53 protein-coding genes (2 of these 53 only partly in view) are annotated in these 55,387 nt (G+C 73.8%); 31 read left to right on the plus strand and 22 right to left on the minus strand.

The window, feature by feature from the left end; translation table 11 throughout:
- The 3 genes in view from ACIBBF_RS01340 to ACIBBF_RS01350 are tightly spaced (at most 1 nt apart) and all read left to right on the plus strand, a layout consistent with a single transcriptional unit that may run on beyond the window.
- Nucleotides 1-632 carry the final stretch of an ABC transporter substrate-binding protein gene (locus ACIBBF_RS01340; protein WP_397409693.1) on the plus strand. Its footprint begins 673 nt before the window's first position, so the window shows 632 of its 1,305 coding nt (coding positions 674-1,305); its start codon lies off the left edge, out of view; its stop codon occupies nt 630-632.
- 1 nt (nt 633) lies between these two features.
- Nucleotides 634-1,575, plus strand: a complete 942-nt coding sequence (locus ACIBBF_RS01345; RefSeq protein WP_397409695.1) for a carbohydrate ABC transporter permease — start codon at nt 634-636, stop codon at nt 1,573-1,575.
- Entirely contained in the window at nt 1,572-2,390 is an 819-nt protein-coding gene (locus ACIBBF_RS01350; RefSeq protein WP_397409697.1) for a carbohydrate ABC transporter permease, read from the plus strand. Before ACIBBF_RS01345 ends, ACIBBF_RS01350 begins: the two co-directional genes overlap by 4 nt.
- A gap of 113 nt (nt 2,391-2,503) precedes the next feature.
- Here the strand turns inward: ACIBBF_RS01350 and ACIBBF_RS01355 are convergent, their stop codons facing one another.
- Nucleotides 2,504-4,177 (minus strand): ABC transporter ATP-binding protein, encoded by a 1,674-nt coding sequence (locus ACIBBF_RS01355; RefSeq protein ID WP_397409699.1) that lies wholly within the window; start codon nt 4,175-4,177, stop codon nt 2,504-2,506.
- A 143-nt stretch (nt 4,178-4,320) separates the two neighbouring features.
- Here ACIBBF_RS01355 and ACIBBF_RS01360 point away from each other — a divergent pair, with 143 nt between their 5' ends.
- The 8 genes from ACIBBF_RS01360 (at nt 4,321) to ACIBBF_RS01395 (ending at nt 13,267) form a co-directional block, all read left to right on the plus strand.
- Complete coding sequence (locus tag ACIBBF_RS01360) at nt 4,321-5,529, plus strand: dipeptidase (protein ID WP_397409701.1); 1,209 nt, start codon at nt 4,321-4,323, stop codon at nt 5,527-5,529.
- Complete coding sequence (locus ACIBBF_RS01365; RefSeq protein ID WP_397409703.1) at nt 5,529-7,160, plus strand: ABC transporter substrate-binding protein; 1,632 nt, start codon at nt 5,529-5,531, stop codon at nt 7,158-7,160. Before ACIBBF_RS01360 ends, ACIBBF_RS01365 begins: the two co-directional genes overlap by 1 nt.
- A 34-nt stretch (nt 7,161-7,194) precedes the next feature.
- A complete protein-coding gene (locus ACIBBF_RS01370; RefSeq protein ID WP_397409705.1) occupies nt 7,195-8,157 on the plus strand; it encodes an ABC transporter permease in 963 nt (320 codons plus the stop codon).
- Complete coding sequence (locus tag ACIBBF_RS01375; protein WP_397409707.1) at nt 8,154-9,113, plus strand: ABC transporter permease; 960 nt, start codon at nt 8,154-8,156, stop codon at nt 9,111-9,113. Before ACIBBF_RS01370 ends, ACIBBF_RS01375 begins: the two co-directional genes overlap by 4 nt.
- On the plus strand, nt 9,110-10,312 hold the full coding sequence (locus ACIBBF_RS01380; RefSeq protein ID WP_397409709.1) for a M24 family metallopeptidase: 1,203 nt from the start codon (nt 9,110-9,112) through the stop codon (nt 10,310-10,312). Before ACIBBF_RS01375 ends, ACIBBF_RS01380 begins: the two co-directional genes overlap by 4 nt.
- Nucleotides 10,313-10,350: 38 nt before the next feature.
- Nucleotides 10,351-11,241, plus strand: a complete 891-nt coding sequence (locus tag ACIBBF_RS01385) for an alpha/beta fold hydrolase (RefSeq protein WP_397409711.1) — start codon at nt 10,351-10,353, stop codon at nt 11,239-11,241.
- The gene (locus ACIBBF_RS01390; RefSeq protein ID WP_397409713.1) at nt 11,238-12,260 is read left to right on the plus strand and encodes an Lrp/AsnC family transcriptional regulator; all 1,023 of its coding nucleotides are present in this window, start codon (nt 11,238-11,240) and stop codon (nt 12,258-12,260) included. Before ACIBBF_RS01385 ends, ACIBBF_RS01390 begins: the two co-directional genes overlap by 4 nt.
- Before the next feature lie 182 nt (nt 12,261-12,442).
- A complete protein-coding gene (locus ACIBBF_RS01395) occupies nt 12,443-13,267 on the plus strand; it encodes an alpha/beta fold hydrolase (protein WP_397409715.1) in 825 nt (274 codons plus the stop codon).
- 6 nt (nt 13,268-13,273) lie between these two features.
- Here the strand turns inward: ACIBBF_RS01395 and ACIBBF_RS01400 are convergent, their stop codons facing one another.
- Nucleotides 13,274-14,074 (minus strand): S-methyl-5'-thioadenosine phosphorylase, encoded by an 801-nt coding sequence (locus ACIBBF_RS01400; RefSeq protein ID WP_397409716.1) that lies wholly within the window; start codon nt 14,072-14,074, stop codon nt 13,274-13,276.
- Between the two features lie 174 nt (nt 14,075-14,248).
- Between ACIBBF_RS01400 and ACIBBF_RS01405 the strand changes: the two genes are divergently transcribed.
- The gene (locus tag ACIBBF_RS01405; protein WP_397409718.1) at nt 14,249-15,259 is read left to right on the plus strand and encodes an NAD-dependent epimerase/dehydratase family protein; all 1,011 of its coding nucleotides are present in this window, start codon (nt 14,249-14,251) and stop codon (nt 15,257-15,259) included.
- A 33-nt stretch (nt 15,260-15,292) separates the two neighbouring features.
- Here the strand turns inward: ACIBBF_RS01405 and ACIBBF_RS01410 are convergent, their stop codons facing one another.
- A complete protein-coding gene (locus ACIBBF_RS01410; RefSeq protein ID WP_397409720.1) occupies nt 15,293-16,420 on the minus strand; it encodes a sensor histidine kinase in 1,128 nt (375 codons plus the stop codon).
- The gene (locus tag ACIBBF_RS01415; RefSeq protein WP_397409722.1) at nt 16,417-17,142 is read right to left on the minus strand and encodes a response regulator transcription factor; all 726 of its coding nucleotides are present in this window, start codon (nt 17,140-17,142) and stop codon (nt 16,417-16,419) included. The genes ACIBBF_RS01410 and ACIBBF_RS01415 overlap by 4 nt, the downstream gene beginning before the upstream one ends.
- A gap of 137 nt (nt 17,143-17,279) precedes the next feature.
- Between ACIBBF_RS01415 and ACIBBF_RS01420 the strand changes: the two genes are divergently transcribed.
- The 3 genes from ACIBBF_RS01420 to ACIBBF_RS01430 are packed head-to-tail and all read left to right on the plus strand — an operon-like array spanning nt 17,280 to nt 19,281.
- Nucleotides 17,280-17,945, plus strand: coding sequence for a glycosyltransferase family 2 protein (locus ACIBBF_RS01420; RefSeq protein ID WP_397409724.1), 666 nt, complete (start codon nt 17,280-17,282; stop codon nt 17,943-17,945).
- Complete coding sequence (locus ACIBBF_RS01425; protein WP_397409726.1) at nt 17,942-18,619, plus strand: DUF2064 domain-containing protein; 678 nt, start codon at nt 17,942-17,944, stop codon at nt 18,617-18,619. Before ACIBBF_RS01420 ends, ACIBBF_RS01425 begins: the two co-directional genes overlap by 4 nt.
- Entirely contained in the window at nt 18,616-19,281 is a 666-nt protein-coding gene (locus ACIBBF_RS01430; protein WP_397409728.1) for a class I SAM-dependent methyltransferase, read from the plus strand. Before ACIBBF_RS01425 ends, ACIBBF_RS01430 begins: the two co-directional genes overlap by 4 nt.
- Nucleotides 19,282-19,336: 55 nt before the next feature.
- Here ACIBBF_RS01430 and ACIBBF_RS01435 read toward each other — a convergent pair whose 3' ends face one another.
- Genes ACIBBF_RS01435 through ACIBBF_RS01445 form a run of 3 tightly spaced genes read right to left on the minus strand, consistent with a single transcriptional unit; the run spans nt 19,337 to nt 22,379 of the window.
- On the minus strand, nt 19,337-19,693 hold the full coding sequence (locus ACIBBF_RS01435) for a hypothetical protein (RefSeq protein WP_397409730.1): 357 nt from the start codon (nt 19,691-19,693) through the stop codon (nt 19,337-19,339).
- Entirely contained in the window at nt 19,690-20,940 is a 1,251-nt protein-coding gene (locus tag ACIBBF_RS01440; protein WP_397409731.1) for a molybdopterin-dependent oxidoreductase, read from the minus strand. Before ACIBBF_RS01440 ends, ACIBBF_RS01435 begins: the two co-directional genes overlap by 4 nt.
- Entirely contained in the window at nt 20,934-22,379 is a 1,446-nt protein-coding gene (locus tag ACIBBF_RS01445; RefSeq protein WP_397409733.1) for a hypothetical protein, read from the minus strand. Before ACIBBF_RS01445 ends, ACIBBF_RS01440 begins: the two co-directional genes overlap by 7 nt.
- Nucleotides 22,380-22,511: 132 nt before the next feature.
- On the opposite strand from ACIBBF_RS01445, the gene ACIBBF_RS01450 reads away from it, so the two are divergent.
- Nucleotides 22,512-23,504, plus strand: coding sequence for a DUF389 domain-containing protein (locus tag ACIBBF_RS01450; RefSeq protein WP_397410661.1), 993 nt, complete (start codon nt 22,512-22,514; stop codon nt 23,502-23,504).
- Here the strand turns inward: ACIBBF_RS01450 and ACIBBF_RS01455 are convergent.
- Nucleotides 23,458-24,369 (minus strand): alpha/beta fold hydrolase, encoded by a 912-nt coding sequence (locus tag ACIBBF_RS01455; protein ID WP_397409734.1) that lies wholly within the window; start codon nt 24,367-24,369, stop codon nt 23,458-23,460. The genes ACIBBF_RS01450 and ACIBBF_RS01455 overlap by 47 nt on opposite strands.
- A gap of 33 nt (nt 24,370-24,402) precedes the next feature.
- Here ACIBBF_RS01455 and ACIBBF_RS01460 point away from each other — a divergent pair, with 33 nt between their 5' ends.
- Nucleotides 24,403-26,400: a BTAD domain-containing putative transcriptional regulator gene (locus tag ACIBBF_RS01460; protein ID WP_397409736.1), complete on the plus strand. Its 1,998-nt coding sequence runs from the start codon at nt 24,403-24,405 to the stop codon at nt 26,398-26,400.
- A gap of 64 nt (nt 26,401-26,464) precedes the next feature.
- Here ACIBBF_RS01460 and ACIBBF_RS01465 read toward each other — a convergent pair whose 3' ends face one another.
- The gene (locus tag ACIBBF_RS01465) at nt 26,465-27,193 is read right to left on the minus strand and encodes an SDR family NAD(P)-dependent oxidoreductase (RefSeq protein WP_397410663.1); all 729 of its coding nucleotides are present in this window, start codon (nt 27,191-27,193) and stop codon (nt 26,465-26,467) included.
- Nucleotides 27,194-27,269: 76 nt separating this feature from the next.
- The gene (locus ACIBBF_RS01470; protein ID WP_397409738.1) at nt 27,270-28,268 is read right to left on the minus strand and encodes a DUF5937 family protein; all 999 of its coding nucleotides are present in this window, start codon (nt 28,266-28,268) and stop codon (nt 27,270-27,272) included.
- Nucleotides 28,269-28,351: 83 nt separating this feature from the next.
- On the opposite strand from ACIBBF_RS01470, the gene ACIBBF_RS01475 reads away from it, so the two are divergent.
- From ACIBBF_RS01475 to ACIBBF_RS01485, 3 genes are all read left to right on the plus strand, one after another.
- Nucleotides 28,352-28,714, plus strand: a complete 363-nt coding sequence (locus ACIBBF_RS01475) for a cupin domain-containing protein (protein WP_397409740.1) — start codon at nt 28,352-28,354, stop codon at nt 28,712-28,714.
- Nucleotides 28,715-28,781: 67 nt separating this feature from the next.
- Entirely contained in the window at nt 28,782-29,144 is a 363-nt protein-coding gene (locus ACIBBF_RS01480; protein ID WP_397409742.1) for a YciI family protein, read from the plus strand.
- A gap of 92 nt (nt 29,145-29,236) precedes the next feature.
- Nucleotides 29,237-29,830, plus strand: coding sequence for a TetR/AcrR family transcriptional regulator (locus tag ACIBBF_RS01485; protein ID WP_397409744.1), 594 nt, complete (start codon nt 29,237-29,239; stop codon nt 29,828-29,830).
- An 8-nt stretch (nt 29,831-29,838) separates the two neighbouring features.
- On the opposite strand, the gene ACIBBF_RS01490 is transcribed toward ACIBBF_RS01485, so the two are convergent.
- Together ACIBBF_RS01490 and ACIBBF_RS01495 are read right to left on the minus strand one after the other, a co-directional pair.
- The gene (locus ACIBBF_RS01490) at nt 29,839-30,645 is read right to left on the minus strand and encodes an ABC transporter permease (protein ID WP_397409746.1); all 807 of its coding nucleotides are present in this window, start codon (nt 30,643-30,645) and stop codon (nt 29,839-29,841) included.
- On the minus strand, nt 30,642-31,667 hold the full coding sequence (locus tag ACIBBF_RS01495) for an ATP-binding cassette domain-containing protein (RefSeq protein ID WP_397409748.1): 1,026 nt from the start codon (nt 31,665-31,667) through the stop codon (nt 30,642-30,644). The genes ACIBBF_RS01490 and ACIBBF_RS01495 overlap by 4 nt, the downstream gene beginning before the upstream one ends.
- A 118-nt stretch (nt 31,668-31,785) precedes the next feature.
- Here ACIBBF_RS01495 and ACIBBF_RS01500 point away from each other — a divergent pair, with 118 nt between their 5' ends.
- The gene (locus ACIBBF_RS01500; protein WP_397409750.1) at nt 31,786-32,661 is read left to right on the plus strand and encodes an SDR family NAD(P)-dependent oxidoreductase; all 876 of its coding nucleotides are present in this window, start codon (nt 31,786-31,788) and stop codon (nt 32,659-32,661) included.
- Between the two features lie 9 nt (nt 32,662-32,670).
- Nucleotides 32,671-33,282, plus strand: coding sequence for a MerR family transcriptional regulator (locus ACIBBF_RS01505; RefSeq protein ID WP_397409752.1), 612 nt, complete (start codon nt 32,671-32,673; stop codon nt 33,280-33,282).
- Nucleotides 33,283-33,470: 188 nt separating this feature from the next.
- On the opposite strand, the gene ACIBBF_RS01510 is transcribed toward ACIBBF_RS01505, so the two are convergent.
- The 3 genes from ACIBBF_RS01510 to ACIBBF_RS01520 all read right to left on the minus strand — a co-directional run bounded on the left by ACIBBF_RS01510 (nt 33,471) and on the right by ACIBBF_RS01520 (nt 38,849).
- Nucleotides 33,471-35,735, minus strand: a complete 2,265-nt coding sequence (locus ACIBBF_RS01510; protein ID WP_397409754.1) for a trypsin-like serine protease — start codon at nt 35,733-35,735, stop codon at nt 33,471-33,473.
- 91 nt (nt 35,736-35,826) lie between these two features.
- Nucleotides 35,827-37,086: a mannose-6-phosphate isomerase, class I gene (gene manA, locus ACIBBF_RS01515; protein WP_397409756.1), complete on the minus strand. Its 1,260-nt coding sequence runs from the start codon at nt 37,084-37,086 to the stop codon at nt 35,827-35,829.
- 2 nt (nt 37,087-37,088) lie between these two features.
- Nucleotides 37,089-38,849 carry a class I mannose-6-phosphate isomerase gene (locus tag ACIBBF_RS01520; protein ID WP_397409759.1) on the minus strand — a complete coding sequence of 587 codons (1,761 nt, stop codon included), beginning with the start codon at nt 38,847-38,849 and terminating at the stop codon, nt 37,089-37,091.
- Nucleotides 38,850-38,998: 149 nt separating this feature from the next.
- On the opposite strand from ACIBBF_RS01520, the gene ACIBBF_RS01525 reads away from it, so the two are divergent.
- From ACIBBF_RS01525 to ACIBBF_RS01550, 6 genes are all read left to right on the plus strand, one after another.
- The gene (locus ACIBBF_RS01525; RefSeq protein WP_397409761.1) at nt 38,999-39,994 is read left to right on the plus strand and encodes an ROK family protein; all 996 of its coding nucleotides are present in this window, start codon (nt 38,999-39,001) and stop codon (nt 39,992-39,994) included.
- Nucleotides 39,995-40,168: 174 nt separating this feature from the next.
- Nucleotides 40,169-41,470, plus strand: a complete 1,302-nt coding sequence (locus tag ACIBBF_RS01530; protein ID WP_397409763.1) for an ABC transporter substrate-binding protein — start codon at nt 40,169-40,171, stop codon at nt 41,468-41,470.
- Entirely contained in the window at nt 41,467-42,342 is an 876-nt protein-coding gene (locus ACIBBF_RS01535; protein WP_397409765.1) for a carbohydrate ABC transporter permease, read from the plus strand. Before ACIBBF_RS01530 ends, ACIBBF_RS01535 begins: the two co-directional genes overlap by 4 nt.
- 13 nt (nt 42,343-42,355) lie before the next feature.
- Complete coding sequence (locus ACIBBF_RS01540; RefSeq protein WP_397409767.1) at nt 42,356-43,162, plus strand: carbohydrate ABC transporter permease; 807 nt, start codon at nt 42,356-42,358, stop codon at nt 43,160-43,162.
- 49 nt (nt 43,163-43,211) lie between these two features.
- Nucleotides 43,212-46,301: a glycoside hydrolase family 38 C-terminal domain-containing protein gene (locus tag ACIBBF_RS01545; protein ID WP_397409769.1), complete on the plus strand. Its 3,090-nt coding sequence runs from the start codon at nt 43,212-43,214 to the stop codon at nt 46,299-46,301.
- 55 nt (nt 46,302-46,356) lie between these two features.
- A complete protein-coding gene (locus tag ACIBBF_RS01550; RefSeq protein WP_397409771.1) occupies nt 46,357-47,742 on the plus strand; it encodes a glycoside hydrolase family 76 protein in 1,386 nt (461 codons plus the stop codon).
- Between the two features lie 45 nt (nt 47,743-47,787).
- Here the strand turns inward: ACIBBF_RS01550 and ACIBBF_RS01555 are convergent, their stop codons facing one another.
- Entirely contained in the window at nt 47,788-48,882 is a 1,095-nt protein-coding gene (locus tag ACIBBF_RS01555; protein ID WP_397409773.1) for a LacI family DNA-binding transcriptional regulator, read from the minus strand.
- A 71-nt stretch (nt 48,883-48,953) separates the two neighbouring features.
- Nucleotides 48,954-49,607: a TetR/AcrR family transcriptional regulator gene (locus ACIBBF_RS01560; protein WP_397409775.1), complete on the minus strand. Its 654-nt coding sequence runs from the start codon at nt 49,605-49,607 to the stop codon at nt 48,954-48,956.
- 93 nt (nt 49,608-49,700) lie between these two features.
- Here ACIBBF_RS01560 and ACIBBF_RS01565 point away from each other — a divergent pair, with 93 nt between their 5' ends.
- The gene (locus ACIBBF_RS01565; protein ID WP_397409777.1) at nt 49,701-50,432 is read left to right on the plus strand and encodes an SDR family NAD(P)-dependent oxidoreductase; all 732 of its coding nucleotides are present in this window, start codon (nt 49,701-49,703) and stop codon (nt 50,430-50,432) included.
- 36 nt (nt 50,433-50,468) lie between these two features.
- On the opposite strand, the gene ACIBBF_RS01570 is transcribed toward ACIBBF_RS01565, so the two are convergent.
- The 3 genes from ACIBBF_RS01570 to ACIBBF_RS01580 form a co-directional block, all read right to left on the minus strand.
- Entirely contained in the window at nt 50,469-50,699 is a 231-nt protein-coding gene (locus tag ACIBBF_RS01570; RefSeq protein ID WP_397409779.1) for a hypothetical protein, read from the minus strand.
- 83 nt (nt 50,700-50,782) lie between these two features.
- Entirely contained in the window at nt 50,783-51,127 is a 345-nt protein-coding gene (gene cutA / locus ACIBBF_RS01575) for a divalent-cation tolerance protein CutA (protein WP_397409781.1), read from the minus strand.
- A 68-nt stretch (nt 51,128-51,195) separates the two neighbouring features.
- Nucleotides 51,196-52,128 (minus strand): alpha/beta hydrolase family protein, encoded by a 933-nt coding sequence (locus tag ACIBBF_RS01580; RefSeq protein WP_397409783.1) that lies wholly within the window; start codon nt 52,126-52,128, stop codon nt 51,196-51,198.
- A gap of 109 nt (nt 52,129-52,237) precedes the next feature.
- Here ACIBBF_RS01580 and ACIBBF_RS01585 point away from each other — a divergent pair, with 109 nt between their 5' ends.
- Both ACIBBF_RS01585 and ACIBBF_RS01590 read left to right on the plus strand, forming a co-directional pair.
- A complete protein-coding gene (locus ACIBBF_RS01585; RefSeq protein ID WP_397409785.1) occupies nt 52,238-52,828 on the plus strand; it encodes a TetR/AcrR family transcriptional regulator in 591 nt (196 codons plus the stop codon).
- A 182-nt stretch (nt 52,829-53,010) separates the two neighbouring features.
- Complete coding sequence (locus ACIBBF_RS01590) at nt 53,011-54,282, plus strand: hemolysin family protein (protein ID WP_397409787.1); 1,272 nt, start codon at nt 53,011-53,013, stop codon at nt 54,280-54,282.
- Nucleotides 54,283-54,332: 50 nt separating this feature from the next.
- Here the strand turns inward: ACIBBF_RS01590 and ACIBBF_RS01595 are convergent, their stop codons facing one another.
- Both ACIBBF_RS01595 and ACIBBF_RS01600 read right to left on the minus strand, forming a co-directional pair.
- Nucleotides 54,333-54,581 (minus strand): zf-HC2 domain-containing protein, encoded by a 249-nt coding sequence (locus ACIBBF_RS01595; RefSeq protein WP_397409789.1) that lies wholly within the window; start codon nt 54,579-54,581, stop codon nt 54,333-54,335.
- Nucleotides 54,582-54,654: 73 nt separating this feature from the next.
- Nucleotides 54,655-55,387, minus strand: the 3' portion of a protein-coding gene (locus tag ACIBBF_RS01600) for an alpha/beta hydrolase family esterase (RefSeq protein WP_397409791.1). It continues 221 nt past the right edge of the window; the window shows 733 of its 954 coding nt (coding positions 222-954); the start codon falls outside the window, past its right edge — the gene reads right to left on this strand; it ends in the stop codon at nt 54,655-54,657.

Raw genomic sequence — 55,387 nt, forward strand, 5'->3', positions numbered from 1 at the left:
ACGGGTCCACCATCTTCTCGGCGCCCGAGGCGCAGGACGCCGTCGACACCTACTTCGCCCTGTTCGACCAGGCGTCGCCGCCGTCCGCCGTGTCGTGGGGCTACCCCGAGATGGTCGAGGGCTTCACCAACGGCTCCACGGCGTTCCTGCTCCAGGACCCGGAGGTCATCGCCACGGTGTCGCAGTCGACGACCGTCACCGAGGACCAGTGGTCCACCGCGCCGCTGCTGACCGGCCCCACCGGCAAGGCGGCGCAGCCGCTGGCCACCGCGGGCTGGGGCGTCGCGGAGGCGAGCGAGCACCAGGCCGAGGCGGCCGACCTGGTCGAGTTCCTGTCGGGCGCGGAGCCGGCCACCCGGTTCGCGCAGGAGAACAGCCTGGTGCCGATCATCGACGGCGCGGGGGAGGACCCGTTCTACTCCGAGGGCCCGTGGTCGAGCTACGTGACCATGACCGAGGACCCGGAGACGTACGTCAACGTGGTGCAGCCGCGCGGCGTGAGCTGGTGGACCGAGTGGGAGCAGAAGGCCGACCAGGACCTGCAGGCCGTGCTGCTGGGCGACATGACCACGAGCGAGCTGCTCGGGGAGTGGGACACGTTCTGGACCGAGAAGTACGCGTCGGAGAGCTGACGTGACCGCCACCGCCGTCCGTCCGCCGCGTGCCGGTTCGCCACGCGTGCCCCGGCGTCGTACGCCCTTCGGGCTCCGGCACGCGCTGACGATCCTCGGGTTCCTCGCCCCTGCCATCGTCTTCGTCTGCTGGTTCACGTACTTCCCCATGCTCCAGGGTGCGCAGATGGCGTTCCGGGACTGGAACCTGTGGGATCTCACCTCGACCCCCTGGGTGGGGCTGGGCAACTTCCTCACCATCCTGGGCGACCCGGTGTTCCCCGTGGTCGCGGGGAACACCGTGGTGTGGGTCGTGGGCTCGATCGCGCCGCAGCTCGTGATCGGGTTCCTGGTGGCCCTGGCGCTGTGGCGCCGGTTCCGCTTCCGCGGGCTCTACCAGGCGCTGGTGTTCTACCCGTGGGCGGTCTCCGGCTTCCTGGTGGGCATGCTCTTCCGCTGGATGTTCAACGCGGAGTTCGGCGTCGTCAACGACCTGCTGATGAAGGCGGGCCTCGTGGACGCGCCCCTGCCGTGGCTCGCCGACCCGACGCTGGCCATGGTCGCCGTCATCGTCGCCAACGTCTGGTACGGCGTGACGTTCTTCGCGATCATGATCCTCGCCGCGCTCCAGTCGGTGCCCGACGAGGTGCTGGAGGCTGCCGCCATCGACGGCGCCGGGACCGTGCGCCGGCTCTTCTCGATCGTGATCCCGTACATCTGGACCACGCTCGCGCTCACCGTGCTGCTCCGGGCGATCTGGACGTTCAACTCGCCCGAGATCATCTATGCGATGACGGCCGGCGGCCCCGCGGGACGCACGCACATCGTGACCACCTGGATGATCGAGTACACGCAGCAGGGCTCCTACGGCCTGGCGAGCGCGATCGGCCTGGCCGTCATGGTGGTGCTGTTCGTGTTCTGCGCGTTCTACCTCGTGGCCATGAAGCGGGTGAACCAGCGGTGACGGGGCGCGTCGTCCGGGTCACGGGACTAGCGCTGTGGCTGGTCGTCACGCTCTTCCCGCTCTACTGGGTGGTGGTCACGTCCTTCAAGGCGCCCGGGTCCATCAACCGGTGGCCGCTGGAGTACTGGCCGTCCGAGCCGTCCACGGCCAACTACACCGACCTGTTCGCCACGTCGAGCTTCGGCACCTTCATCGGCAACTCGCTGACGGTCGCGCTGCTGGCCGGGGGCACGGCGACGCTGATCGCCCTGCTCAGCGCCTACGTGCTGGCGCGGTTCGAGTTCCGCGGCAAGGGTGCGGTGCTCGGGGCGTTCCTGCTCACCCAGATGATCCCGGCGTTCATCGCGCTCGGTCCCCTGTACGCGATGCTGTCCGACCTGGGCCTGGTCGACACCCGGCCGGGTCTGGCCCTGGTCTACGTGGCCATGTGCATCCCGTTCTCCACCGTGATGCTGCGGGGGTTCTTCGAGAACATGCCCGACGCGCTGGAGGAGGCGGCGATGATCGACGGGTGCTCGCGCCTGGGCGCGCTGTTCCGCGTGCTCGTGCCGGTGATGGCCCCGGGGATCGCCGCGGCGTTCATCTTCAACTTCGTGAACTGCTGGAACGAGCTGTTCCTGTCCGTCGTCCTGCTGAACTCCGACGCCACCAAGACCATCCCGGCGGCGCTCAACGGGTTCATCTCGACGTTCAACATCGCCTGGGGCCCGATGTCGGCCGCGGCGGTGCTCACGATCCTGCCGACCATGGTGCTGTTCGCGGTGGCGAGCCGCTGGATCGTGGAGGGCCTGACGGCCGGGTCGGTGAAGGAGTAGCGCGGCCCGGGAGGTCGCCGGCACCGACAGGGAACGCACCGGGTCGCCGTACGACCTGGTTGACGACCCGCAGGAGGTGAGCAGCTCGTGGGACCTAGGGCCTGCTCGTCGTCTCAGGCGGCCGTCAGCCGCCCGCGCTCGGCGCGGGTGAGCGGCGGCATCGAGGCGAGCAGCTCACGCGTGTACGGGTGCCCGGGCCGGTCGAAGATCTGCTCCACGTCTCCCGTCTCGACCGCGGTGCCGCGATACATCACCAGCACGCGGTGGGCGAGGTTGCGCACCACCGACAGGTCGTGCGAGATGAACAGGATCGACAGACCGAGCCGGTCCTGGAGGTCGACGAGCAGGTTGGTGACCTGCGCCTGGATGGTCACGTCCAGGGCGGAGACGGGTTCGTCGCAGACCAGCACGTCGGGGTCGCGCATCAGTGCCCGCGCGATCCCGATGCGCTGCCGCTGCCCGCCGGAGAACTGGTGCGGGAACCGGTCCATGACGTCGGGGCGCAGCCCGACGAGCTCCAGCAGCTCCGCGACGCGGTCGCGCCGGGAGGCGGCGGTACCGGTACGGGTCACCACGAGCGGTTCGGCGACGATGTCCCGCACCCGCATGCGCGGGTCGAGCGAGGTGTACGGGTCCTGGAACACCATCTGGGTACCGGTCCGGGGCGCGGGCCGCCGGCCCCGGGCGCGCCGTGTGACGTCCTGCCCGTGGTAGCGGACCGTGCCCTGGTCGGCGCTCTCCAGCCCGACGACCATCCGGGCCAGCGTCGACTTGCCGCTGCCGGACTCCCCGACGACGCCGAGCGTCTCGCCCCGGCGCAGCACGAGGTCCACACCGTCCACGGCGCGGACGGTGCGCCGGGCCAGCGGCGACCCGCCGTGGAAGGTGCGGCCCAGGCCGCTCACCTCCAGCACCACGTCGTCGGCACCTGCGGGTGCGTCGTCGGGCTGCGCGGACGGCGGTTCCAGCACGCGCGCCGTGCCGGCGCGCGGGACCGAGCCCAGCAGCGTCCTGGTGTACGGCGCGCTCGGTGCGGCGAAGACCGCGTCGGCGTCCCCCTGCTCCACCACCACGCCGTCGCGCATCACGGCGAGGCGGTCGGCGACCTCGGTGACGACGCCGATGTCGTGCGTGATGAGCAGCACCCCCATGCCGAGCCGGCCGCGCAGGTCGTGCAGCAGGCGCAGGATCTGCGCCTGCACGGTGACGTCGAGGGCGGTGGTCGGCTCGTCGGCGACCAGCAGGTCCGGCTCCAGCGCGATCGCCATCGCGATGAGGATGCGCTGCCGCATGCCGCCGGAGAACTGGTGCGGGTAGTCGTCCACCCGGGCGCCGGGCGCGGCGATGCCGACCAGGTCGAGCAGCTCGACGGCCCGTTCGCGCGCCTGCCGGCGGCCCAGTCCGCGGTGCACGCGGAAGATCTCACCGATCTGGTCGCCCACGGTCAGGACGGGGTTGAGGCTGGAGAGCGCGTCCTGCAGCACCATGCTCATGCGTTCGCCCCGCAGCGCGCGCCGCTCCTCCTCGGTGCAGGTGAGCAGGTCCGTGCCGCCCACGGCGAGCTCGCGGGCCGAGACGGTCGCGGCCGGGTCCTGGATGCCGAGCACGGCGCGTGCGGTCACGGTCTTGCCCGAGCCGGACTCGCCCAGGAGGGCCACGAGCTCACCCGGGCGGACGTCGAGGTCGAGGTCGCTCACCACCGGGGTGACGTGCGCGCCGGACCGGAACCCGATGTCGAGGCCACGGACGCGGAGCACGGGGTCGGGGCCGTCGGAGCTGCGTGTCATGTCCCCATGGTGCCCTGCCCGGCGTCGCGGGATGTTTCGCTCACGTGAATTCTTGAGCCGGATTAACCCATCAGGATTGACAGCCGCGCCGGATAGTCGCGACGGTGAGGTCACTCACGCCGGTTTGTTACGAGGAGGCAGCAGTGCTGGAGCCAGCGAAGCAGTACGCGGGATACCGGGCCTACGACTACCTGGAGCCCGACGTCGACTACCGCGCCTTCGAGCTCGCGCAGCAGGTCGGCCGCGTGCCCGCCTATGCCGGGCTCGACCTGACCACGAGCGAGACGGAGCGCACCGCGCGCCTCCTGGAGCAGGAGACCGTCATCTCCCTGCACGACCACCTCCAGGTCTTCCCCCAGGACATGGGCGACCTGCGCGGATACATCCGGCAGGGCCGGGAGAGCACCGGCTACGAGGGGCTGAGCCGCTCCGGCCTGACCGCCGTGTTCGACAACGGGATGGACGGCACCTGCTGCATCTCGAGCGATGCCGGGTGGAAGTACCAGGACGTGCTCTTCGACCTCGGCGTCCGCATGGCCGACCTGGCCCACCAGGACTTCGTGGTCAAGGGCGAGACCCTGCGGGACATCCGCCACGCGCAGGAGACCGGGCGGATCGCCCACGTCTTCTCGCTGGAGGCGGCGACCATGATCGAGAACGAGGTGGACCGGCTGGACGTCCTCTACGGGTTCGGGGTGCGCATGATGGGCATCGCCTACTCCGAGGCGAACACGCTCGGCTCGGGCCTCAAGGAGCGAGGCGACGGCGGCCTGACCTACTTCGGCGAGCGGGCCGTGGCGCGCATGAACAAGCTCGGCATCGCCATCGACATCTCGCACTCCGGGGACCGCACCTGCCTGGACACCATCAAGGCGTCCACCAAGCCCGTGTTCATCACGCACGCCGGCGCCCGCGGCCTGTGGCCCACCAACCGGATGAAGACCGACGAGACCATCGTCGAGTGCGCCCGCCGCGGCGGCGTCATCGGCATCGAGGCCGCGCCCCACACCACGCTCTCGCCGAAGCACCCCCGGCACTCGCTGGAGTCGGTGATGGACCACTTCCAGTACTGCGTGGACCTCGTGGGCATCGAGCACGTCACGTTCGGCCCCGACACCCTCTTCGGCGACCACGTGGGCCTGCACGACGCCTTCTCGTCCAACCTCTCCATCTCCCAGGCCCACGGCCACGTGGACTACGACAAGGTCGAGTACGTCGACGGCGTCGAGAACCCGGCCGAGGAGTTCTTCAACATCATCGGCTGGCTGGTCAAGCACGGCTGGTCCGACGACGAGATCCGCGCCGTCGTCGGCGGCAACACCCTGCGTGTCCTCGAGGAGGTCTGGATCTGATGAAGCTGCGAAGACTGAGCCTGGCCGGCACCGCCGTCGCCGGTGCGCTCGCGCTGGCCGCGTGCGCGCCGCAGGCACCGTCGTCCGAGGGGGAGGGGAGCGGGGCGCCCGCCGAGGCGGGCGACGACACGCTGACCATCGCCACGACCACCGACGTGGTCAACTACAACCCGCTGATCGGCAACAGCCGCAGCGACTACTGGGTCACCAACCTCATGTACCCCCACCTGCTCTCCATCGCGGACGACGGCAGCAAGGAGGCCGCCCTCGCCACCGACTGGGGCTACGTGGACGAGACCACCGGGTTCTACGAGATCCGGGACGACTTCACCTGGAGCGACGGCGAGCCCCTCACGGCCGACGACGTCGCCTGGACCCTGAACGCGGTCAAGCAGGACGCACCCGCCGGGACGTTCTACGGCCAGATGGGGCACGTCGAGTCCGCCGAGGCGGTCTCGCCCACACGTGTCGAGGTCACGCTCACCGAACCTGACACGTCCGTGATCGAGGAGATCGGGTTCTGGGGCAACATCGTGCCGCAGCACGTCTTCGAGCCGGCCGGGTCGGTCGCCGAGTTCGCGAACGACGGCGAGGACGGCTGGGTCAGCGCCGGTCCGTACGTGCTGACCGACGTGCAGGCCGGGCAGAGCTACACCCTGGAGCGTACCGAGCAGGACTACCCGCTGGTCGAGGGCGGCACTCCCGTCCCGGCACGCGTGGTCTACCGCGTCTACCCGGACGTCAACACCGAGATCCTGGCGCTGCAGAGCGGCGAGGTCGACGTCATCGCGAACGCCCTGCCGCCCGCCCAGGTGGAGCAGCTGCGGGGCACCGACGGCATCGAGATCGCCGAGGTGCCCGGGCTCGGCTACGCCCACATGGTCTACAACATGGACCACCCGGACCTGGCGAAGACCGAGGTGCGCCAGGCGCTGGCGCACGCGGCCGACTACGAGACCATCCGCGAGGTGGTGCTCCAGGGGCAGGCCGACTCGACCGGGTCCAGCCCGCTGATGCCCGTGCTGTCCCAGTACCACGACGACTCCCTGACCGAGTACGAGTTCGACCCCGAGCTGTCGCGTTCCCTCATGGAGGACGCCGGGTACGAGGCCGACGCCGACGGCATGTTCCCCGTCTCCTTCCGCCTGCTGTACTCGCTGCAGGACAGCGTGACCAGCCAGTGGGCGCAGCTCGTCAAGGACAGCGCGGCCGAGGCCGGCATCACGATCGAGCTGGAGGGCCTGGAGCGCAACACCTACCTGGCCCGGACGGACGAGGGCGACTACGACATCTACGCCGGGAACTTCGCCATCATGGACGACCCCGTCACCAACTTCACCCTGTCCTACCTGCCCGGCGGTGCCATCAACTACACCCACGTGGACGACCCCGAGCTGAACGAGCTCGTCGCCCGGGCGGCCGTCACTCCGGACACCGACGAGAAGGTGGCGATCATGCGGGAGGCCGCGGCCCTGGTCCACGAGCAGGTCTACGACAACATCATGTACACGCAGAACCTGTACATGGCCTACAGCTCCGACTGGGACGGCTTCGTGGTCAAGCCCAGCGAGCTGCTGTCCGTCGTCCACGCGCAGTCCGTGGCGTCCGCCTACCGGGTCTCCGGCCAGTAGCCGCCGACCGGATCCGACCAGAAAGGCCGCCCGCGTGTCTCTCACCCTGTTCGTCCTGCGTCGTCTCGGCCGGGGAGTGCTGACGATCTGGTTCGCCGTGACCGTGACCTTCCTGCTCCTGCGCCTTCTGCCGGGCGACCCCGCGCTCGCCGTGGCGAGCACGAACATGACCGAGGAGGCGCGGGCGGCCCTGCTCGTCCAGTACGGCCTCGACCAGCCGCTGCCCGTCCAGTACGTGCTGTACCTGGGCCAGCTCCTGCAGGGCGACCTCGGTACGTCGTTCACCCAGTCGGTGCCGGTGCTGGACGTGCTCCTGCACCGGCTGCCGTGGACGCTGCTGCTCACGGTCACGGCCCTGGCGCTCACCGTCGTGATCGGCGTGCCGCTGGGTGCGCTCGCCGCGTCGGCCAAGGGCCGCACGTGGGACCGCGTGGTCCAGGTGATCGGTGTCACCGGGCAGTCCCTGTTCGTGCCCAGCGTCGGCATCGTGCTGCTGTTCCTGTTCGGCCTCGGGCTGGGCTGGTTCCCCATCGGGGGTGCCTACGACCAGGACGTGTACGGCTTCCCGTGGTACGGGTCGGTGCTGTCCCACCTCGTGCTGCCCGCCGTCTCGCTCACGCTGGTCCAGCTCGGGCCGTACGTGCTGACCATGCGCGCCGCGCTGGTCGACGCGCTGGGCGACGACTACGTCACCCTCGCGCGTGCCAACGGGCTCTCGCCGCGCCGCATCCTCTGGAAGCACGCGCTGCGCAACGCGCTGCTGCCCACCACCACGCTCATCGGGCTCCAGCTCGGGTTCCTGGTGGGCGGGGCGGTCCTCACCGAGACGGTCTTCGCCTACCCCGGCATCGGCCGGGGCATCTACGAGGCCGTGACCCAGCTCGACTTCCCCGTGCTCCAGGGCGCGTTCCTGCTGCTGGCCGTGACGGTCGTGGCGGCGAACATGCTCACCGACATCGCCTACGGCTTCCTCGACCCGAGAGTGAAGGCATCGTGACCGCACCGATCCCCGGCCCGGCCCTGTCCGGGCCGCCGCTGCCCGAACCCTCCCTCGCCGGCGAACCCCTGGGCGAGCCGACGGCGCCCGCCGCCGCGGGGGAGGACCCGGCCCGTGCCCGCCGCGCCGGCAGCGCCACCTGGCGCGCCTTCCGCCGCCAGCCGCTCGGCATGTTCTCCCTGGTCGTCCTGGCGCTGATCGTGCTGGTCAGCGTGCTGGCGCCGGTGCTGTCCGCGCCGCCGGCCAGCTACGGTCCGGACGTGCTGCGGCCACCGGGCGGCGGGCACCCCTTCGGTACCGACGCGCTGGGCCGGGACGTGCTCGCGGAGGTGGTTTGGGGCACCCGCCAGTCCGTGCTGGTGGCCGTGGCTGCCTCCGCCATCGCCATCGCGTTCGGCACGCTGGTGGCCGTCGTCGGGGCCTACTTCCGCCGGGTCGACGCGGTGGTCGGGGTACTGGTGGACCTGACCCTGTCGCTGCCGGTGCTCCCGCTCATGATCCTCGTGGCCGCGCTCGCCGGGCCCAGCACCACCACGATCATCCTGGTCGTCGCGGCGTTCTCCTGGCCCGAGGTGACCCGGCTGGTGCGCTCCCAGGCCCTGGCCGTGGTGGGCCTGCCCTACGTGGACGCCGCACGGCTCATGACACGCGACGCGGCCTGGATCATCGGCCGGCACGTGGTGCCCGCCGTCACCCCGGTGGTCGTGGTCTCCGTGGTGGTGACCGCCTCACGAGCGGTGCTCTCGGCCGCCGGGCTCGCCTTCCTCGGCCTGGGCGACCCGACCACGTGGTCGTGGGGCCGGATCCTCTACGAGGCCCAGCAGTCGGGCTCGATGGTCAGCGCGTGGTGGCTCACGCTGTTCCCGTCCCTGGCCATCCTCGCGCTCGTGCTCTCCGCCACGCTCCTGTCCATCGCGTACAACGACGCCCGCAACCCGAGGAACCAGGACCGATGACGACGACGACCGGCACCCCGGCCCGTTTCCGGCAGCGCCTCCCGGCCGACGTCCTGGACCGGCTGCAGGACGGCGTCCGCGACCGCCTTCGCGCGCAGGACCTGGACGCGGTGCTCACCGACGACCCGGAGGACGTCGCCTACCTGACCGGCTTCTTCCACCACCCGGGGGAGCGGCCCGTGGCCGTGCTCCTGCGTCCCGAGGGCCCCGCCGTCCTGCTGGTCCCGGAGCTGGAACGACAGCACGCGCAGGAGCAGCACGCCCGGGCGGAGATCGTGTCCTACGCCGAGTACCCCGGCGTGGAGAACCCGTTCGCGCCGCTGGCTCGGGCCGCCGGGCGCCTCCGTGGGCGCCTGGGTATGACGACGCTGATCACCCAGCACCGTCTCACGCTCGCCCAGGGCGCGTTCACGGCGGCGCAGTGGGTATCCACCGAGCTGGTCACCCGCGCCCGGTACCGCAAGCTGCCCGAGGAGCTGGCGCTGCACCGCGAGGCGGCGCGGATCACCGACCTGATGCTGACCGCCGGCGTCGCCCTCGTGACCGAGGCCGTCGCGGCGGGCGGCGACCTGCCGAGCGAGCAGGAGCTCGCGCGGCACGTCACCTCGGTGGGCACGGCCACGATGTACGCCGAGCACGACGACGTCGTGGTGGTCTCACCGCTCGCCGGCGGGCTCGTGTACGCCGGCCCCAACTCGGCCATCCCGCACGGTCTGCCCTCGGGGTACCGGCTGCGTCCGGGGGACACCTTCATGCTCTCGCTCGGCTGCGCCGTCGGCGGCCGGTTCGTGGAGGGGGAGCGCACGTTCGTGCTCGGTGAACCCACCGCCGACCAGCGCCGGTACCACGACACGGTGCGCCGCGCGCAGGCCGAGGGCGGCCGTGCGATCGCCCCGGGCGTCCCCTGCGCGGCCAGCAACGCCCGCTGCCTGGGCGTGATCCGGGACGCCGGGCTGGGCGAGTACCTGCGCCACCGGCAGGGTCACGGGATCGGCCTCGGCATGCACGAGCCGCCGTGGCTGGAGGACGGCGACGACACGCCCCTCGAGGCGGGCATGGTCGTCTCCAACGAGCCCGGCCTGTACGTGCCCGGCCATGCCGGCTACCGCATCAGCGACAGCATGGTCGTCACCGCCACCGGGTCGCAGCCGCTGACCACCTACCCCCGGGCGCTCGACGACTGCGTCATCCCGGTCTGAGCCGGCCCGCACCCGCCCCACGACGAGAGGACCCCACCATGCCCGACGACGTCTCGCCCGAGTTCGCCGCCGCCACCAGCACCGCCCAGCGCGTCGAGATCAACGGCAACGAGCTCGCCGTCGAGGTGCTCGGGCCCGAGGACGCGCCCGTGATCCTCACCCATCACGGCGCGCCGGGTCTCGGCTCCCGGGCCGAGCCCCGGGCCAGCTTCGGCCGCCTCGCCGACGAGTACCGCGTGGTCGTGTTCGACGCCCGCGGCAGCGGCGAGTCCGAGGGCTCCGGCACGTTCAGCCACGAGCAGTGGGCCGCCGACCTGGACGCGCTGCGGGAGTGGGCCGGGGCCGAGCGGGTCGCGATCGCCGGCGGTTCCTACGGCGGGTTCATGGCCATGGAGTACGCGATCCGGTACCCCGGGCGGGTGTCGGCCGTGGTGCTGCGCGACACGTCGCCCGACAACGGCAACGCCCACCTGGCGCGGGAGAACGCGCTCGCCTCCGACCGGGTCACCGTCGACATGGAGAAGTTCGACCGCATCGACCAGGGCCGCGTCCGGGACGACGACGACCTGCGCGACTGCTGGCGCGAGATCCTGCCGCTGTACGACTACGTGTACGACCCTGCTGCCGTCGAGCGCAAGGTCCAGGCCACCCCCTACCGCTACCAGGCGCACAACTACGCGTTCTCGGTGAACCTCCCCGCCTACGACCTCAAGCCCCAGCTCCCGGGCATCACCGCCCCGACACTGGTCACCGTGGGCCGGACCGACTGGATCACCCCGGTATCGTGCTCGCAGACCATCGCCGAGCTGATCCCGGACGCCCGCCTCGCGGTCTTCGAGCGGTCCGGTCACTCGCCCCAGATCGAGGAGGCAGAGGAGTGGACCCGGGTGGTGCGCGACTTCCTGCACGAGACGTACCCGCACGCATGAACCTCGCCGCCCTGGAGGACCTCGACGACCTCGACAAGCGCATCGTCGTCGCGCTGCAGCACGACGGGCGGGCGAGCTGGCGAGCCGTCGCCGAGGCCGTCGACGGCTCCGTCACCACCGTCTCCCGCCGGGGGCAGCAGCTCCTGGCCGACGGCGTGGTCCGGGTGGCCGCCGTGCCCGCCCTCGGCGCGGACGGGCCCTCCGACTCGTTCTGGGTGCGGATCAACTGCGCGACCGGCACCCAGGTCCAGGTCGCCGCGGCGCTCGCCGCCAACCCGGACGTCCGGTTCTGCACCATCGTCACCGGCGGGTACGACGTCATCCTCGAGCTGGTGGTGCGCGGCGGCGCGGCGCACCACGCGCGCATCCTGCAGGAGGTGCAGTCGGTGCCCGGCGTGGTGCGCTGGCGCAGCGACCTGATCCTGCACGTGTACAAGGTGAGCTTCGACTGGGGGCGGCAGCTCTACCGCGAGCTGCTGGGCCCGCCCGCCGAGGGCGACGAGGCCGAGGCCGCCGAACCCGCCGAGTGCACGCCCGAGCACTTCGACGCCGCGGACCGCAAGATCATCGCCGCCCTCCGGGACGACGGGCGGCGCACGTTCCAGAGCATCGCCGACGAGGTCGGCATGAACGAGTCCAGCGTCCGCCGCCGTTTCGAGCGCCTGCGTGCCACCCAGTGCATCAGCCTGCTCACGCTCGTGCCCTCCGCCGCGCTCGGGATGAGCGCCGAGGCCCTCATGACGGTCAAGGTCGCGCCGTCGCGTCTCGACGCCGTGGCCCACGAGCTGGCCAGGTACCCGTTCGTGCGCTACCTGGCGGCGATGCTCGACGAGAACTCGCTGCTCTGCGAGATCATCACGCCCACGGTGGAGGAGCTGTACGCCTTCATCACCGGGTCGCTCGCGCGGCTGGACGGGGTCGAGGGCTGGAACGCGTCGCTGGAGGTGCTGTACCTCAAGCGGGGCTTCGTCGAGACGCCGTGGTGGCGGGCGCAGGCCGCGGAGATCGCCGGCGGCTGAGGTCCGCCGGCTCTGTCGCCCGGGTTTATCACCCGGGTTTCTCGCCCCGGTGACCCTGCCCGCACTGCGCGCACCGGCGCGCCGTCGGATCCTGTCGTAGGGGGCGGGACCGGCGCCGCCGTCGGCCCCGAGGAGCCTTGCCGGGCGAGGTGGCGCCTCGCACCGCGAAGGGAGACGGGAACGTGCCCAAGATTGTCACGGATGACGGTGTCGAGATCTTCTACAAGGACTGGGGCAGTGGTCAGCCGATCGTGTTCAGCCACGGCTGGCCCCTGTCGTCGGACGACTGGGACGCCCAGCTGCTGTTCTTCCTCCAGCAGGGCTACCGCGTGATCGCCCACGACCGGCGGGGACACGGCCGGTCGACGCAGGTGGCGGACGGCCACGACATGGACCACTACGCCGCCGACCTCGCCGCGCTGACCACGTATCTCGACCTGCACGACGCCGTGCACGTGGGGCACTCCACCGGCGGCGGCGAGGTGGTGCACTACATCGCCCGGCACGGTGCGGACCGGGTGGCCAAGGCGGCGATCATCGCCGCCGTGCCGCCGCTCATGGTGCAGACCGACGCGAACCCCGACGGGCTGCCGAAGAGCGTGTTCGACGACCTGCGGGCCCAGCTCGCCGCCAGCCGCGCCGAGTTCTACCACGCCCTCCCGGCGGGGCCCTTCTACGGGTTCAACCGGCCCGGCGTCGAGACGCGCGAGCCGCTCGTGCGCAACTGGTGGCGCCAGGGCATGGCGGGCGGCGCGAAGGCGCACTACGACGGCATCGCCGCCTTCTCCGAGACCGACTTCACGGAGGACCTGCGCGCGATCACCGTGCCGGTGCTGGTGATGCACGGTGACGACGACCAGATCGTCCCGTACGCCAACGCGGGCCCCAAGTCGGCCGAGCTGCTCCCGAACGGCACGCTGATGACCTACGAGGGCTTCCCGCACGGCATGCCGACCACGCACGCGGACGTCATCAACGCCGACCTGCTGGACTTCATCCGGTCCTGACCGGGCTCAGGGCAGCGTGATCGGCAGCTTCTGGCCGTCGAGCACCTGGTGGCACGTGCACTCGTCGTCGGGCAGGGCCGCGACCGTGGCCTCCAGGACGCCGGCGAGCGTGGTGACGTTCTGTGCGAACAGCTCCAGCACCGCCGCCTGCGTGACGTGCTCACCGCCCTCGACGCCGGCGTCCGCGTCCGTGACGAGCGCGAGCGTGGTGCAGCACAGGGCGAGCTCGCGGGCCAGCGCGGTCTCGGGCATCGCGGTCATGTTGACGAGCGTCCCGCCGTCGCGCGCGTTGCGCCTCGACTCCGCGCGCGACGAGAACCGCGGGCCCTGGATGACGACCATCGTGCCGCCGTCCACGGCCGGCAGCGGGCCGGCCTGGGCCGCCGCGACCGCGGCGGCCCGGCCGCGCGGGCAGTACGGGTCGGCGAACGGGACGTGGACCACGGGGCCCTCCACGTCGTAGTAGGTGTGCTCGCGGTCCCAGGTGCGGTCGATCACCTGGTCCGGCACGACGATCGTGCCGGCGGTCAGCTCCGGCACGAGCCCGCCCACCGCGCACGACGTGACGACCTGGCGGACGCCGAGCGCGCGCAGCGCCCACAGGTTCGCCCGGTAGGGGACGCGGTGGGGCGCGAACCGGTGGTCGGCGCCGTGCCGCGGCAGGAACACCACCTCGCGCCCGCCGAGCACGCCCCGGGCCGGGGCCTCCGACGGAGGGCCGTAGGGGGTGTCGACGTGGACCGGCTCCGTCTCCGTCAGCAGCTCGTACATGCCGGATCCGCCGATGATCCCGATGGGTGCGCTCATGCTGCCCAGGCTAGGCCGGACGTCCCCGCCGGAGGGGCGCCGCGGCGCCGCCGTCAGCAGATGGTCAGGTTCAGGCGCTCGCGCCGGCCGGTCCCCGGCGGTTGACTCGACACCAGGACCGAGACACCACGAACGAGACACCACGAACGGGACGTCGTGCGAGAGGGGACGAGGATGCGGGTGCTGGTGACGGGAGGAGCCGGGTTCATCGGCCGGGAGGTGGTCGCGGAGCTGACCCGGCGCGGCGACGAGGTGGTCGTGCTGGACTCGCTGCGCGAGGACGTCCACGGCCGGGAGCCGGTGGTCGACGGGCGTACCGTCGTGGGCGACGTGCGCGACCCGGAGGTGGTCGGGCGGGTCCTCGCGGGATGCGACGCGGTGGTGCACCTCGCGGCGAAGGTCGGCCTGGGGGTGTCGCTGGCCGACATCGACGACTACGTCTCCTCCAACGACCTCGGCACAGCCGTCCTGCTGCGTGCCGCGCAGGTGCCGCACGTCGTGTACGCGAGCTCGATGGTCGTGTACGGCGAGGGACGCTACGACTGCCGCGAGCACGGCCAGGTGGCGCCGCCTCCGCGCCGCGCCGAGGACCTGGAGGCGGGGCTGTTCGAACCACGCTGCACGGTGTGCTCGGCGCCGCTGCGGCCCGGCCTGGTCGGTGAGGACGCGCGGCTCGACCCGCGCAACGTGTACGCGGCGACCAAGGCGCACGGCGAGGCGCTGCTCGCGGCGTGGGCACGGCAGACCGGCGGCAGCGCGACCGCGCTGCGCTTCCACAACGTCTACGGGCCGGGCATGCCCCGGGACACCCCCTACGCCGGGGTGGCGGCGCTGTTCCGCGCGGCGGTCGAGCGGGGCGAGGCCCCGACGGTCCTGGAGGACGGGCAGCAGCGCCGGGACTTCGTCCACGTCGGTGACGTGGCCCGCGCGGTGGTCGCGGCGGTCGCCGCACCCCAGACGGCGGGGAACGTGACGCCGCTGAACATCGGCTCCGGGGTGGTGACCACCGTGGGCGAGATGGCCCAGGTCACCTCGAAGCTTCTCGCGGGGCCGGAACCCGTGGTGACCGGCGGCTACCGGCTCGGCGACGTGCGGCACGTCACCGCGTCCAGCGAGGCCGCGGCCGCGGCCCTGGGCTGGCGCGCCCGCGTGGGGCTGGCGGAGGGGCTGGCCACCCTGACCTGACCCGCGCGCCTCGTCCGGTGGCGGGCCCGCGCCTCACTCGGCGGCGGGCAGCCGCACCTCGACGTCGCAGCCCGCGCTGGTGCTGCGCACCGACACCTTGCCGCCGTGCTCGTCGACCACGCGGTCGACGTAGGCGAGGCCGAGGCCCGAGCTGCCCGCCTTGTCGCCCTGGTAGCCCGCGCGGAACATGTGCGGCACTTCGTCGTCGGGGATGCCGCCGCAGGTGTCGCGCACCGAGAGCCGGGCGAAGCCGTCCTGGCTCGTGACGCCCACCAGCACGCGGCCGCCCGGGCCGCTGGACCGGATCGCGTTGGACACCAGGTTGTCCAGCACCCGGCTCAGCTCGTCCCGGTCGCCCTGCACCCGGACGTCCCCGGCCACCGACTCCGCGAGCTCGACGCCGCGCTCCGCCGCGGCCGGCCGGGCGTGCGCCAGCACGCCGTCGAGCACCGAGCCCATGTCGACCGGTCCGGGGGCGGCCCGGCGGGGCAGCTCGTCCGAGCGGGACAGCTCACCCAGGTCACCGATCATCCGGGACATCCGGTCCACGGCCGCGGCGATGCCGTCGAGCGCCGTCGTCGGGTCCGGGAACGCGCCGTCCCGCAGCCCGTCCGTCGCCGCGCGGATGCCCGACAACGGCGAGACCAGGTCGTGGCTCACGAAGCCGACCACCTGCCGGCGCGCGTCCTGGGCCGCCCGCTCGGCGGCACGGGACGCGTCCAGCCGGGCGCGCGTCGTCTCCAGCTCGGCCATCACCGCCGCCAGCTCGGCCGTCTCCGGGGCAGGCACCGCCGCGTGGTGTGCCGCGGGCGGGGCGTCCTCGCCGGGGAACGGCACCTGGCCCAGCCGCCGCGCGCCGTCGGCGACCAGCAGCACCTCCTGCCCCACCATCCGGCCCAGGGCGAGGGCCAGCAGCACCTCCAGCACGGTCGCCGTGCCGAGCACGAGCCAGACCACCGAGGCGTCGTGCGGAGAGATGAACATCGCCGACACGTTGACCGCCAGCGCCGCGACCACCGCGGCGACCGGGATCAGCGCGGCCAGGAGCAGGGCGAGCATGAGCGACAGGCGGCGGGCCACCCGGATCGCGACGATGCCCACCACGCCGGCCACGACCGAGCACGCGACGGTGACGAGCACCATGAACTGGACGTCGGTCATCGCGCGGCCTCCGTCGAGCCCGGGGCGACGGGGGCACCCGCCTCCGGCATCAGCGCGTACCCGCTGCCGCGCAGGTTCACGATCAGCGCGGGCCGGGCCGGGTCGTCCTCGAGCTTCCTGCGCAGCCGCCGCACGTGGACCATCACGGTCGAGTCGTCGCCGAACGTCCAGCCCCAGACCCGGCGCAGCAGCTCCCGCCGGCCGAACGGGTGCCCGGGCCGCTGGGCGAGGAAGCTGAGCAGCGCGAACTCCCGCGGGGTCAGCTCCTCCACGCGGCCCCGGTAGCTGACCGTGCGCGAGGCGCCGTCGAGCACCAGCCCGCCCACCTCCAGGCGCACGGGCGCGTGCTGCACGTCGAACGGTCCGCGGCGCAGCAGCGCCTCGACGCGCAGCACGAGCTCCCGGGCGTCGAACGGCTTGGTCACGTAGTCGTCGGCCCCGTGCTCCAGGCCGATCACCCGGTCGTCGGCGCTGGCCAGGCCGGACAGCAGGAGCACCGGCGTCGCGTCGCCGTCCCGCCGGCGCCGGGTCAGCATCTCCAGGCCCGAGCTGCCGGGCAGTCGCACGTCGAGCACCACCGCGTCCGGCTGCCACGTCCGCCACGTGTGCTCGCCCTCCACGGCGTCGGTCGCGGTGCGCGGGTCGTGGCCGGCCGCGGTGAGGTAGGCGGCGACGCTGGAGGCGACCAGCGCGTCGTCGTCCACCACGAGAACCTTTGTCATACGGAAACCATAGCCACGGCGCTCCGGCCGGGATCGACCGCGCGACGAGGACAGGCCGCGCCACGGCGCCGGACGTCAGGTATCTGTCAGGTCGGTCGGCGTACCTCCGTGCAGGTCCGGCGCCTAACGTCGAGGACATGCTGCCGACACCCGACCCGATCGTGGACCTGGTCCTGCCCTGCCTGGACGAGGCCGAGGGCCTCGCCTGGCTGCTTCCCCGCCTCCCGGACGGGGTGCGGGCGGTCGTGGTGGACAACGGGTCCACCGACGGGTCCGCCGAGGTCGCCCGCGAGCACGGTGCCCTGGTGGTCCGGGCCGAGCAGCGCGGGTACGGCGCCGCGTGCGCCGCCGGGCTCGACGCCGCGACGGCCGACGTGGTCGCCTTCTGCGACGCCGACGCGAGCCTCGACCCCGCGGACCTGCCCCGCGTCACCGGCCCGGTGCTCGACGGCCAGGCCGACCTCGTGCTCGGACGCCGACGCCCGGAGCCGGGCGCCTGGCCCTGGCACCTGCGCCTGGCCAACGCCGAGCTGGCCCGGCGCGTACGCCGCCGCACGGGCGTCGCCGTCCGCGACATCGGGCCCATGCGAGCCGCCCGGCGCGAACCCCTGCTCGCCCTCGGCCTGCGCGACCGGCGCAGCGGCTACCCCCTGGAGACGCTCGTCGCGGCCGCCGAGGCCGGCTGGCTCGTGGCGGAGGTGGACGTGCCCTACCGCACGCGGCGAGGCCGGTCGAAGGTGACCGGCACCCCGCTCGGCGCCTGGCACGCCGTCCAGGACATGTCGAAGGTCCTGGCCTCGTGACCGGCCCCACACCGCCGCGCGTCGTCGTCGTGCTGGCCAAGGAACCCCTGCCCGGCAAGGTCAAGACCCGCCTGATCGGCAGCCTCACGGCGGCCGAGGCCGCCGGCCTGGCGCGGGCGGCGCTCGCGGACACGCTCGACGCCGTCCGTGCGCTGCCCGGGGTGCGGACCGTGCTCGCGCTGGACGGGCGCCCCGGGCCGTGGGTGCCGCCCGATGTCACGGTGGTCCCGCAGGCGTCCGGCGGGCTGGACCGCCGGATCGCCGCGGCGTTCGGCGACGTGCTCGGACCCGACGGCGAGCAGGGCCCCGCGCTGCTCGTCGGCATGGACACGCCCCAGCTCGGCCCGCTCCTGCCCGCGGTGGACTTCGCCGGCCACGACGCGGTGCTCGGCATGGCGGACGACGGCGGGTACTGGGCCGTCGGCCTGCGCCGACCGGACCCCGCACTGTTCCACGGCGTCCCGATGTCCGAGCCCGTCACGGGGCAGGCACAGCTCGACCGGCTGCGCGGAGCGGGCCTGCGGGTCCGGCTCCTGCCGCCCCTGCGCGACGTCGACACCGTACCCGACGCCGCGGCCGTGGCCCGCGTCGCGCCCGGGACGCAGTTCGCGCGCGCGTGGGCCGCGGTCTCGCACCGGGTGCCGGCCGGCGCGGCGTCGGAGCGCCGCGGATGACCGCCGAGGCCCAGCGCCCGGTGAACCCGCTCGTCCTGTTCGAGGCGGCGCTCGGCGGCTCGCCGGTGACCGCCGTGCACCTGTCCCACGTCGCGCCGGTGGACGTCGCGGCCTGGACCGCCGAGCGGGACGCCGTCGACGAGGCGATCGTGGCCCTGTGCGAGGGGCCGGTGCTCGACGTGGGCTGCGGCCCGGGCCGGTTCGCCGCCGCGCTCGCGGCGCGGGGTGTGCCCGCCCTCGGCATCGACGTGTCGCGGGCCGCCGTGCGCCGCGCCCGCGCGCGCGGTGCCGTGGCCCTGCGCCGGGCCGTCGAGGGGCCGGTGCCCGGCGAGGGCCGGTGGGGGACCGTGCTCCTGGCGGACGGGAACATCGGCATCGGCGGGGACCCGCGCGCCCTGCTGCGGCGGTGTCGCGAGCTCGCCCGGCCGGGCGGCCTCGTGCTGGTGGAGGCCGACCCGGACCCCGACACGGACGTGTCCGGCCCGCTGGTGCTGCACGCCGAGGACGGGCGGCGCTCCCGCCCGATGCCGTGGGCGCGCGCGGGCAGCCGCGTGCTGCGGGCGATCGGCGCGGAGCTGGGCCTGGAGACGGCCCAGGAGTGGGAGCTGGCGGGCCGCGTGATGATGTCGCTGCGGACGCCGCAGGCCGCCGAGCAGTTCTGAGCCGCACACGTCGAAGGCCGGGCCGGGGAAACCGGCCCGGCCTTCGACGTACCCGTCAGCGCGCAGCGCTCCAGAGCGCCACGAGCCAGACCAGCAGAAGCGTCCCGAGCACCAGGACGGCGCCGCGCAGGACCACGCCCGCCCAGATGCGTGCGGGCTCCTCCGCGACGACCCGGCCCCGCGACCGCTCGCGGGCGAGCGCCGGCAGCCGGACGAGCACCAGCCAGCCCAGCACGATGACCAGCGGGGCGATGATCGCGTCGTTCAGTGCCACCGAACCCGCCAGCCAGACGCCCCACGGCAGCCACCAGTGGGACGGCACCGACGTGAGAGCCAGCCAGACCCACCAGGCCATGGCGGCTGTGCCGGCGAGGACCAGTACCCGGCGCGACCACACCGTCGCCGCGCTCATGCCGCGCTCCCGACCACGAGGCGCGAGACCCACTTGGTCTGCAGCACGCCCGGGCGGTTCGGCGCGATGATCCGTGCCGGGAAGCCGTGGTCGAGGTGGAGGTCCTCGCCAGCCAGCGTCAGCGCCAGGAGGGTGTCGTCGTGCGCGACGTAGGAGCCCGGCAGGTCAGACGTCGAGTAGGACGTGCCTGCTGGTTGCAGGCTCACCACGTGGACGGGATCGTCGGGCCGCCCGCCGCAGAGCGTGGCCAGGTCACGCAGCCGGACGCCGCTCCACCGCGCGGAGGCGCTCCAGCCCTCGACGCAGGCGATCGGCAGCACCGCCTCGTGCTGCGCCATGGCGAGCAGATCGGCGCGGCTCAGGCGTGACGTGCCGGCGGGGCCGACCAGCTCGAGCGCCCAGTCCGGGTCCGTGGCCAGCTCCTCGACGCGGGCGCCCCGGGCCGTCTTGTTGACGGCCAGGCCCTGCGGGCCGTCGAACGGGTCACGCGGGGCGAGCAGCGCGATGGCCCGCCGCGGGGTCACGGTCTGCCCCACCGTCAGGGCCGTCAGCGCAAGGGTGGCCACCGCGACCGACCCCAGGAAGCCGCGGCGCGTCGCCCCGGCGCCGGGGGCGGTGTCCGCAGGTACCGGGACCTCGCCCTCCGGCGCGCCCGGACCGCCGGCGGCGTCCGGACCGGCACCCGGGCCGTCCAGGTCGCGCGCCGACGCCGCGAACGCCCGGAGCACGATCGGCAGCTTGATCCCCACGTGCACGAGGGCGGCGCCGAACGCCAGCCAGGCCGTGGCGTAGTGGACGCTGGTGAAGCCGAACCCGAAGACGTAGAGCTTGAAGACGTTGAGGATCCCCGTGACCACCTGGAACACGGTCGCCGCGACGAGCACACCCACGGAGCCGCGCTCCAGCGCGTGCCGCCACCCGGTCAGCGGCGGGCGCACGAAGAGCTGCGGGTAGACGGTGTACAGCTTGGCCAGGACGAGGGGCAGGCTGGCGAAGCCGACCGCCACGTGCAGGCCCTGGTTCAGCCGGTACGCCCAGGCCGGCTCCGGGCCGAACGGCAGCCACGACACGGGGTGCTGGTGCAGGTGCGAGACCAGACCCGTGACGAACAGGATCAGGATCGCGGCGCCGAGGAACGCCCCCAGCCGGGCCACGACGCGTTCGTCGTGGACGGGGGAGCGGAAGTCGGCGGGCTCGGGCACCCGCAACCAGGGCGGGCGGGAGGTGGACAGCGTTCGGTTCACCATGGTGACTCCAGGATCGTGTCGAGCAGGATGGTCAGGCCGCCCGGCGCCCACAGCCAGGCGGCGGGCACGGGGCCGTACGCGGTGGTCGTGGCACCCGCGGGGTCGCCGCGGGCCGCCCGGAGGCCGGCTGCCGCGGGAATGACCCAGAACGCCACCGGGAGCCAGATGCGCTCCACCTCGCCGCGCTCGAACCCGAGCAGCGCTCCCGACAGCGCGGCGGCCAGGGCGAGGCCCACCACGACGCGGGTGACGGCGCCGGTCCGCCGCAGGCGGGTGAGCCCGCCGACGGCCGCGGGGCCGGTGATGGCACCCAGGACCGCGAGGTCCACGAGCAGGAAGTAGAGATAGGGCCGGGCATTCCCCACGGGCGCCCAGACCGCGTGGGTCGCGGCGATGCCGTCCCAGACCCAGAACCCGCCCAGCCCGGCCGCGACCACGACGCCTGCCGCGACCACGCCCGCCACGACGGTCGGGGCGACCCGGCGGGTCAGCAGCAGCGGAGCGAGGGCGATCAGCCCCATGTGGAGCAGGCCGTAGGACAGCAGCGGGCACGCACCCAGCAGCAGACCGGCCGCGACCGCGTACACCCACCGCGCGCCGCCGTTGCCCGGACGGGAGGCGAGCGCCAGGAACGCCACGCCCCAGGCGAGCACCCCGGCGAAGAACGCGTCGGCCGACGTCGCCACCCACAGCGCGGCCGGTGCCAGCACCAGGGCGGGCACGACCGCGCGGGCGGTGCCCTCGGCGGTCGCGACCGGGATCGTCCCACCTGCCCGGCCCAGGTCGAGCGCCCGCAGCGTGACCAGCACGGCGGGCACCGCCGCCGCCCCGGCCAGGACGAAGAGCGCCGTCGCCCAGCCCGGTCCGCCCAGCCCGGCGCGGTCGAGCACGGCCAGCAGCAGCACGAGCCCGGGCGGATGGCCCCGCACGTGGATCGGGTAGTCGGGCAGGTGGTCGACGAACCCCGCGAGGAAGGCCGCGGGGTCGGCGGCCGCCCGCGGGACGGCGGGCAGGTACTCGTGCTCCCCGCGGACGGGCGCCGTCAGCTCGTTCCACGAGGTGATCACGGCCAGCGCCACCGCCCAGGCGGCGGTGGCGGCCCAGGAGACGAGCAGCAGCACCCGCCAGGGCAGGCGCGCCGCGAGGCCCGGGCCGTACCGGACGACAGCGACCAGGAGCACGACCGCGGCGAGGATTCCCGGCCCCGTCCGGACGACCCAGTGCCCCACGAAGGGTTCGGCCCCGGTGAGCAGCGGCACGTCGCTGCCGTACCGCAGGAGCGCGCCGACGAGCCAGAGCAGGGGGACCGACACCGCCCACGCGGACACCGCGAGGACCGGTCCGCGGCGCTCCCACCAGGTCGCGCGCGGGACCGGGGGCAGGGCGGCGGGGCGCCGTCCGGCCGCCGGTGCGGTCTCGGGCTGCGGGGTGGGGGTCACGGTTCCATCGTGGCGTCCGGCCGTCGCCCACGGGGTCCGGACGACCTGACGAAAGGCTGACGATGGGTATCCCTGACGGCCCCGCGCCGACGCGCCTCCGACGGCACCGGATGCCGGTACCGTGACCGCGTGATGCAGCACCTGCGTGTGGTCAGTCCCTCCGGCACCACGGCGGACGTCGTGGACCTGTTGCGCTCCGACCCCGCCACCACCAACGTCGTCGTGCTCCCCGACTGCGCCGTGGACCCGCCGGGGGACGTGGTCATGGCCGACGTCGCCCGCGAGGGGTTGAGCCCCGTCCTGGACCGCCTGACCGACATGGGCCTGCACCGCGACGGGTCCGTCGCCGTGGAGACCGTCGACACGTCCCTGTCGCACCACGCCACGCGTGCGGAGGCCGTGACGCCGGGGCTCTCGGAGGACGCGCTCGTGTGGCCCGAGGTCGTGGACCGGACGGAGTCCGAGTCCCGGGCCTCGCTCGGCTACCTCGCGCTCATGGCCCTGGCCACCACGATCGGCATGATCGGCGTGCTGTTCGACCAGCCGATCCTGATCGTGGGCGCCATGGTGACCGGCCCCGACTTCGGCCCGCTCGCCGCGATCTCCGTGGCCCTCGTCGGCCGGCGCTGGCGGACCGTCGGACGGGCCGTGGCGACGCTCGGCGCGGGGTTCGCGGCCGGGTTCGTGGCGTCCGTCGGCATGGCGCTGCTGCTGCAGGCCTGGGGGCTGGCCGACCAGTCGACGCTCCTGGCCGACCGCCCGCAGACCTCGTTCATCTGGGCGCCCGACGCCCTGAGCTGGGTGGTGGGCGCCCTCGCCGGCGCGGCCGGCATGATCTCGCTGACCACCGGCCGGGCCGGCGTGCTCGTGGGGGTCCTGATCTCGGTGACCACGGTGCCGGCTGTCGGCAACGCGGCCGTGGCCCTCGCCTACGGCGTCGGTGAGGAGGCCACGGGGTCCCTGGCCCAGTTCGCCATCAATGTCGCCATGATCGTGGCGGGCGCGGTGGTGTGCCTCGTGATCCAGCGGACGTGGTGGCACCTGCGGCCACGGTGGCAGGTCGAGCGGCCGGTCACCGCTACCGGTTCTGCCGGCCGGCCTGCGCGCGGTCCTGCCGACGGGTGAGGAGCGCGCGCAGCGCGGCCACCACCTCGTGCGGTGACTGCTCGGCCATGAAGTGGCCCGCGTCCAGGGTGCGGTGCTCCAGGTCCGTGGCCCACGCCGACCACAGGCCGGCCGCGTCGTACCCGAGCGCGGCGCCCCAGTCCTGCTGGAGCACGGTGACCGGCATGGTCAGCCGCCGTCCGGCAGCCCGGTCGTCCCGGTCGTGCTCGACGTCGATCCCCGCCGACGCCCGGTAGTCCGCCACGATCGAGGGCACCGCCGCACGGGAGGCACGCAGGTACTCGGACCGCACGTCGGCCGGGATCGCGTCGGGCCCGGTGCCCCACGCGTCGAGGAAGAAGCCGAAGAAGTCGTCGGCCGCGGCGGCGATCATCCGCTCGGGCAGGCCGGGCGGCTGCGCCATCAGGTACAGGTGGAACGCGACGGCGGCGTCCGCGCCGTGCAGCACGTCCCACATGTCCAGGGTGGGCAGCACGTCGAGCACGGCCAGGTGGGTGACGCGGCCGGGGTGGTCCAGACCGGCCCGGACCGCGACGAGCGCGCCCCGGTCGTGACCGGCCAGAGCGAACGTCTCGTGCCCGAGCGCTCGTGCCAGGTCCACCACGTCCTGGGCCATGGTGCGCTTCGCGTAGGTGGTCCGGTCGTGCTCGGCGGGCTTGTCGCTCGCGCCGTACCCGCGCAGGTCAGGCACGATCACCCGGTGGTCGCGGGCGAGGTCCGTGGCGACGTGCCGCCACATGAGGTGGGTCTGCGGAAAGCCGTGCAGCAGCACGACCGGGCTGCCTGAGCCGCCGGCGGCTACGTTGAGGACGATGTCGCCCACGGCGACGCGCTGGTAGTCGAACTCAGGGATTCTCGGTGTCATGCCCCGAATCTCCCGGACGTGGATGAGCAGATGATGAGTGACGGTACGGACGTCCGGATCGGCGTGCTCGGCCCGGTGACCGCCTGGGTGGGCGGGGCCGAGGCCGTGCTGGGCGGCCCCCGGCAACGGGCGGTGCTCGCGCGCCTGGTCGTGGCACGCGGTCGCGTGGTCACGGCCGGCCGGCTGGTCGAGGACCTGTGGCCGGACCCCTCCCCGGGGGCGCTCGCCGCGCTGCGCACCTTCGTGGCCGCACTGCGCCGCGGGATCGAGCCGGACCGGCCGGCGCGCACCCCGGCCCGCCTGCTGGTGACCGACGGCCCGGGGTACGCGCTGCGCGCCGTCGCCGTCGACGCGTGGTCGTTCGAGGCGGCGGTGAGCGGTGCGCGCGACCAGCCGCCCGCGACGGCGCGCGCCGCGCTCGACCAGGCCCTCGACGCCTGGCGCGGCACCGCCTACGCCGGCCTGGACGAGCCCTGGGCCGTGGCCGAGCGCGCGCGGCTGGCCGGGCTCCGCCTGGTCGCCGTCGAACGGCGGGCCGAGGCGCGCATCGCCCTGGGGGAGGTGGCCGACGTCGTACCGGGGCTGGACGCGCACGTGTCCGAGCATCCCTGGCGCGAGGAGGGGTGGCGCCTGCTCGCGCTGGCGCTGTACCGGTCGGGGCGGCAGGCGGACGCGCTCGCGGTGCTGCGCCGCGCCCGTGCCCTGCTGGTGGGTGAGCTCGGCGTGGACCCCGGCCCGCGGCTCGCGGCGCTGGAGTCCGCGGTGCTCCGGCACGACGCGGGGGCGGGGCCGCCGGCGGCGGGGGACGACGTCTGGCGGGACACCACCGCGGCCTACGACCGCGTGGTGGCGGCCGGCGCCCGCACGCGGCTGGAGTCCACGGCCACCCTCCTGCGCACCCTCGCCCTGGCCGGTGGTGAGGGTCTGGCCGCGGCTCGCGCGCAGCGGGTCGCGGCGGTCCACGCGGCCGAACAGCTCGGCGACCCCGAGCTCACCGCCCGGGTGATCGGTGCGTTCGACGTCCCCGGCGCCTGGACCCGGTCGGACGACGCCGGCCTCGCCGCCGAGCTGGTCGCCGCGGCGGAGCGTGCCCTCACGGCCCTGCCGCAGGACGCGCCCGACGCCGTCCGCGCACGGCTGCTGGCGACGGTCGCGGTCGAGTCGCGCGGTCTGCCCGGGCCCCGTGGACCCGAGGCCGCCCGCCGCGCGGAGGAGCTGGCGCGGCGGACCGGCGACCCCGGCGTGCTCGCGTTCGCGCTGGCGGGCCGGTACCTGACCCGGTTCGAGCGGACCGGCCTGGCGGCCGAGCGCGACGAGATCGGCGCCGAGCTGGTGTTCCTGGCGGCGCGGCACGGCCTGACCACGTTCGAGATCCTCGGGCACCTGGTCCGGCTCCAGGCGCTGTCGGCGCTCGGGCGGTGGGAGGCGGCCGGGCGCCACGCGGAGGACGTCGCCGCGCTGGGCCGGCGCCACGAGCGGCCGCTGGTCGACGTGTTCACCCGCTGGTTCGCCGCGCTGCGGACGGCGGCCACCGGGGCACCCGTCGACGTCGCGGACCGGGCCTACCGCGACGCCGCCGCGACCCTCGACGGTTCCGGCATGCCCGGGCTCGCCGACGGCCTGCTGCCGCTCTCGCTGCTCGCGCTGCGGGTGGGCCGCGGCCTGCCGGCCCGAATGCCGACCGGCGCCGGGCCGGGAACGGCCGCGGGGGACGACCCGGGCGGTCGCGCCGCCGGCGACACGTGGGGCCCCTACGCCCCCTGGGCCGAACCCCACCTCCTGCTCGCGCGCGGTGCGGACGCGGCGGTCGCCGTCCGCCGGCTCCCGGACCCACCGCCCGGGCTGCTCGCCGAGACGCTGTGGCTGCTGGCCGGCCGCGCGGCCGTCGCGGTGGGCGACCGGCGGGTCGCCGAACGCGCCCACGCCGCCCTGCTCCCGGCCGCCGCCGAGGTGGCGGCGGGCAGCGGCGTCCTCACGGCCGGCCCCGTCAGGGACCACCTGGACGTGCTGGCACGGTTCCTCGCCGGGTGACGGTGGGCTTCCTCCCGGCCGCCGTCCGGCGCGGCCGACCTGCCGTCACGCACGGGCCGGGGCGTCAGCCGAGCGGCGTCCCGGTCTCGCGGGCCAGCGCCGCCAGGAGCCGGTCCTGGAACGCGACGTCGGGGACCGCCGGGTGCGGCTCCTCGCGCTCCTGGTGGTACCAGTAGCCGCCGGTCGTCCGCGCCTCCGCGTCGTCGCTGGTGGCCAGCCACTCCTGCGTGCGGTGGCCCAGCTCGAGGTCGTCGGGGGCACCCGCCCCGCCCATCCGCGTGGGTACCCACCCGGGGTCCACGGCGTTGCTCGGCACGCCGGGCCGCAGCCGGGCGACGGCGGCCGCCAGGGCCGTGACGAACAGCTTGCTGTCGCCGTACGAGCCGGGGGTGCGGCCCTGCCAGTCGATGCCGTCGAGCTCAGGGCGCCCGGTGAAGTGCGAGCCGCTGCTCAGGTAGACCAGGCGACGCGGGCCGGGCAGCAGAGCGGTGAGCAGGTACGGGGCCACGATGTTGACCGGCATGACGGCCCGGCCGCTCCACACCCCGGCGTTGTGGATCACGGCGTCGAGCGGGGCGCCGCCGGCCAGCGTGGCGGCGAGGTCGCGGACGGCGTCGCGCTCGGCGAGGTCGGCCACCACCAGGTCGGCGCCCCGGTCGAGGAGCGGGCGCAGGGCCTCGACCCGGCCGGGGTTCCGCGCGTGCACCACCACCTCGTACCCCTGGTCCAGGAGCGCCTCGGCCGCGAGACGGCCCAGTCCGTCGGCGGACCCTGTGACGAGGATCCGGTGGATCGCATCGGTCATGCTCCTGATCCTAGGCCGCACGGTGAAGCCTGCCCGGGCGAACCGGGCCCGCCGGGCCCGGCCGTCAGGGTGTGCCGGAGGTACCCGCCAGCGCCTCGCCCAGGGGCGTGCGGGTGTGCAGCACGCGGACGCCGCTGCGGCGGCTGTCGATCAGGCCGGCGTCGCGCAGCACGGTGAGGTGGTGAGACGCGGTGGACACCGCGAGGTCGGTCAGGGCGGCGCACTCGGACGTCGACAGCGGCTGCTGGAGCTCCAGCACGAGGCGGGCGCGGGCCGCGCCGAGCAGCGCTGTGAGGGCGGCCTCGGCGTCGGCCTGGCCGCGGTGCCAGGTCTCGGACACCCCGTGGGCGGGGTAGAAGATCGTGGGCTGCGCCGGGCGTTCGGTGAGCACGGCGCAGCCGCGGGCGTTCATCATGACCGAGGGGACCAGCACCAGGCCGGTGCCGCCGCAGTCGACCACTTCCTCGTGCTTGCGCATCTGCACCCGGACGATCTCGTCGGCCCAGGTCACCGTGGAGTGCAGGGTGCTCGCCATGTCGGCGAGCCCGTTCTCGCTGCTGCGCCGGGCGCGGACCGCGATGTCGGCCCGGAGCAGGTGCAGCATCTGCGGCCAGACGGGGGCGAGCAGCGCGTCCCACACCTCCTGCCACGCCTCGACGATCATCGCCCGGGCGCGGTCGGGCGCCGCGATGAGCTCGCGGATCTCCTGCTGACGGGCACCGGTGGAACGGAGCACCATCTTCTCCAGGTCGAACGTGAGCCGTTCGTCGGGCACGTGCCGCAGCCGCTCGGCCTCCTCCTCGGGCGTCATGTCGCCCGACGGCGTGGCGGTGAGGAAGTCGGGCATGTAGCCGTCCACCCCGCAGATCACGGCCATCAGGCGGAACGACTCGCCGGCCGGCTTGGCGCGCAGGTCGCGGAACCACCCCCAGTGCAGCGGCGAGCCCTGCGGGCGAAGGATGGTGCGCAGGGCGTGCACCAGCTCGTGCCCGGGGGAGATGCCGAACCGGACGGCCGAGATGTCGCTCGACCCGAGGCGGAACTCCACGAACTTTCGATCCACGTCGAAAGCGTAGCGAGCGGTGCGCGGCACGACGGAGGGTGGGCACATCAGCGCACCACCCGCTCCGCAGAGAGGACCAGACCATGACCACCACCGCTCCCGTCCCCGCCCCGATCCCCGCCGACGCGATCCGGATCGGGGAGAGCCGCACCCTCCGCTTCGAGGGGGCCGCGCACGGGTCGAACGTGTCGTTCTTCCTCGTCACGTCCGACCCCGGGCAGGGCCCGGCCCTGCACCGCCACCCGTACGACGAGACCTGGTCGGTGCTGGAGGGCGAGGCGACCATCGTGGTCGGCGACCGCACGTTCGTCGCCCGCGCGGGCGACACCGCCGTCGCCCCGGCCGACACGTGGCACCGCTTCACCAACACGGGAACCGGGACGCTCCGGATCGTCTGCATCCACGCGTCGGCGGTGATGATCCAGGAATTCGCCCCCGAGGACTGAGCTGTTTTCCTTGCTCGGTTTGCTCAGGTGACCTAACTTCAGCTCAACCAGACAGAAAGGCACGACCATGGCCCAGTACTTCCTGACCGTCCCGCACGACACGGCCGACGAACCGACGATGGAGTCGATGCAGGAGATGGATCCCGCGGAGCTCGAGGCAGTGATGGCCGCCGTCGAGGGCTTCAACACCGCGCTCAACGAGTCGGGTGCGTTCGTGTCGGCGGGCGGCCTGCTGCCGCCCTCCACGGCGATCACCGTCGACGCCACCGGCGAGGAGACCACGCGCGTCGCCGCCCCGTTCGTGGACGCCACGCAGTACGTCGGCGGGTTCTGGATCATCGACGTGGCGGACGAGGAGGCGGCGGTCGGCTGGGCCGAGCGGGCCTCGGCCGCGCTCCAGTCCCGGATCGAGGTGCGCGGCCTCCAGTAGGCCGCTCACCAGGCAGCGCGGTAGGCCGCGGCGGCCCCGGCGGACGACGCCGGGGCCGCCGCGCTCGTCCGTCCCGGTGCTTAGATCTAGTCATGCGCACCGGCCCGTCCTTCACCACCACCGCCCGCCGCGCCCAGATCGTCGAGGCCGCGGTCCGGGTGATCGCGCGCGAGGGACTGTCCAAGGCGTCGTTCGGCCGCATCGCCACGGAGGCGGGCCTGTCCAGCGCCGGGATGATCAGCTACCACTTCGCGGACAAGGACGAGCTGCTCACGGTGCTCAGCGACGCGGCCCTGGGCGACTGCGTGGCCGCGATCGAGCGCGCCGTCGCGCGGGCGGACGGGCCCGCGGAGGGCCTGACGGCCTACCTCACCTCGTTCGTGCGCTGGCAGGACACGCACCGCGACGAGGTCGACGCCCTGTGGCGGCTGTCCGCGGGCTGGAAGCGGCCGGGGGAGCCGGCCGCGTTCGACGAGGGCCTGCTGCGCGCCCCCCTGCTCGGCGTGCTGCGCGCGGGCCGTGAGTCGGGCGTGTTCCGGCCGGTGCCCGTGGAGTGGGCCGCGCACACCATCCTGTGCGCCGTGGAGGGGTACCAGCAGGCGATGCACGACGACCCGGACCTCGACGCCGACGCGTACGCCGCCGTGCTCGTCGACCTGTTCGAACGCGGGCTCACCGCGACGTGAGGGCGGGCTCAGGTCTTGGTGCGGTAGATCCGCATCGCGATCGGGCCCAGCACCGCCGTGAGCACCACGGAGGCGACCAGGACCCACAGGATCTCCGTGCCGTCCGGGTCGCCGGCCATGAGGCCCCGCTCCGCCGTGACCAGGTGGCTCACCGGGTTGATCTCGACGAACGCCCGCAGGCCGGACGGCATGGTGGCCGGATCGACGAACACGTTGGAGGCGAACGTCAGCGGCATGAGCACCAGCATCGAGATCCCCATGACGGCGTTGGGCGAGCGCACCAGCAGCCCGAGGATGATGAAGCTCCAGCTCAGCGCGAAGGCGAACACCAGCAGGAGCAGGACGCCGAGCACCACCCCCGGCACGCCGCCGTCGGGCCGGAAGCCCAGGAGCAGGCCCAGCGCGATCGTGATCACCGAGGCGATCGTGTACCGCACCGTGTCGCCCAGCAGGGCGCCCACCACGGGCGACGGCCGCCAGATCGGCAGCGAGCGGAACCGGTCGAACACACCCTTGGAGATGTCGTTGTTGAGCGTGTAGCCGGTGTAGATGGTCACGAACAGGATGGTCTGCACCAGGATGCCGGGCAGCAGGAACTGCACGTACGCCTGCGTGGAGCCGGCCAGCGCCCCGCCGAACAGGTACGTGAACATCAGCGTGAAGATCACGGGTGAGACCAGCACGTCGAAGAGCTGTTCGGGCACGTGCTTGATCTTCAGCAACGCGCGCCAGCCGAAGGTCAGCGTGGTCGACAGCGCCGACGGCCGGGTGGGCCGGTCGGTCAGGGCGACGGCGTCGCGCAGGGTCGTGGTCATCGGGGCACCTCGGAGGTCCGGCGGGGGTCGGGGTCGCGGTCCGGGCCCGGCTCCTCGTCCTCGGGCAGGGGCTGGCCGGTGAGGGCGAGGAACACCTCGTCGAGGCTCGGCTGGCCCAGGGTCAGCTCGGGCACGCTGATCCCGGCGTCGACCAGGGCGGGCAGCAGGCCGGACACGGCGACGCCGCCGTCGTCGGGCACCCGGGCGGCCAGGGCGTGCGGGTCGGAGTCGAAGGTGACCTCCGTGCCGAGCACCCGTCCGGTGATCTCCGCGGCACGGGCGCGGTCGGCCACCTCGGCCACGCGCAGGTGCACGGCGCCCTCGCCGACGGACCGTTTGAGCTCGCTCGCGGTGCCCTCGGCGATGGTCCTGCCGTGGTCGACGACGGCGACGCGGTCCGCGAGCTGGTCCGCCTCGTCCAGGTACTGGGTGGTGAGCAGCACGGTGGCGCCGTCGTCCACGAGCACGCGGACGATGTCCCACACCTGGTTGCGGCTGCGTGGGTCCAGGCCGGTGGTCGGTTCGTCCAGGAACAGCACGCGCGGGGCGAGCACGAGCGAGGCGGCGAGATCGATGCGGCGGTGCATGCCGCCGGAGTAGGTCTTGACCTGGCGTGACCCGGCGTCGGCCAGCTCGAACGCCTCCAGGAGGCCCTGCACCCGGCGCCGGGCCGCGGCCGGCGTGAACCCGTACAGGCGCGCCAGCATGATCAGGTTCTCCGTACCGGTCAGGTCCTCGTCCACCGAGGCGTACTGCCCGGTGAGACCGACGGCGGAGCGCACGGCGTCGGCGTCGTGGACGACGTCGTGCCCGAGCACGCGGGCCGTCCCGGCATCGGGCCGCAGGAGGGTGGCGAGCATGCGCACCACCGTCGTCTTGCCTGCGCCGTTGGGCCCGAGCAGGCCGAAGACGCTGCCCTCGGCGATCGACAGGTCGATGCCGTCCACGGCCTTGGTCACGGACCTGCGGCTGGTGAAGTGCTTGACGAGGCCCCGGGCCTCGACGGCGAGCGACTGGGACATGTGATCCTCCCGGGTTCCACTGTGGCACTGCGGGCACAGGGCCTCAATCGGATTCGGCGTCGTTCGAAGCGCCGCCCGGCTTGCCTTCGAGCGCGCTCGAATCCCTAGCGTCCGTGGCATGACGACAGACACCAGCAGGACCTGGCTCATCACCGGCGCGACCTCGGGTCTCGGCCTGGCCCTGGCGGAGGCGGCGCTGCGCGCCGGCGAGCGCGTGGTCGGCACCGCCCGCCGCGCCGACCGGTTCGGCACGCTCCGGGCGCGGTACGGCGACCGGCTGCTCGCCGTGGAGCACGACGTGCGGGACACGGGCGCGGCCGCCGGCGTCGTCGAACGGGCGCTGGCGGCGTTCGGGCGCATCGACGTGCTCGTGAACAACGCCGGTGGCGGACAGGTCGGCGCCGCCGAGGAGATCACCGACGCCCAGCTGCGCGACATGCTCGACCAGCACCTGTTCGGTCCCGCCGCCTACGTCCGCGCGGTGCTGCCGGGCATGCGGGAGCGGGGGGACGGGGCGATCGTGCAGATGAGCAGCCAGGGCGGGCGCCTGTCGTTCCGCACCGTGGGCAGCTACTCCGCGGGCAAGTTCGCGCTCGAGGGCTGGTCGGAGGCCCTCGCGGGCGAGGTCGCGCCGTTCGGCGTCCGGGTGCTGATCGTGGAGCCCAGCCGCTTCCGCACCGCGTTCAACGCCGAGCTCCGCACGGCGGAGCCCGACGCCTCGTACGACGCCGTGACCGGAGCCGTCCGCGCCGACCTGGCCGGTGCCGACGGCGTCCAGGAGGGCGACCCGGCCCGGGCCGCCGCGGTGGTCCGCGACGTGCTCGGTGCGGCCGACGCCCCGCTGCGCCTGCCGCTGGGCGCCGAGGCCGTGCGCAACCTGCGCCGCACGTACGCTGCGGCGCTCGACGAGGTGGAGACGTGGGCGCACGCGAGCGAGTCCGCCGACTTCCCGGGCCTGCCCCCGGCCGTCCGCGCCTTCCGGGCCGGCGCCTAGGCTTCGGGAATGGCTTCCGGCACGGCTTCGGGGATGACTTCGGGTACGGCTCACGGCACGGCGTCTCGCACGGGCTCCGGCACGGCTGCTCGCCCGGCGTCCGGCAGGGCGACGGACGACCTGACGGCGCGGGCGCTCGCCGCCCTGGGCGAGGACGGCGCGCCGTCGGTCGAGGCGATACACGCCCTGGCCGACGTCGACGAGGCGACCGGACCCATGACGATCGCGGAGGCCGCCGCCCACCTCGACGTCTCGCCGCACACGCTGCGCTACTACGAGGGCGCGGGCCTGGTCGAGGTGGACCGCGACGCCGCCGGCTACCGGGTGTACGACGTCGCGGCGCTGCGCCGTCTCGTGTTCGTCACCCGGATGCGGCTGTCGGGCATGCCGATGCGCGACCTGCAGCACTACGTCGCGCTGGTGGACGCCGGGCGGCAGACCGAGCCCGAGCGTCTGGACCTGCTGGTGGAGCACCGTGACACGATCCGCCGCCGGATCCGAGAGCTGACGCTCGCGCTGGTGGCCACCGAGCACAAGATCGCCACCTACGGCGGGGCGACGGGGCCGGACGTGCTGTCCCCGGGTGTCCGCGACCCCGCGCGCAAGGCCACCGGGTCGTGAGCCGCCGGGGCGCGGCCCCGGCGGCCGGTGTCAGTCCGGGAACCGCACCCCCCGTTCCACCTCCTGATCACGGCGCCGTCCGGCCTCCCCGCCGCCGCGCGAGCGGCGGCGGGGAGGCCGGACGACGCCGACGACCACGACCCGCTGACGGACCTCGTGCTCGGCGGGCTCCTCGGCCCGCAGTGCGATCAGCGGACGGCGGACCCGAAGGCCGCTCCTGCGGCCGGGAGCCCGCCGGAACCGGGCTGGTAGGTGGTCACCGCCGCGCTCCCGCCCGCGGTGAGGTTGCCCCAGGGCACCGCGTGGACCGCCCCGTAGGTGGCCGGCCCGTCGGGCATGCCCACGTACAGGTGGGTACCGGTGCCGCGCAGGACGCTCCCGAGGTGCTGCTCGGCGCCGGCGGTCCCGGGCAGGCTGCCCGTCCCGGCGACCAGCTGGAACTCGGTGCCGGCGAGCGTGCCCAGCGGGGAGTAGACCTGGACCAGGCCGGAGCGGCTCACGCCGCCGACCGTCTCTCCCGGGACGCCGACTGCCACGTGCACGGTCTCGGCGGTCCCGACGCCTGCCGGGTCCGTGTTCGCCAGCGCGACGGACGCCCCCATCCGGTCGCCGTCCTCCGGGTCGCCGGACACCCCCGGCTGGTTCTGCTCGATGTTGGCGACCTCGCTCCAGGACCCGCCGGGGGTGACCCGGAAGACCACGGCGCGGCCGGCGTCGGGCCGGTTCTGGCCGGTGCCCGCGTTCACCAGACCTTCGCCCGGCGATCCGACGGCCAGCAGCGAGTCGGTCGACGTCGTCCCCGCGGACGGGCGGTACTCGATCAGGTCGAGCGCCGCGCCGAACTCGTCCCCGGACTCCGAGCCGCCGGAGACGGCATCGCTGTCCTGGTTCAGCACCGCCTGATAGGCCGGGACACCGGTGGCGTCCAGGGTGTGGCTCAGCAGGTGGACCGAGCCGGCAGCGGTCGCGCTCCCGATCGTCTCGTTCGGGGCACCGACAGCCAGGTGGTGGGAGTCGGCCGCGATCGAGGCGCCGAACCGGTCGCCGGGGTCCGCCGCGCCGCCGTAGTTGCTGGAGTCCTGGTTCACCGCCTTCGCGGGCCGGTCGCCCTGCAGGTAGAAGAAGCCTCCGGTGTCGGCCTTGCTGCCGACGTCCTCGCCCGGCGTGCCGATCGCCAGGAACGGCGTGCCGTCACCGGTGTGCCCGGCGGCCAGGGCGTAGCCCATCAGGTCTCCCGCCTCGCGCGCTGCGGTGGCCAGCTGGCCGTCGCCGGCGGCTTGCACGTAGGTCGTGCCGGCCCGTCCGCTGTTCAGTCCCGCGCGGTCGCCGTAGACGACCTGGACCCAGCCGGTGTCGGCCTGCGCGACGCCGGCGGCGTCGTCCAGGTGCTCGTACGGCGTACCGACGGCCAGGTCCGTGCAGCCGTCGAGGTTCCTGTCGTAGGTCGCCAGGCTGAACCCGAACCGGTCGTCGGTCTCCGGGCCGCCCTCGATCCCGTTCAGCCCCTGCCGGATCTCGGTGGTCCCCGCACCACCGCCGTAGACGATGCGCACCAGGCCGGCGCGGGCCGAGCCGTTGACGGTGGCGGCCGGGTCGGCGACGGCGACGTCGCGGATGCCGTCACAGTTGAAGTCGACGATGCGTGCGGTCCTGGTCGTGGCGCCGACCCAGCCGCGGACGTCGTCGACCCGCGATGCCACCGCGTCCGTGCGGGTCTCGGCCGGGTCGGTCCCGAAGCAGCCGCCCTGCCACGAGCGCGTGGCGACGGCGACCAGCGCGGTGCCCGCGCCCGTACCGCTCAGGACCGGTGCGCCGGTGTCACCCGCACAGACCGCCGCGCCGGCCACCCCGGAGATCGGTAGGTCCCCGCCCACGGCCGTGCCGGCCGCGAAGGTGCCGACGTGCCGCTGCAAGGGCGACCACTCCGTCGCCGTCCGCCCGTAGCCCGGGACGGTGAGCTGCTCGCCGGCCGCCGGGGCGGCGGTGCCGACCACCGCTGGGACCACCGTCGCCACCGACCCGGCCAGACGCGCCAGAACCAGGTCCCGCGACTCGTGCGGCACCAGCGCGACGACAGCACGCTCCTCGCCTTCCGACGTCGTCAGGTCACCGCGCCCGATCGTCGCGGTGGTGGTCGCCGGAGGAGCACCAGCGGCGACGTCGTGCCCGGCCGCCGGGTCGTCGGCGAAGCAGCTGGCCGCCGTCAGGACCCACTCGGGGGCGACCAGTGCGCCGGAACAGGCGCGGTTGGTCGCCTCGTCGACGCCGATGTCCAGGCGGACCGCGAAGTCGGCCGCCGACGTCTCGGCGGGGCCGACCACCGCGAGCGCGGCGGGTGCATGGAACGACGCCAGGGTGACGGCGGCCAGCGCCGATGCGGCCACGGCGCGCCGGGATGTGCTGCGTGCCGTCGTGGTGGCCGAACCCGGCGCACGACGCCTCAAGTACCTCACGAATGCCTCCTCTGGGGTGAAGTGTCCGGAGGATGCCATGCGGAGGACGGTCCGGGGTGCAGGAACCTGCAGCGCAGGCCGGGGCTGCTCGCTACGTCACCGAGCCGGCTACGGCCAGGCGGCCCCGTCCGGTGACGGCGAGCGTCCGCTCGTCGGGCGTGACGAACACCGACTCGCCCGCGCGCAGCACCGCGGCCTCGTGCTGCCCGGCGACCCTGACCTCGCCCTCCAGCGCCAGCGCGATCGCCGGACCGGCCAGGCCGACCCGGGCGCGGCCGGCGTCGGGCGCCGCCACCGTGGCCAGCGAGAAGTCCGGGACACCAGGGTCGAAGAGCTCCGCACCGTCCGCCGTCCGCACCGGGGCGAGCCGGGGGTCGCCGGTGACCCGGAACGTCGCCAGCCGTTGCAGCTCGGTCACGTCGACGTGCTTGTCGGTGAGCCCGGCCCGCACCACGTTGTCCGATGCCGCCATCACCTCGACCGCGATGCCCCGCAGGTAGGCGTGCACGGTGCCCGGCGGGAGGTAGACGGCCTCGCCGGGGCGGAGCGTCACGCGGTTCAGGAGCAACGCCACCAGGATCCCGGCGTCGCCCGGCCGCTCCGCCGCGAGGTCCACGAGCGTGTCGAGCTCCGCGTCGAGGCCGTGCCCGCGGGGCGCCTTCCGGGCGGCCTCCGTCACGACGGGCAGCAGGTGGCCGGCATCCTCGTCGCCGGCCAGGAGCCGCCCGACCAGGCGACGCAGCACGGGCTCGTGGTCCCCGTCGCCACCGGCGCTGGTTCCCCCGCCGACGGCGTCGTCCAGCGTGCGCAGGAGGCGGGCGAGCCGGTCCGTGCCCGTCAGCTCGTGCTCCTGCGCCGCCCCGGCCAGCTCCGCCACGAGCCGCCGGGTGGCGCCGAGCGGCCGGAAGCCCACCAGCGCGTCGAACGGGCCGTCCAGGGCCAGGGCCAGCTCCGGCTTGTGCCGGGCGTCCCGGTACACGCGGGCGGGGCTCGTCAGGGGCACGTCGCGGCGGTTCTCGTCGTCGTACCCCTGACGGGCGCGGACGGCGTCGGGGTGCACCTGGATCGACAACGGAGCCTCGGCCGCCACGACCTTGAGCAGGAACGGCAGCTCGTCCGACGCACGGTCCGCGCCCAGGGCACGGGCCGGGTCGGCGGCGATCCAGGCGTCGAGGGTCGCGTGGCCGCCCGCCCGGTCCGGGTCGACGACGCGGCTGGGGCACAGCGGGTGCGCCCCCAGCCAGAGCTCGGCCTCGGGCCGCCCGCTGGGGGTGCGGCCGGTGAGCCGGGCGATCGCGGTCCGCGACCCCCACGCGTAGTCGCGTGGCGTGTTGGTGACCCGCAGCAGCACCGTTACCTCGTCTCCGTGCCGCGCACGAAGGCCTTGACGGTGGCGTGCCGGGGCTCGCCGCCCAGGGGCCGGACGCGGTAGCGGCCCGCGGCGGCGGGCACGATGAAGGTCTCGGCGTAGTGGACCACGAACGGCTCGAACGCCCCGTCGGGGCTCTCGACGACGGCCGCGGACCCCTCGACCAGGTTGAGCACGTTGACCGTGCCGCCGGTGTCATGGTCCACCGGGCCCGTGAACCAGTGGCGGCGCACCTCGATGAACTCGAGCTCGTGCAGCCCGGTGCGCTCCTCGCGCCAGCCGTCCCCCTCCGCGACGGTCTCCACGCGGTCCACGAGGTGCTCGGCGGTCCACTCGGTGTCCCGGTCCCACTGGACGTTGGCCAGGGCGTGGTCCAGGTGGATGGGCCGGGGCACGCCGTCGAGCCCGACGCGGCCCCAGTCCCACATCTTGAAGGTGAAGATGTAGGGGGTGGCGGAGATCTCCAGCACCATCGAGTCGGCGCCCGAGCAGTGGACGGTCCCCGCGGGGATCAGGAAGTGGTCGTGCTTCTTCGCGGGGAACGAGTTGACGTACTTCTCGACGGGGAAGTCCACCGCGCCGGACCGGGCGCTGCGCAGGTCCGCGGCCATCGCCTCGGGGTCGGCCCCCGTCTTCATGCCCAGGTAGACGACGGCGTCGTCGGCGGCGTCCAGCAGGTAGTAGCTCTCGTCCTGCGTGTAGTGCATGCCGAAGGTGCGCTGGATGTAGTCGGTCAGCGGGTGCACCTGGAGGGAGAGGTTGCCGCCCTCCATGGTGTCCAGGAAGTCGAACCGGATGGGGAACTCCGCGCCGAACCGGGCGAAGGTCCGCTCACCCAGCAGCTCCACCGGCCGGGCCAGCACGGCGTCCATGGCGGGGATCTCGACCACCTCGTCGCCCACCGCCAGCAGCAGGCTGTTCTCCTCCGGCACGCAGTCGAAGCACCAGGCGTAGTTCTCCTGGGCCGGGTCCAGGTCGCACACGTCCTTCATCCACTGACCGCCCCAGACGCCGGGGTCGAAGAACGGCACCACCCGGAAGGGACCGGCGGTCGCCGCGGCCAGCCCGGCGCGGAAGGCGTCACCGGTGACGAGCTTCGCGTCGGCGACGGAGACGTTGGCGTCCAGCAGGAAGTCGATGCGCTCGAAGAGCTGCCGCTTGTGCCGGTCGGCGAGCCGCCACTCGACGAAGTACCCCCGCTTGAACTTGCGCAGCGCGTCGTCGGACCCGTTCGCCGCGCGCCAGTTGGGCAGGCCGGACCGGTACCGCTGCTGGATCTCCCAGCGGGCGAGGTCGGCCAGCACGAGGGTGGCCGCCGGCGCGGGGACGAGCGAGGCGCCCCAGCCGACCAGCACCACCTGCCCGTCGGCGTCGGCGACCCGGCGGGCCACCTCGTCGAGGCGAGCGGGGTCGTAGAGCGCGTCGAGGGTGCGGTGCGACATGACGCCGAACACGCGGTCGTCGGTCAGGTTGTCGCCGATCAGCGCCTCGATGTCCTCGGGGCTGCGCGCGGCGGCCCGCTCGACGTCGACCACCGTCGCGGCGGGCAGGGCACGCTCGATCTCCCTGACGTACGCGTCGACGTCGCTCGCGGGGTAGGTGTCGACGACGATCGTGCCGCCGGCCGCGTGCTCGGCCAGGGCCGCCCAGACCCCGTCGCCGCGCCAGGCCTGGTGCGTTCCGGGCACCCGGACCACGGGCGCCTTGTCGTAGCGGTGCGGTGCGGCCGATGGGGGAATGCGCATGTGGCCCTCTCTACGGGTCGGACGAACCAGGGCGGCGCGGTCCGGTTCGGAAGCTCGTCCTGGTAACGATACCAAGACTATGTCATCATCGATCCGTGCCGTCCAGGCACGGGCGGGGCGCACCGAGGCGGCCGCCGGGAAGGGAGCTGATGACGTCTCGTGAGCCCACGCCGCGGGCGCCGCTGCGGCCGGAAACCGTCCCGCCGGACCGGCGGGACGGCGGCGCGGACCTGCTCGGCACGGCCGTGGACGTGGGCGGTACGCACGTCACGGCCGCCACCGTGGACGCCGGCTGGCGGGTCCGCGACGAGCACCGCGTGCCGCTCGACTCGGCCGCGCCCGCGGCCGAGGTGCTCGACGCCGTGGCGGACTGCGTGCGCCGCACGTGGGCGGCCGGTGCGGCGACGGCGACGGGGCCTGTGGCGGTCGCGATCCCGGGGCCGTTCGACTACGAGCGGGGCATCGGCGACTTCCGTGGCGTCGACAAGTTCGCCGCGCTGCGTGGCGTCGACCTGCGCGGCGAGCTCGCCGCGCGCTGGGGCCGGGCGCCCGTGACCGTGCGCTTCGTCAACGACGCGGAGGCCTTCGGCCTGGGCGAGTGGGCTGCCGGGGCCGGGTCGGGCGCCGCCCGCGTCGTGGCCGTGACGCTCGGGACCGGCGTCGGGTCGGCGTTCGTCGACCGGGGCCGCTGTGTCACGACGGGGCCGCTGGTCCCGGCCGACGGCAACATCCACGTGGTGCGGGTGGCCGGCCGACCCCTGGAGGAGGTGGTCTCGCGGCGGGCGCTGCGGCTCACCTACCGGGCGGGCACGGGCCGGGACGTCGACGTGGTGGACATCGCCCGGCACGCGCGGGCGGGCGACGTCGCCGCCGTCCGGGCGCTGGAGGGAGCCATGCGCACCCTGGCCGGCGCGCTGGCGCCCTGGCTGACGGCGTTCGCGCCGGAGCGGCTGGTCGTGGGCGGTTCCATGGCGGCCTCCTCGGACCTGCTGTTCCCGCCGCTGGTCGCGGGCCTCGCCGCGGCGATGGCGCGCCCGCCCGAGGTGCGCGTGGGCGTGCTGCCGCGGGAGAGGGCGAGCCTGCTGGGTGCGACGGTCGCGGCGCGGGGCGCGGCGGAGGGGTCGGCCGACGGCCTCGTGCGATAGCGATACCAGGGACGCTCGTCAACCGGCGCCGCGTTGTGGGCTCTGGCCTGCGATGACACCGTCCTTCACCAGGGAGTGCCCCCGCCAGCCTTGCTCCGACGGCGTTGGTATCGATACCATTCCGAACATCATGCTCGCCGGCGCCGGAGCCGGCGACGAGACCAGGAGGTCCGAATGCCAGCGAAGACGCTGCCCCGAGCGATGGTCGACAGGCGGACCGTCCTGCGCCTGGGCGCGGGTCTCGGTGCCGCCGCCGTGCTGTCGTCGTGCGCGCGCGGCACCCTGACCCGGGCGGCGTCCGGCACGGACGTGACGCTCACCAACGACAACCCCACCTGGGCGCCCGGCTTCGAGAGCATCGGCAAGGTGCTCCGCTCCCGCACCGGCCACGGCGTCTCCGTGCGGGCGGTGCCGGACGTGAGCGGGTACCAGCAGCTCGTGCGCATGTCGGCCCGCACCGACTCGACCACCGACCTGGTCAAGTGGTGGAACGGCTACCGCCTGCGCGACATCGCCCGGTCCGGCATCTTCGCCGACCTGTCGACGATCTGGGACGACGCCGAGCGCCAGGGCTGGGTCTCCCCGGCGGCCCGCGAGAGCTTCAGCCACGACGGCCGCCCCTACGCCATCCCGCTCTACCAGTCGTACTACGCGATCTTCTACAGCAAGCCGGCCTTCGAGCGGCTCGAGCTGACCGTTCCCCGCACCTGGGACGAGTTCGTCGCCACGGCGGAGGCCCTGCGCGACGGCGGCGTGGTGCCCATCGGGAGCGGCGGCGCCACCACCTGGGAGTCGCTCATCTGGTTCCAGCAGCTCGTCAACGGCCTGGACCCCGGTTTCTACCGGGCACTCACCGAGGGCGAGGCCTCCTACACCGACGACACCGCGCAGGAGGCCATGGCGCTCTGGGCCGACCTGTACGACCGCGGCCTGTTCTCGCCACCCGACTTCGCGGTGCAGGAGGCGCCGGGCCGGTTCGCGGAGGGCACCGTCGGCATGAACCTCTACGGCACGTGGCAGGCCGCCAGCTACACCCAGGCGGGGCTCGACGAGGAGACGTTCGGGCTGTTCCTGCTGCCGCAGGTCGACCCGGCCGCCCCGGCCGCCGTCGTCACGGAGAGCGGGGCCCTGGCCGTGTCGGAGAACGCCCACAAGAGGTCCGAGGCGCTGGCCGTGGCCGGCGACTGGCTCAGCACGGACGCCCAGCAGGTGTGGGTGGACTTCCTCAACGACCTGTCCGCGAACACCGCGGCGCTGCCGCCGGTCCAGCCCGTGCGCGACCTGGCGCGCCAGGTCGCGCAGGCCGATCCCGTCCTGGCCACGCGCTACTGGGAGGCCTCCCCGCCCGCCCTCATCGAGGGCAACGTCCAGGAGCTCAGCGCGTTCATGGCCGCCCCCTCCGCCGCGAGCGCCCGCACCACCCTGGCGCGCATGCAGGAACGGGCCGACGTCGAGTGGGAGATGTGGTCGCTGTGAGCAACCGTGCCGCCCCGTGGGCCACCCGTGGCCCCGCCGCCCTGTTCGTCGCGCCCGCCGTGGCGCTGGTCGGCGCCCTGCTCGTGCTGCCGTTCCTGTTCACCGTGTACCGCAGCTTCTTCAGCGACGACGGCCTGTCGCGCACCTGGGTGGGCCTGGACAACTACGCGACCCTGGTCACCGACGAGTCGTTCCTGCGGTCCCTGCTGAACACCGGCATCTGGACCCTGGGCACCCTGCTGCTGCCGGTGCTGCTGGGCCTGCTCATCGCGGTGGCGACCAACAGCTCGGGCTGGGGCCGGTTCGCGCGGTTCGCCGTGGTGCTGCCGTACGCGCTGTCGGGATCGGTCACCGCGATCCTGTGGAACTTCATGCTCCAGACGGACGGCGGGGTCAACGCGATCCTGGGTCTGCTGGGCCTGTCGGCGCTGGAGCAGCCGTGGCTGCTGGAGTGGCCCACCAACACGGTCGCGATGATCCTGGCCACCACGTGGCAGGCCACCGGCGCGAACATGATCCTGTTCCTGGTGGGTCTGCAGGCCATCCCCGCCGAGACCATCGAGGCGGGCCGGCTCGACGGCGCCGGCGGGTTCCGGCTGCTGCGCGACGTGATCCTGCCGCAGCTCCGGCCGATCAGCATCGTCGTGATCGGCATCTCGCTGGTCGGCAGCCTCAAGACGTTCGACATCGTCTGGCTGCTCACCCGCGGCGGCCCGGGCACCGCCTCGGAGACGCTCGCGCTGACGATGTACCGGCAGACCTTCACCCTGAGCCGGTACGGCTACGGCGCCGCCGTCGCGGTGGTGCTCACCGTGATCGTGCTCGCCGCGTCCTGGATCTACCTGCGGCGCCAGCTGCGCTCCGACGACTGAGAGAAGGCCCGCGATGACCCGACGTCTGCGCAACGCACTCCTGGTGGCCGTGGCACTGCTGTGGCTGCTGCCCACCTATCTCGTGGTGGTGAACGCCTTCACGGCGGCCGACGAGTACGTGGGACCCCGCTGGTGGTTCACCTCGTTCGCCCTGGCGGACAACATCGCCACGGCATTCCGCACGGCCGACATCGGCCAGGCGATGTGGAACACCCTGCTGTACTCCGCCGGCTCCGCGTTCATCGCCGTGGTGGTGGCCGCCCTGGCCTCGTTCGCCGTGGTGGTCATGCCCGTGCGCCGCCCGGTGCTCTGGTTCTGGCTCATCTACGCCGGCACGCTCCTGCCGCTGCAGGTCTTCCTGTCGCCGCTGTTCAACGCGTACGCCGCCACCTCCCTGTACGACACGCAGTACGGCATGGTGCTGATCTACGCGGCGCTCGCGGTGCCGTTCGCGTTCTTCGTGGTGCGCAACTACCTGACCACGGCGCCGAAGGAGATGCGGGAGGCCGCGCAGCTCGACGGTGCCGGCTGGTTCACGATGTTCCTGCGCATCCACCTGCCGCTGGCGCGCGGCGCGATGGTCGCGGCGTTCCTGTTCCAGTTCCTCGCCACGTGGAACGACCTGCTGTTCGGCATCACGCTGTCCACGAGCCCGAACGTGCGCCCGCTCATGGCGGCGCTGGCCGAGCTCAACGGCCAGTACTCCGGCCTGGGCCCGCCGGTCATCCTCGCCGCCGGCCTCGTGGCCTCGGTGCCCACGGTGGTGCTGTTCCTGTCGTTCCAGCGGTTCTTCGTCAACGCGCTGCGGCTCACGCCGTAGCCCCGCCCGTTCGCCCTGCCCTACCCGACGTGAGATTGGTGTCTTCCCGATGAGCCGTGCACTGGTCAAGGACCACCCCTGGTCGCTCGATCGAGCCCGTTCCGAGATGGTCGACCGCGCCGTCGCCGCCGAGGCCGTGCTCGGCGGCCGCCGGGTCCGGGTGATCCCGGAACCGCTGCTGCGCCGGGACACCGGCTCGGGCATGCTGCAGAGCGTCCGGGTCGAGACCGACGGCGTCGCCCCGGGCCGGGTGGTGCTGCGGACGCCGTCGGGCACCGCGACCGAACCCGGCACGCTGCCCGGGCCGGCGGGGTCGGTGCGCGTGCTGCTGCCCGCGGTGAGCGCGCCGGCCGACGTCACCCTGGAGCTGCCCGACCTGGGTCCCGGCACGCTCACCTTCGAGCAGGTCCCGGTGCGGGAGTGGTCCATCCACCTGGTGCAGCACTCCCACTTCGACATCGGGTACACCGACCCGCAGGGCACGGTGCTGCGCAACCAGCTCGCGTTCCTCGACTCCTGCCTGGACCTGGCCCGCGCCACGCAGGACCGCCCGGAGGAGGCCCGGTTCCGCTGGTCGGCCGAGGCGCTGTGGCCGTTCGAGCAGTGGGCCCGGTCGCGCCCGGCCGCGCACGTCGAGGAGTTCCTCGACCACGTGCGCGGCGGACAGCTCGAGCTCACGGCCCTGCCGTACAACCTGCACCTGGACACCTGCTCCACCGACGAGCTGCACGAGCTGCTGCGGCTGTCGCGCGACGTGCGCGACCGGTACGGCATCGAGATGCCCGTGGCCATGCAGACCGACGTGCCGGGCCAGCCGGTGGGCCTGCCCGACGCGCTCGCGCAGCAGGGCGTGCGGTACCTGTCCGTGGCGCACAACTGGGCGGGCCGTTCCGTGCCCCACCTCAAGGGCGGGCAGCACCTGCCGCGGCTGTTCCGGTGGAGCGCGCCGTCCGGGCGCAGCGTGCTGGTCTGGATGACCGACACCCCGCACGGGCTCGCCTACATGGAGGGTGCCAACCTCGGGTTCACCACGTCGTACGACCTGGTGGACGAGCTGCTGCCCGCGTACCTGACCGCGCTCGCCACGAACTCCTACCCGTACGCGCCGGGTGCCTTCGGCTGGCACGGGCCCGCCGTGACCGACCGGGAGCCCTACCCGTGGGACGTGCTGCACCTGCGGGTGCTCGGCCGGCACAGCGACAACGCGCCCGCGAGCGTGGTGCACGCCGACATCGTCCAGCGCTGGAACGAGACCTGGGCCTACCCCCGGCTGCGCACCTCCACCAACGCCGACTTCTTCCGCGCCGCCGAGGAACGCCTGGGCGACGACGTGCCCACGCTGACCGGTGACTGGGGCGACTGGTGGGTCGAGGGCGTGGGCAGCGCCGCCCGCCCGCAGGCCATGACCCGGCAGGCGCAGGCCACGCTCGCCGACGCCCAGACCGTCAGCGGCATCGAACGGCTGCTCGGCGGCACGGGGGTGCCCGCCGAGACGGAGCGCTCCGCCGCCGTCTACTCGTCGGTCTCCCTGTTCAACGAGCACACCTGGGGCGCCTCCGACCCGTGGACGCACGCCGACACGGGCCGCGAGTCCGGCAGCGAGCAGTGGCACTGGAAGTACGCCCGTGCCCTGGCGGCCCGGGACGACGCCGACCTGCTCCTGGACCACGCCTCCGCCCGCCTCGGTGCGCTGCTGCGCGAGGAGCCCGACGCCGACAGCACCTACCACGCCGTCAACACCGCGGGCTTCGCGCGGACCACCACGGTCTCGCTGTTCGTCCGGGAGAGCCGCGTGCCGCTCGACGAACCCCTCCTGGTGCGTGACAGCCGCACCGGCGCGACCCTGCCGAGCGAGACCGTGCCGCAGACCACCCCCGAGAACCGCGCCGCGGGGCGCTTCGTCCGCGTGCACGTGCCCGACGTGCCCGCGCTCGGCTCGGTGCGGCTGACCGTCCATCGCGCGGCGCCGCCGGCCGCCCTGCCCGACGTCGCCGACCCGCTGGTGCTCGAGAACGAGCACCTGCGCGTCCGCGTCGACCTCGGGCGCAGCTGCGTGGCCTCCGTCCTCGACAAGGCGACGGGCCGCGAGATCGTCGACCAGGACGCCGTGGTCGGCATGAACGGCTACGTCTACGACACGTACACCACCGCGGGCGGGTACAACCACCAGTCCAACAAGACCACGGTGTCCGACGAGCTGGAGCTGCTCGGCAGCCGCACGACGGCGGGACCGAGCCACCTCGTGGAACGCGTCAGCACCCCGGTCGAGGAACGCCTGACCTACCAGTACGCCGCCGACGGCGTGCACCACGTCCGCGTCACGCTCGTGCTGCCCCGGGGCGCCGCCCGTCTGGAGGTGGAGAACCGGCTCGCCAAGCCCGCCACCATGACCAAGGAGAGCGCCTACCTGGCCTTCCCCTTCGCCGTGCCCGAACCCCGCGTGCGCTACGAGATCACCGGTGGCCTCACCGGACCCGGGCTGCCGCAGGTTCCCGGCGCGCCCCAGCACATGCGGGCCGTGCGCGACTGGGTGTCGTTCGACGACGACGAGCTCGCCGTCGCCTGGGTGACCGCCGACGCCCCGCTGGTGCACCCGGAGGTCGTCTCCCTGCCGTACGCCCCGTTCCCCGAGAGCATGGCGCCCCGGCAGCCCGCCACCGTCTACTCCTGGGTGCACAACAACGTCTGGGACACCAACTTCCCCGCCGAGCAGGGCTTCGAGACCTCGTTCCGGTACGCGATCGGGGTGCGCCGCGCCGGGGAGGACATCAGCACCGCGGCCCTCGCGGCACGCACGGCCGCCGAGCTGACCCGCCCCGTGCTCGGGGTGCTGGCCACCGCCCGTCCCGGCACCCCCGCCGTCGACCACGCCGGGCGGTCGCTGCTCCGGCTCGACGACGACCGGGTGCGGCTCGTCGCTGTGACCGCCACGGGCCGGGAGGGCGAGAGCCTCGTGCGGCTCCAGTCCTACGCCGAGGAGCCCCTCGTGGTCCGGCTGCGCCCGGGCGTCGAGGTCGCCTCCGCCGCGACGGCGACCTACCTGGGCGACCGGGTCGCGGACCTCGCGGTGACGCCCGACGGCATCGACGTGCCCATGGACCCGCAGGGAACGGTGGGTGTCGTGCTGACCACAGCCTGAACGGGCCGCCCGGCCCGCGAACCGGTTCACCACCACGAACACGAAGGAGTGCGCTGTGCCTGAACCCCGAACGCCCGTGTCCCGACCGTCCACCTCCCGACCGACCACGCCCGGCCCGACCACGCCCGGCCCGTCCACGCCCGGCCCCGGTGCAGCGGGGCCCGCCCGGACCACGGGGCTCGCCCGCCCGGCCGGCCCGTCCCGCTCCCCGGACCTGTCCCGCCGTGCGTTCGCCGCCGGGCTCGGCGGACTGGGGCTCGCGGCGCTCGCGGCTCCGCTGCTGGGCCCGCTGGCCGCCGTGCGGGCGGCGGCGAGCCCGGCCGCGTCGGGGGTGGCGAGCCCGGCCGCGGACCGGTGGCGCCGCCGGGCCCTCGACGGGTACGCCGCCCTCCAGCGGCACCTGTACCTGCCGGGCACGGGGCTCTACTCCGAGGGGCTCGACCCGGCACCGGGCGAGAACCCCTACTCCTTCGTCTGGCCGCTGCGCGAGGCCACGGCGGCCACCGTCGACGTCGACCGGCTCCCCGGGTCCGGGGGACGGTTCACGGGCGACGTCGCCGACCGCTTCGCGGGCCTCGAACGGTACTGGGACGCGGGCCGGGGCGCGTACGCCTCCTACCCGCCCGCCCCGCTCGGCGGTGGCGGGGACCCGTTCTTCGACGACAACGCGGTGATCGGGCTGGAGCTGGTGCGCCGGTACCGCATGTCGGGCGACCGGGAGCTGCTGCGGCGGGCGCAGCGGGTCTTCGAGTTCCTGCCGCGGGCCTGGGACACCGATCCCGACGTCGAGCACCCGGGCGGCATGCACTGGGTCGAGGCCGACTGGAACCCGTACCGGGGGGCGGCGAACGTGACGAGCCTGTCGTCGGAGCTGGCCGTGCACCTGTACGAGGAAACCGGCGAGGCGCGGTACCTCGACTGGGGGCGGCGTACGTACGAGTGGGTCCGTGCCGCCCTGCATCGCGGGGACGGACGCTACGCCAACGGCATCCTGCTGGACGGCTCGGTGGAGGAGACGCTCTGGAGCTACAACTCCGGGTCGATGGTCGGAGCCGCCGCGCTGCTCCACCGCGCCACGGGGGAGCAGCGGTACCTCGACCTGGCCACGGCGGACGCCGCCGGCGCCGTCGACCACTGGGTGCGCGGCGACCGGCTCTACGACCAGCCCGTGGTGTTCAACGCGATCCTGTTCGCGAACCTGCTGCTGTTCGAGTCGATCTCCGCTGCGCACGGTGCCGACGTGCTCGACGGCATGGGCCGGTACGCGGAACGGGTGTGGGCGGAGAACCGGGACCCGGCCACCGGCCTGTTCCGGTTCCAGTCCGGCGGCGGGGGAGCGCCCGCCCCGGACGCGCGGCCCCAGACGCTGCACCAGGCCGGGGCGATCCAGCTCTTCGCGCTGCTCGCCTGGCGGCGGCAGGACTACGGCGACGCCGCCTGAGCCGCGTCGCGGGGTGTCCTCCGGGCCTCCTCCGGGCTCTGCGGGCTACGCCGGCGTGGCCGGCTCCGCGCCGGGCAGGCGCTCCGGTGACCGACGCCGGGTACGGATCGACGTCGGCAGCTCGATCGTCCGGGCCGGCCGGTCGGAGCGCTTGCCCTGCAGCCGGACGAGCAGCAGCTCCGCCGCCGTGCGGCCGAGCTCGCGCGCGTCGTGCGTGACCACGGAGAGGTCGCCCGGGACGAGCTCCTCCAGGTCGAAGGTGTCGAAGCTCGCGAGCCGCACGCGGGCGAACAGGTCGGTCCCGCGCGCCGCCGAGGCGGCGTGCAGGGCCTTGATGGCCCCGACCATGTTCCGGTTGTTGGCACCGAAGATCGCGGTGGGCGGCTCGTCCAGGGCGAGCAGCTCCTGGGCGGCGTTCTCGGCGGAGTGGATGTCCTGCTGCCCGCGCCGCACGAGCTCGGGCAGCACGGGCACCCCGGCTGCGCGGTGTGCCCGCTCGAAGCCCTCGAACCGTCGCTGACCCGTGAAGACGGAGACCGCGTTGCCGACGAACGCGATGCGCCGGTGCCCCTCCTCCAGCAGCAGCGCGGTGACCCGCTCCGCGCCGCGCACGTCGTCCACGATGACGGCGTCCACGTCCACGCCGTCCTGCCGCCGTGAGGCGAAGACCAGGGGCACGCCGTGCCGCTGGTCGGGGCGCAGGTGCTCGGAGGGTCCGCCGGCGGGCACCACGATGAGCCCCTCGGTCTGCCGCCCGACGAAGTCCGCGATGAGCCGCGCCTCCTCCTCGGGGTCCTCGTGGGACGTGCCGAAGATGACCCGGCGGTCAGCCTCGCTGAGGATCTCGCCGATGCCCTCCAGCACCTCGGCGTAGTACGGGTTGGCGAGGTTGGTGACCACCACGCCCACGAGCCCGCTGCGGTGCCCGGGCCGCAGGCTCCGCGCGTTCTCGTTGCGGCGGTAGCCCAGGGCGCGCACCGACGTCTCCACCTTGCGACGCATCGGGGCGCTGACGTTCTGACCGCCCGAGAGCACCCGGGACACCGTCATGGGGCTGACGCCGGCGTGCCGCGCGACGTCGCTGATGGTGGGGACGGACCGCGGCTGGATCGCCCGTTCCTCGCTGCCCGGCTCAGCCATAGTCAGAACCTAAGGCACGTGCCCGGTTCGGGCGAACTGCCGGGTGGGCGACGCCGGCGCCCCTGCGCCGGTCAGGGCCAGGTCGGTGCCGCGTGGGCCAGCGGGTGGGCGCCGTCCGGCCGCAGGCCGTCGAAGACGACGCCCACGTAGCGCCGCCAGAGCTCCGGCGGCGGGTCGGCGACGTAGTCGACGGCGTGCACCGGTGCGCACATCAGCAGGAAGACGTCGGTCCCGGTGATGTCGGGCCGGACGGCGCCCGCCGCGCGGGCCTCGTCGGTCAGCAGCACCACCTCGTCGTGCACCTCCTGCTGGAGCCGCGCCAGCTCCGAGCCGGGCGCGGGCACGGTCATCAGGACCGCCACGCGCCGGCGCTGCAGCCGCCCCGCCGCCTCGGTCATGAACTCCAGGAGCGCGGCCCCCGCGTCGGCCGACCCGCGCAACCGCCGGGCGACCGCCGTCAGCTCCTGCGCGTGCCGTGCGGCGATGGCCGTGGCGAGCTCCTCCTTGGTCGCGAAGTGCCGGAACACGGTCCCCTTGGCGACGCCGGCGCGCCGGGCGATGTCGGCGATCGAGGCGTCGAGACCCTGCGCGGCGAACTCCTCCTCGGCGGCCGTCAGCAGCGCCTCGCGGTTGCGGGCGGCGTCCGCGCGCAGGGGACGGGAGGCGTCGGTGAGGACGGCGTCGGCGTCGGCGGGCGCGGCATGGCCGGGGGTGGCGAGGGGCATACCGCCGATCCTACCAAGTTGACCGACCGGTCATGTTCTGCCTAGGGTCTCAATCGCCAACATGACCGATCGGTCATCTTACGAGGAGGAAGCATGAACCTGCAGGGCGCCACGGCGCTGGTCACGGGGAGCAACCGAGGCCTGGGTCGTCATTTCGCGGTAGAGCTGCTCAGGCGCGGGGCCAAGGTCTACGCCACCGCCCGCCGTCCGGAGCTGGTCGACGTACCCGGGGCGGAGGTGCTCCGCCTCGACATCACCGACCCGGCGTCCGTCGAAGCGGCTGCTGCGGCCGCCGGGGACGTGGACGTGCTGGTCAACAACGCCGCGTTTATGACCGGCGGCAACCTCGTCACCGGAGACCTCACCTCGATCCGCCTCGCGATGGAGTCGAGCTACTTCGGCACGCTCGCGATGATCCGGGCGTTCGCGCCGGTGCTCGCCCGCAACGGCGGCGGCGCCGTGCTCAACGTCCTGTCCGGCGCGGCCTGGCAGACGGTCGACGGCAACACCGCCTACGCCGCCGCGAAGGCCGCGCAGTGGAGCCTGACCAACGGCGTGCGGCTGGAGCTCGCGGGCCAGGGCACGCTCGTGACCGCCCTGGTGCCCGGGATGATCGACACCGAGCCGATGCGCGAGTTCGCCGCCGCGCACGGCTACGAGCTCCCCGACGGTGCGCTGGACGACCCGGTGAACGTCGTGACCCTCGGACTGGACGGGTTGGAGGCCGGGGAGGCCGAGGTGGTGCACGGGTTCGCCGCGGACGCGAAGGCGGCGCTGTCCGGCCCGCCGCTGGCGCTCGACCCGGACGCGATCAGCGCGGCCTGAGCAGGCGCCCCGCCCCGCGGACGGCGGGGCGGGGCGTCAGTCGTGCCGGTGCGGGCCCTCGTCCGAGTCCGTCCGGCGGGCCATGGACATCGCGAAGGCCGGAACGAGGCCCGCCGCGAGCGCGACGCCGACGGCCAGGCCGGCCCACCCGAGCGACGCGACGAAGACCACGCCGAACACGAGGCCGACACCTGCTCCCAGTGCGATGCCCGCGCCCCAGCTCCACGGACGTCGCCGCGCTCCGCCTCGATACCCGTTGTCCGCCATCGGCCCAACCTAGGCAGGGTGCGGCGGTCAGGGCCTCCTCTTTCGGGGGTCGCCGAATCCGCGTCCGTGGTGGAGCGGCGCTGCTACGGCAGCGAGCGGGTCTCGTCCCGCACCCACTCCAGGTAGGCCTCGTGCCCGCCGACCACGGGCGTGACGACGACCTCCGGGACGTCGTAGGAGTGCTCGCGCACGATGTGCTCGACGAGCTGTTCGGCGAGCGCGGCGGTGGTCCTGAAGGTCACCCGCCACTCCTGCTCCGTCTGGACGGCGCCGTCCCAGCGGAACACGCTCGTGATCGGGCCGTCGGTCTGCGCGCAGGCGGCGAGCCGCGCCTCGACGACCGAGCGGGACAGTGCCTCGGCCTCCTCGACGGCGTCGAACGTGGTGGCGATCTGCACGATGTCGGCGTGGTCCGGGGTGTTGGCCATGGGGTCGAGGCTACGGGCCGCGGCCAGGGCAGCCGGCGGAGCGCCGTGACCACCTCGTGCCGGAACGACTACTTGGACTCGATCCGGCCCAGCGGGTGGCGGCTGGTGGCCAGCTCCTCCCGGACTGCTGCCCAGCTCTCCTTCTCGATACCCAGCGCGTGCCGCAGGTAGGCCCAGGTGGCTCGCTGGACCAGGGCGACCCGACCGGTGTGTTCGTCGGTCGTCTCCTTGATCTCGTACCCTCCGATGCCGCCCAGGGAGTGCTCGGCGCCGAACAGGGTGAGCAGGCTCTCGCTGCCGGGCGCGAGGGTGTATGGGTCGACGGTCCAGTCCGGCCCGCGGACGCTGAGAGGAAGTTCGTCGTGGTCACCCGTCACCACGAGAGCGGGCGTCGTCAGCTCCGCGAAGCTTGGGCTTCTGAGCCACGGAAAGTTCTCGGCAGCGAACGGCGTCAGGTCGTCTCCGCCCCGGCCGGCCGTGGCGAGCAGGACGCCGGCCGTGATGCGTGGGTCGGACAGGTCCTCGGAGTCGCCTGTCTGGGGGTCCTGTACGCGGAGGCCGAGCAGGATCCCTGCGGTCTGACCGCCGAACGAGTGTCCGGCGGCGGCGATACGGCTCGTGTCGAGGCGTCCGTCGAGACCGGGAACCGCGGCTGCCAGGACGTCGAGGTGGTCGAGTGCGCGCTTCGCGTCCTCGACGCGGGAGCGCCAGAACCGTGGCTTGCGGGGGTCGTCCTGCGCGAGGCCGAGGGTCCTGGAGTCGAGATAGGTGGGTTGGATCACCACGAAGCCGTGCGCCGCCCAGTAGTCGGTCAGTGGGCCGTAGCCGTGCAGTGAGGAACCGAAGCCGTGGGAGAAGATGACGATCGGCAGGTCGGTGCCGGTGGTCGGCGCCGAGATCTTGACCTGCAGGTCCGCGCCGCGGCCCGGTGCGGCCAGCGTCACCGGCTGGACCGAGACGACGGGTTGGGCGGGGGTGACTGGGACGTCAGCGGTCTTCATGGAAAGGGGCCCTCCGGTCTGACATGATGAAACGGGACACTGTCCCGATTGGCGCCCTCGACGATACGGGACAGTGTCCCGTTTATGCAACGACCCGGAGGAACATGCAATGAGTCCCGGCGACCGGAGAAGGGCGCCCGCTGTCCGCCCCCAGCGGGCGGACGCCCAGCGCAACCAGGAGGCGTTGCTGGCGGCGGCCGGCGCGGTCTTCGCCACCTCGGGCGTGGAAGCTCCGATCCGTGAGATCGCAGCCGAGGCGGGCGTCGGGACGGCCACGATCTACCGCCATTTCCCGACGCGGGCCGATCTGATCGTCGCCGTGTACCGGCACCAGGTCGAGGCACTCGCCGAGGCAGGCTCCGCACTCCGGAGCGATGGTGCGACGCCCTACCTCGCGGTAGCTCGGTGGATCGACCGTTTCGTCGACTTCGTGGTGACCAAGCAAGGACTGGCCGCTGTGCTCCAGTCGGACGACTCGTGCTATGACCCCTTGCACGACTACTTCGTCGACCGCCTCGTGCCGGTGCTCTCCGACCTGCTCGAGGTGGCCACCGCGGCCGGCGAGGTGCGCCCCGGCCTGGACGCCTACGAGCTGATGCGCGGCATCGGCGGCGTCTGCGCCGCAGCCGGCACGCATCGCCGCTACGACGCGCGTCGGCTGGTCGAACTCCTCGTGGCAGGCTTGCGCCAGCCACAATGAGTTCGACGCCGTGCCCCCGGTGCCCGTGCGTTCGAGGGGTATCCGGGCGCTCCTCCTGACCTGTCGGCGTCGACCCGCCACGGTTTGACACACCTGGCCACGGCTCATGTACTCGTCGCCATGGACGACGCACACAGTACCTGCGCCCGCCGCTCGCGCCGGACCAGGGAGGTGGGCTGCTGATGGACCAGGACACCTGGGTCAATGTCGCGCTCGTCCTGGTGTTCATCCTGGTGGGCGGCGTCTTCGCGGGTACGGAGATCGCCCTGGTCTCGTTGCGGGAGAGCCAGATCGACCGGCTGGAGTCGCGGGGCGGGCGCGGGGCGCGGGTGGCCTCCGTGGCCCGGGACCCCAACCGGTTCCTCGCCGCCGTGCAGATCGGCGTGACCGTCGCGGGGTTCTTCTCCGCCGCCTACGGCGCCTCGACCCTGGCCCCGGACTTCGCGCCCGTCCTGGAGGGCGTCGGGCTGCCGGCCCAGGTCGCCTCGACCGCCTCCCTGATCCTGCTGACGCTCGTCATCGCGTACCTCTCGCTCGTGCTCGGCGAGCTGGTCCCCAAGCGGTTCGCCCTCCAGCGCGCGCAGAGCGTGGCGCTCGTCGTGGGCCCGCCGCTGGATCGGTTCGCGAGCCTGATGCGGCCCGTGGTGTGGCTGCTGTCGGTGTCCACCGACGCGGTCGTGCGGCTGCTGGGCGGCGACCCGCGGGCGACGTCGGAGGGCATGACCGAGGAGGAGCTGCGTGACGTCGTGGTGGCCCACGAGGGGCTGCCCGAGGAGGAGCGCCGCATCCTGAGCGACGTCTTCGACGCCGCCGAGCGGTCGGTCAGCGAGGTGATGCGCCCGCGCGGCGAGGTCACGTTCATCGCGGGGGACCTGCTGGTGTCCGAGGTGCTGGAGACCGTCAAGGCCAGCCCGTACTCGCGCTACCCGGTCACCGGCGCCGACTTCGACGACGTGATCGGTGTGCTGCACGTCCGGGACCTGTTCGGCGCCCCGGGCACGACGCCGGTGCGTGAGCTGACCCGTTCGATGCTCTTCCTGCCGACCACCACGCACCTGATCCCCGCGCTGTCCCTGATGCGCCGCGAGCGACGGCACCTGGCCGTGGTGGTCGACGAGTACGGCGGCACCTACGGGATCGTCACGCTCGAGGACCTGGTGGAGGAGATGATCGGCGACATCCGCGACGAGTACGACGTGCCGGACGGCCCGGAGCCGCCGTCGGCCGACGGCACGACGATCGTGGAGGCGGGCATCACGATCGAGGAGTTCGAGGAGCAGACCGGGGTGGCACTGGCCGACGGCCCCTACGAGACCGTCGCCGGTTACGTGGTGAGCAGGCTGGGCCGGGTGGCCGACGTCGGTGACACCGTGCACGTCGACGACCTCGACCTGGTGGTCACCGAGGTCCAGGGGCGCCGTCTGACGCAGGTCGAGGTGGTCCGGCGGGCCTGACCTCCGCCTGACCTGCGCCAGGCCCGGCCTTCGCCTGACGCAGGTCGGGCCTACGCCGGGCAGAGCGCGGCGCGCCGGGCCCAGGCGACCTCGCGGACGTCGATGAACGTGCGGATGCACTCGGCGCAGCCGTCCAGGTGGGCCTCGAAGCGCTCCTGACGCAGCGGCGGCAGGCACCGGTCGAGGTAGTCGTGCATGGCAGCACGGGTGGCACGGCACTCCGGGCTGCCGGCACCGCCGCCGGCACCCTGGAGCGCGCCGGGTAGGTGCCCGTTGTCAGCCCGTTCACTCGCGATCATCGCCGAACCTGCCCCCTGTGCGCACAGCATCCGGTTTCTACCGGCTGGCACCATTCTGTCTGTCCATGAGGATTCATCCAGATTGCTCTGTGATACGACGCCTGTGATATCGGCCCCCGCGCTTGACGCTCTGGTGACGGGTACCGGAACCGGCCGTGATGGCGAGGTGCTCGGCGAGGACGTCGGCCGTGGAGATGCTCCGCGCCGTCCGGCCGATGAAGAACGGCGCCCGGCCCGGCCCCGGGACGGTGTGGCCACCGCCGTGGACCGTCAGCAGGCGGACGGGCGGCAGGCCGTCCTCGCGGTAGTCCGTCTGCTCGATCCAGGTCCGGTCCCGGGCCGACGCCGGCGGGGCGAGCCGGGTGACGACCGGGTCCGTCGTGATCCCGTTGCGGAGGGCCAGGTAGCGCGCTGTGCCGGGAGCCGACAGGCTCACGCCGTCGACCCGGAAGACGCGTCGCGTGAAGGCCGGGAACCGGCCGCCCTGGTAGGGGACGATCGGGTCACGGGTGCCGTGCACCAGGAGCGTGGGCGTCGGGACGGGTTCGAGCTCCGCGGATGGTGCCAGGAAGCTCTCGGGTGCGGGCATGGTGGCGGCCACGACCGCCGCCCCGGCGAGCAGGCCGGGTGCCTCGTGCAGCAGGCGGAGCACCATCTGGCCACCGTTCGAGTAGCCGACGGCATGGACCCGGCGGGGGTCGACGTCGTGCGAGGCGACCAGGTCCGCGATCACGCGCCGCACGAAGCCGACGTCGTCGATGCCGGCGAGCCGGGCGGGGAACGCGCTCTCCGCGCGGGCGTCGTTC

The organism is Promicromonospora sp. NPDC050880, assembly GCF_044456525.1.
In the GTDB taxonomy this organism is placed as follows: Bacteria; Actinomycetota; Actinomycetes; order Actinomycetales; family Cellulomonadaceae; genus Promicromonospora.

Bases quoted from the DNA above. Each gene is read 5' to 3' on its own strand.
- ACIBBF_RS01500 (WP_397409750.1), top strand. From the start codon at position 31,786: ATGACGACAGACACCAGCAGGACCTGGCTCATCACCGGCGCGACCTCG.
- ACIBBF_RS01475 (WP_397409740.1), top strand. From the start codon at position 28,352: ATGACCACCACCGCTCCCGTCCCCGCCCCGATCCCCGCCGACGCGATC.
- ACIBBF_RS01455 (WP_397409734.1), bottom strand. From the start codon at position 24,369: ATGACACCGAGAATCCCTGAGTTCGACTACCAGCGCGTCGCCGTGGGC.
- ACIBBF_RS01480 (WP_397409742.1), top strand. From the start codon at position 28,782: ATGGCCCAGTACTTCCTGACCGTCCCGCACGACACGGCCGACGAACCG.
- ACIBBF_RS01525 (WP_397409761.1), top strand. From the start codon at position 38,999: ATGACGTCTCGTGAGCCCACGCCGCGGGCGCCGCTGCGGCCGGAAACC.
- ACIBBF_RS01355 (WP_397409699.1), bottom strand. From the start codon at position 4,177: ATGACACGCAGCTCCGACGGCCCCGACCCCGTGCTCCGCGTCCGTGGC.
- ACIBBF_RS01390 (WP_397409713.1), top strand. From the start codon at position 11,238: ATGAACCTCGCCGCCCTGGAGGACCTCGACGACCTCGACAAGCGCATC.
- ACIBBF_RS01565 (WP_397409777.1), top strand. From the start codon at position 49,701: ATGAACCTGCAGGGCGCCACGGCGCTGGTCACGGGGAGCAACCGAGGC.
- ACIBBF_RS01590 (WP_397409787.1), top strand. From the start codon at position 53,011: ATGGACCAGGACACCTGGGTCAATGTCGCGCTCGTCCTGGTGTTCATC.
- ACIBBF_RS01415 (WP_397409722.1), bottom strand. From the start codon at position 17,142: ATGACAAAGGTTCTCGTGGTGGACGACGACGCGCTGGTCGCCTCCAGC.
- ACIBBF_RS01560 (WP_397409775.1), bottom strand. From the start codon at position 49,607: ATGCCCCTCGCCACCCCCGGCCATGCCGCGCCCGCCGACGCCGACGCC.
- ACIBBF_RS01365 (WP_397409703.1), top strand. From the start codon at position 5,529: ATGAAGCTGCGAAGACTGAGCCTGGCCGGCACCGCCGTCGCCGGTGCG.
- ACIBBF_RS01490 (WP_397409746.1), bottom strand. From the start codon at position 30,645: ATGACCACGACCCTGCGCGACGCCGTCGCCCTGACCGACCGGCCCACC.
- ACIBBF_RS01595 (WP_397409789.1), bottom strand. From the start codon at position 54,581: ATGATCGCGAGTGAACGGGCTGACAACGGGCACCTACCCGGCGCGCTC.
- ACIBBF_RS01420 (WP_397409724.1), top strand. From the start codon at position 17,280: ATGCTGCCGACACCCGACCCGATCGTGGACCTGGTCCTGCCCTGCCTG.
- ACIBBF_RS01580 (WP_397409783.1), bottom strand. From the start codon at position 52,128: ATGAAGACCGCTGACGTCCCAGTCACCCCCGCCCAACCCGTCGTCTCG.
- cutA (WP_397409781.1), bottom strand. From the start codon at position 51,127: ATGGCCAACACCCCGGACCACGCCGACATCGTGCAGATCGCCACCACG.
- ACIBBF_RS01400 (WP_397409716.1), bottom strand. From the start codon at position 14,074: ATGAGCGCACCCATCGGGATCATCGGCGGATCCGGCATGTACGAGCTG.
- ACIBBF_RS01505 (WP_397409752.1), top strand. From the start codon at position 32,671: ATGGCTTCCGGCACGGCTTCGGGGATGACTTCGGGTACGGCTCACGGC.
- ACIBBF_RS01545 (WP_397409769.1), top strand. From the start codon at position 43,212: ATGAGCCGTGCACTGGTCAAGGACCACCCCTGGTCGCTCGATCGAGCC.
- ACIBBF_RS01430 (WP_397409728.1), top strand. From the start codon at position 18,616: ATGACCGCCGAGGCCCAGCGCCCGGTGAACCCGCTCGTCCTGTTCGAG.
- ACIBBF_RS01520 (WP_397409759.1), bottom strand. From the start codon at position 38,849: ATGCGCATTCCCCCATCGGCCGCACCGCACCGCTACGACAAGGCGCCC.
- ACIBBF_RS01570 (WP_397409779.1), bottom strand. From the start codon at position 50,699: ATGGCGGACAACGGGTATCGAGGCGGAGCGCGGCGACGTCCGTGGAGC.
- ACIBBF_RS01435 (WP_397409730.1), bottom strand. From the start codon at position 19,693: ATGAGCGCGGCGACGGTGTGGTCGCGCCGGGTACTGGTCCTCGCCGGC.
- ACIBBF_RS01495 (WP_397409748.1), bottom strand. From the start codon at position 31,667: ATGTCCCAGTCGCTCGCCGTCGAGGCCCGGGGCCTCGTCAAGCACTTC.
- ACIBBF_RS01585 (WP_397409785.1), top strand. From the start codon at position 52,238: ATGAGTCCCGGCGACCGGAGAAGGGCGCCCGCTGTCCGCCCCCAGCGG.
- ACIBBF_RS01450 (WP_397410661.1), top strand. From the start codon at position 22,512: ATGCAGCACCTGCGTGTGGTCAGTCCCTCCGGCACCACGGCGGACGTC.
- ACIBBF_RS01540 (WP_397409767.1), top strand. From the start codon at position 42,356: ATGACCCGACGTCTGCGCAACGCACTCCTGGTGGCCGTGGCACTGCTG.
- ACIBBF_RS01440 (WP_397409731.1), bottom strand. From the start codon at position 20,940: ATGGTGAACCGAACGCTGTCCACCTCCCGCCCGCCCTGGTTGCGGGTG.
- ACIBBF_RS01410 (WP_397409720.1), bottom strand. From the start codon at position 16,420: ATGACCGACGTCCAGTTCATGGTGCTCGTCACCGTCGCGTGCTCGGTC.
- ACIBBF_RS01380 (WP_397409709.1), top strand. From the start codon at position 9,110: ATGACGACGACGACCGGCACCCCGGCCCGTTTCCGGCAGCGCCTCCCG.
- ACIBBF_RS01405 (WP_397409718.1), top strand. From the start codon at position 14,249: ATGCGGGTGCTGGTGACGGGAGGAGCCGGGTTCATCGGCCGGGAGGTG.
- ACIBBF_RS01385 (WP_397409711.1), top strand. From the start codon at position 10,351: ATGCCCGACGACGTCTCGCCCGAGTTCGCCGCCGCCACCAGCACCGCC.
- ACIBBF_RS01460 (WP_397409736.1), top strand. From the start codon at position 24,403: ATGAGTGACGGTACGGACGTCCGGATCGGCGTGCTCGGCCCGGTGACC.
- ACIBBF_RS01485 (WP_397409744.1), top strand. From the start codon at position 29,237: ATGCGCACCGGCCCGTCCTTCACCACCACCGCCCGCCGCGCCCAGATC.
- ACIBBF_RS01555 (WP_397409773.1), bottom strand. From the start codon at position 48,882: ATGGCTGAGCCGGGCAGCGAGGAACGGGCGATCCAGCCGCGGTCCGTC.
- ACIBBF_RS01530 (WP_397409763.1), top strand. From the start codon at position 40,169: ATGCCAGCGAAGACGCTGCCCCGAGCGATGGTCGACAGGCGGACCGTC.